49 protein-coding genes and 1 pseudogene (1 of these 50 running past the window's edge) are annotated in these 57,671 nt (G+C 58.5%); 24 read left to right on the top strand and 26 right to left on the bottom strand.

The genetic code is table 11. The features are described 5' to 3' along the window. On the bottom strand, window positions 1-1,157 hold the 5' portion of the coding sequence (locus Q0M74_RS00250; protein WP_293950604.1) for an FAD-binding oxidoreductase. 70 nt of this gene lie to the left of the window's left edge; the window shows 1,157 of its 1,227 coding nt (coding positions 1-1,157); it begins with the start codon at window positions 1,155-1,157; its stop codon lies off the left edge, out of view. 359 nt (window positions 1,158-1,516) lie between these two features. On the opposite strand from Q0M74_RS00250, the gene Q0M74_RS00245 reads away from it, so the two are divergent. After that, window positions 1,517-2,125 (top strand): hypothetical protein, encoded by a 609-nt coding sequence (locus Q0M74_RS00245; protein ID WP_293950602.1) that lies wholly within the window; start codon window positions 1,517-1,519, stop codon window positions 2,123-2,125. Window positions 2,126-2,842: 717 nt separating this feature from the next. On the opposite strand, the gene Q0M74_RS00240 is transcribed toward Q0M74_RS00245, so the two are convergent. Then, window positions 2,843-3,886, bottom strand: coding sequence for an LLM class flavin-dependent oxidoreductase (locus Q0M74_RS00240; RefSeq protein ID WP_293950600.1), 1,044 nt, complete (start codon window positions 3,884-3,886; stop codon window positions 2,843-2,845). An 81-nt stretch (window positions 3,887-3,967) separates the two neighbouring features. Then, complete coding sequence (locus Q0M74_RS00235; RefSeq protein WP_293950598.1) at window positions 3,968-5,122, bottom strand: NAD(P)-binding domain-containing protein; 1,155 nt, start codon at window positions 5,120-5,122, stop codon at window positions 3,968-3,970. Between the two features lie 335 nt (window positions 5,123-5,457). Here Q0M74_RS00235 and clpB point away from each other — a divergent pair, with 335 nt between their 5' ends. The 10 genes from clpB to Q0M74_RS00185 all read left to right on the top strand — a co-directional run bounded on the left by clpB (window position 5,458) and on the right by Q0M74_RS00185 (window position 17,244). Continuing rightward, window positions 5,458-8,013, top strand: coding sequence for an ATP-dependent chaperone ClpB (clpB, locus tag Q0M74_RS00230; protein WP_293950596.1), 2,556 nt, complete (start codon window positions 5,458-5,460; stop codon window positions 8,011-8,013). Between the two features lie 115 nt (window positions 8,014-8,128). Further along, complete coding sequence (locus Q0M74_RS00225) at window positions 8,129-8,416, top strand: Rho termination factor N-terminal domain-containing protein (protein ID WP_293950594.1); 288 nt, start codon at window positions 8,129-8,131, stop codon at window positions 8,414-8,416. Between the two features lie 492 nt (window positions 8,417-8,908). After that, window positions 8,909-9,631 (top strand): helix-turn-helix domain-containing protein, encoded by a 723-nt coding sequence (locus tag Q0M74_RS00220; protein WP_293950592.1) that lies wholly within the window; start codon window positions 8,909-8,911, stop codon window positions 9,629-9,631. 69 nt (window positions 9,632-9,700) lie between these two features. Next, a complete protein-coding gene (locus tag Q0M74_RS00215; protein ID WP_293950590.1) occupies window positions 9,701-10,531 on the top strand; it encodes a sulfurtransferase in 831 nt (276 codons plus the stop codon). 34 nt (window positions 10,532-10,565) lie between these two features. Continuing rightward, window positions 10,566-12,029: a hypothetical protein gene (locus Q0M74_RS00210; protein WP_293950624.1), complete on the top strand. Its 1,464-nt coding sequence runs from the start codon at window positions 10,566-10,568 to the stop codon at window positions 12,027-12,029. A gap of 63 nt (window positions 12,030-12,092) precedes the next feature. After that, window positions 12,093-12,647 (top strand): orotate phosphoribosyltransferase, encoded by a 555-nt coding sequence (gene pyrE / locus Q0M74_RS00205; RefSeq protein ID WP_293950588.1) that lies wholly within the window; start codon window positions 12,093-12,095, stop codon window positions 12,645-12,647. Next, complete coding sequence (locus tag Q0M74_RS00200; protein ID WP_293950586.1) at window positions 12,628-13,329, top strand: TrmH family RNA methyltransferase; 702 nt, start codon at window positions 12,628-12,630, stop codon at window positions 13,327-13,329. Before pyrE ends, Q0M74_RS00200 begins: the two co-directional genes overlap by 20 nt. Window positions 13,330-13,421: 92 nt before the next feature. Continuing rightward, complete coding sequence (locus tag Q0M74_RS00195) at window positions 13,422-14,639, top strand: glycoside hydrolase family 76 protein (RefSeq protein WP_293950584.1); 1,218 nt, start codon at window positions 13,422-13,424, stop codon at window positions 14,637-14,639. Between the two features lie 276 nt (window positions 14,640-14,915). Next, window positions 14,916-15,950 (top strand): class II fructose-bisphosphate aldolase, encoded by a 1,035-nt coding sequence (gene fbaA, locus Q0M74_RS00190; protein WP_293950582.1) that lies wholly within the window; start codon window positions 14,916-14,918, stop codon window positions 15,948-15,950. A gap of 115 nt (window positions 15,951-16,065) precedes the next feature. Then, window positions 16,066-17,244, top strand: a complete 1,179-nt coding sequence (locus Q0M74_RS00185; protein WP_293950580.1) for an aromatic acid exporter family protein — start codon at window positions 16,066-16,068, stop codon at window positions 17,242-17,244. A gap of 54 nt (window positions 17,245-17,298) precedes the next feature. Here Q0M74_RS00185 and Q0M74_RS00180 read toward each other — a convergent pair. Together Q0M74_RS00180 and Q0M74_RS00175 are read right to left on the bottom strand one after the other, a co-directional pair. Next, window positions 17,299-17,715, bottom strand: a pseudogene (locus Q0M74_RS00180) (DUF2254 family protein). A 329-nt stretch (window positions 17,716-18,044) separates the two neighbouring features. Further along, window positions 18,045-18,896, bottom strand: coding sequence for a hypothetical protein (locus Q0M74_RS00175; protein ID WP_293950578.1), 852 nt, complete (start codon window positions 18,894-18,896; stop codon window positions 18,045-18,047). Between the two features lie 133 nt (window positions 18,897-19,029). Here Q0M74_RS00175 and Q0M74_RS00170 point away from each other — a divergent pair, with 133 nt between their 5' ends. Next, window positions 19,030-20,319 (top strand): adenylosuccinate synthase, encoded by a 1,290-nt coding sequence (locus tag Q0M74_RS00170; RefSeq protein ID WP_293950576.1) that lies wholly within the window; start codon window positions 19,030-19,032, stop codon window positions 20,317-20,319. A gap of 176 nt (window positions 20,320-20,495) precedes the next feature. On the opposite strand, the gene Q0M74_RS00165 is transcribed toward Q0M74_RS00170, so the two are convergent. The 3 genes from Q0M74_RS00165 to Q0M74_RS00155 all read right to left on the bottom strand — a co-directional run bounded on the left by Q0M74_RS00165 (window position 20,496) and on the right by Q0M74_RS00155 (window position 22,952). Next, on the bottom strand, window positions 20,496-21,077 hold the full coding sequence (locus Q0M74_RS00165; protein ID WP_293950574.1) for a hypothetical protein: 582 nt from the start codon (window positions 21,075-21,077) through the stop codon (window positions 20,496-20,498). A 150-nt stretch (window positions 21,078-21,227) separates the two neighbouring features. Then, window positions 21,228-21,695 carry a hypothetical protein gene (locus tag Q0M74_RS00160; RefSeq protein WP_293950572.1) on the bottom strand — a complete coding sequence of 156 codons (468 nt, stop codon included), beginning with the start codon at window positions 21,693-21,695 and terminating at the stop codon, window positions 21,228-21,230. Between the two features lie 66 nt (window positions 21,696-21,761). Next, window positions 21,762-22,952, bottom strand: coding sequence for an amidohydrolase (locus Q0M74_RS00155; RefSeq protein WP_293950570.1), 1,191 nt, complete (start codon window positions 22,950-22,952; stop codon window positions 21,762-21,764). A 164-nt stretch (window positions 22,953-23,116) separates the two neighbouring features. Between Q0M74_RS00155 and purT the strand changes: the two genes are divergently transcribed. Continuing rightward, on the top strand, window positions 23,117-24,343 hold the full coding sequence (gene purT, locus Q0M74_RS00150; protein ID WP_293950568.1) for a formate-dependent phosphoribosylglycinamide formyltransferase: 1,227 nt from the start codon (window positions 23,117-23,119) through the stop codon (window positions 24,341-24,343). A gap of 87 nt (window positions 24,344-24,430) precedes the next feature. After that, window positions 24,431-25,534: a hypothetical protein gene (locus Q0M74_RS00145; RefSeq protein ID WP_293950566.1), complete on the top strand. Its 1,104-nt coding sequence runs from the start codon at window positions 24,431-24,433 to the stop codon at window positions 25,532-25,534. Window positions 25,535-25,612: 78 nt separating this feature from the next. Here Q0M74_RS00145 and Q0M74_RS00140 read toward each other — a convergent pair whose 3' ends face one another. Then, window positions 25,613-26,149, bottom strand: coding sequence for a GNAT family N-acetyltransferase (locus Q0M74_RS00140; protein ID WP_293950564.1), 537 nt, complete (start codon window positions 26,147-26,149; stop codon window positions 25,613-25,615). 188 nt (window positions 26,150-26,337) lie between these two features. Then, window positions 26,338-27,705 carry an FAD-dependent oxidoreductase gene (locus tag Q0M74_RS00135; RefSeq protein ID WP_293950562.1) on the bottom strand — a complete coding sequence of 456 codons (1,368 nt, stop codon included), beginning with the start codon at window positions 27,703-27,705 and terminating at the stop codon, window positions 26,338-26,340. Window positions 27,706-28,215: 510 nt separating this feature from the next. On the opposite strand from Q0M74_RS00135, the gene pta reads away from it, so the two are divergent. Next, window positions 28,216-29,598, top strand: coding sequence for a phosphate acetyltransferase (gene pta / locus Q0M74_RS00130; RefSeq protein ID WP_293950560.1), 1,383 nt, complete (start codon window positions 28,216-28,218; stop codon window positions 29,596-29,598). Between the two features lie 2 nt (window positions 29,599-29,600). Continuing rightward, the gene (locus tag Q0M74_RS00125) at window positions 29,601-30,806 is read left to right on the top strand and encodes an acetate kinase (RefSeq protein WP_293950558.1); all 1,206 of its coding nucleotides are present in this window, start codon (window positions 29,601-29,603) and stop codon (window positions 30,804-30,806) included. Window positions 30,807-30,904: 98 nt separating this feature from the next. Here the strand turns inward: Q0M74_RS00125 and Q0M74_RS00120 are convergent, their stop codons facing one another. The 3 genes from Q0M74_RS00120 to Q0M74_RS00110 are packed head-to-tail and all read right to left on the bottom strand — an operon-like array spanning window position 30,905 to window position 36,331. Beyond that, window positions 30,905-33,559 carry a serine/threonine protein kinase gene (locus Q0M74_RS00120; protein WP_293950556.1) on the bottom strand — a complete coding sequence of 885 codons (2,655 nt, stop codon included), beginning with the start codon at window positions 33,557-33,559 and terminating at the stop codon, window positions 30,905-30,907. Beyond that, a complete protein-coding gene (locus Q0M74_RS00115; RefSeq protein WP_293950554.1) occupies window positions 33,543-34,607 on the bottom strand; it encodes a transporter substrate-binding domain-containing protein in 1,065 nt (354 codons plus the stop codon). Before Q0M74_RS00115 ends, Q0M74_RS00120 begins: the two co-directional genes overlap by 17 nt. Next, window positions 34,607-36,331, bottom strand: coding sequence for a hypothetical protein (locus Q0M74_RS00110; protein WP_293950552.1), 1,725 nt, complete (start codon window positions 36,329-36,331; stop codon window positions 34,607-34,609). Before Q0M74_RS00110 ends, Q0M74_RS00115 begins: the two co-directional genes overlap by 1 nt. A 268-nt stretch (window positions 36,332-36,599) precedes the next feature. Here Q0M74_RS00110 and Q0M74_RS00105 point away from each other — a divergent pair, with 268 nt between their 5' ends. Genes Q0M74_RS00105 through Q0M74_RS00095 form a run of 3 tightly spaced genes read left to right on the top strand, consistent with a single transcriptional unit; the run spans window position 36,600 to window position 38,864 of the window. Next, on the top strand, window positions 36,600-37,127 hold the full coding sequence (locus Q0M74_RS00105) for an NUDIX domain-containing protein (protein WP_293950550.1): 528 nt from the start codon (window positions 36,600-36,602) through the stop codon (window positions 37,125-37,127). A 24-nt stretch (window positions 37,128-37,151) separates the two neighbouring features. Further along, window positions 37,152-38,099 carry an ABC transporter ATP-binding protein gene (locus Q0M74_RS00100; RefSeq protein ID WP_293950548.1) on the top strand — a complete coding sequence of 316 codons (948 nt, stop codon included), beginning with the start codon at window positions 37,152-37,154 and terminating at the stop codon, window positions 38,097-38,099. Between the two features lie 3 nt (window positions 38,100-38,102). Next, window positions 38,103-38,864: a multidrug ABC transporter permease gene (locus tag Q0M74_RS00095; RefSeq protein WP_293950546.1), complete on the top strand. Its 762-nt coding sequence runs from the start codon at window positions 38,103-38,105 to the stop codon at window positions 38,862-38,864. A gap of 30 nt (window positions 38,865-38,894) precedes the next feature. Here the strand turns inward: Q0M74_RS00095 and Q0M74_RS00090 are convergent, their stop codons facing one another. Further along, window positions 38,895-40,208 (bottom strand): Na/Pi symporter, encoded by a 1,314-nt coding sequence (locus tag Q0M74_RS00090; protein WP_293950545.1) that lies wholly within the window; start codon window positions 40,206-40,208, stop codon window positions 38,895-38,897. A gap of 285 nt (window positions 40,209-40,493) precedes the next feature. Between Q0M74_RS00090 and Q0M74_RS00085 the strand changes: the two genes are divergently transcribed. Then, on the top strand, window positions 40,494-41,693 hold the full coding sequence (locus Q0M74_RS00085) for a multidrug effflux MFS transporter (protein WP_293950622.1): 1,200 nt from the start codon (window positions 40,494-40,496) through the stop codon (window positions 41,691-41,693). A gap of 31 nt (window positions 41,694-41,724) precedes the next feature. Here the strand turns inward: Q0M74_RS00085 and Q0M74_RS00080 are convergent, their stop codons facing one another. The 4 genes from Q0M74_RS00080 to Q0M74_RS00065 all read right to left on the bottom strand — a co-directional run bounded on the left by Q0M74_RS00080 (window position 41,725) and on the right by Q0M74_RS00065 (window position 45,701). Continuing rightward, window positions 41,725-43,227, bottom strand: a complete 1,503-nt coding sequence (locus Q0M74_RS00080) for a phosphatidylserine/phosphatidylglycerophosphate/cardiolipin synthase family protein (RefSeq protein WP_293950544.1) — start codon at window positions 43,225-43,227, stop codon at window positions 41,725-41,727. A gap of 21 nt (window positions 43,228-43,248) precedes the next feature. Next, entirely contained in the window at window positions 43,249-44,040 is a 792-nt protein-coding gene (locus Q0M74_RS00075; protein ID WP_293950543.1) for an exodeoxyribonuclease III, read from the bottom strand. 73 nt (window positions 44,041-44,113) lie between these two features. Next, on the bottom strand, window positions 44,114-45,130 hold the full coding sequence (locus Q0M74_RS00070) for a GNAT family N-acetyltransferase (protein ID WP_293950542.1): 1,017 nt from the start codon (window positions 45,128-45,130) through the stop codon (window positions 44,114-44,116). Further along, window positions 45,120-45,701 (bottom strand): peptide deformylase, encoded by a 582-nt coding sequence (locus tag Q0M74_RS00065; protein WP_293950541.1) that lies wholly within the window; start codon window positions 45,699-45,701, stop codon window positions 45,120-45,122. Before Q0M74_RS00065 ends, Q0M74_RS00070 begins: the two co-directional genes overlap by 11 nt. A 16-nt stretch (window positions 45,702-45,717) precedes the next feature. Here Q0M74_RS00065 and Q0M74_RS00060 point away from each other — a divergent pair, with 16 nt between their 5' ends. From Q0M74_RS00060 to Q0M74_RS00045, 4 genes are read left to right on the top strand one after another with little or no spacing between them, the layout of a single operon-like run. Beyond that, the gene (locus Q0M74_RS00060; protein WP_293950540.1) at window positions 45,718-45,930 is read left to right on the top strand and encodes a DUF3263 domain-containing protein; all 213 of its coding nucleotides are present in this window, start codon (window positions 45,718-45,720) and stop codon (window positions 45,928-45,930) included. A 5-nt stretch (window positions 45,931-45,935) separates the two neighbouring features. Beyond that, complete coding sequence (locus Q0M74_RS00055; RefSeq protein WP_293950539.1) at window positions 45,936-46,640, top strand: LytR C-terminal domain-containing protein; 705 nt, start codon at window positions 45,936-45,938, stop codon at window positions 46,638-46,640. Between the two features lie 52 nt (window positions 46,641-46,692). Next, window positions 46,693-47,832 carry a glutamate--cysteine ligase gene (locus tag Q0M74_RS00050; protein ID WP_293950538.1) on the top strand — a complete coding sequence of 380 codons (1,140 nt, stop codon included), beginning with the start codon at window positions 46,693-46,695 and terminating at the stop codon, window positions 47,830-47,832. Beyond that, complete coding sequence (locus Q0M74_RS00045) at window positions 47,816-48,427, top strand: alpha/beta fold hydrolase (protein WP_293950537.1); 612 nt, start codon at window positions 47,816-47,818, stop codon at window positions 48,425-48,427. Before Q0M74_RS00050 ends, Q0M74_RS00045 begins: the two co-directional genes overlap by 17 nt. A 149-nt stretch (window positions 48,428-48,576) precedes the next feature. Here the strand turns inward: Q0M74_RS00045 and Q0M74_RS00040 are convergent, their stop codons facing one another. The 8 genes from Q0M74_RS00040 to Q0M74_RS00005 all read right to left on the bottom strand — a co-directional run. Continuing rightward, complete coding sequence (locus tag Q0M74_RS00040; RefSeq protein ID WP_293950536.1) at window positions 48,577-48,954, bottom strand: monovalent cation/H(+) antiporter subunit G; 378 nt, start codon at window positions 48,952-48,954, stop codon at window positions 48,577-48,579. Further along, on the bottom strand, window positions 48,955-49,230 hold the full coding sequence (locus Q0M74_RS00035) for a monovalent cation/H+ antiporter complex subunit F (RefSeq protein ID WP_293950535.1): 276 nt from the start codon (window positions 49,228-49,230) through the stop codon (window positions 48,955-48,957). It lies immediately after the preceding gene. A 6-nt stretch (window positions 49,231-49,236) separates the two neighbouring features. Then, window positions 49,237-49,746, bottom strand: coding sequence for a Na+/H+ antiporter subunit E (locus Q0M74_RS00030; RefSeq protein WP_293950534.1), 510 nt, complete (start codon window positions 49,744-49,746; stop codon window positions 49,237-49,239). Continuing rightward, window positions 49,743-51,521, bottom strand: a complete 1,779-nt coding sequence (locus Q0M74_RS00025; RefSeq protein WP_293950533.1) for a Na+/H+ antiporter subunit D — start codon at window positions 51,519-51,521, stop codon at window positions 49,743-49,745. The genes Q0M74_RS00030 and Q0M74_RS00025 overlap by 4 nt, the downstream gene beginning before the upstream one ends. Continuing rightward, window positions 51,514-52,005, bottom strand: a complete 492-nt coding sequence (locus Q0M74_RS00020; protein ID WP_293950532.1) for a Na(+)/H(+) antiporter subunit C — start codon at window positions 52,003-52,005, stop codon at window positions 51,514-51,516. The genes Q0M74_RS00025 and Q0M74_RS00020 overlap by 8 nt, the downstream gene beginning before the upstream one ends. After that, a complete protein-coding gene (locus Q0M74_RS00015) occupies window positions 52,006-55,062 on the bottom strand; it encodes a Na+/H+ antiporter subunit A (RefSeq protein WP_293950531.1) in 3,057 nt (1,018 codons plus the stop codon). It abuts the gene before it with no gap. 404 nt (window positions 55,063-55,466) lie between these two features. Next, complete coding sequence (locus Q0M74_RS00010) at window positions 55,467-56,021, bottom strand: acetyl-CoA acetyltransferase (protein ID WP_293950530.1); 555 nt, start codon at window positions 56,019-56,021, stop codon at window positions 55,467-55,469. A gap of 324 nt (window positions 56,022-56,345) precedes the next feature. After that, window positions 56,346-57,671: dipeptidase (locus Q0M74_RS00005; RefSeq protein ID WP_293950529.1), on the bottom strand; the 1,326-nt coding region annotated here is incomplete at its 5' end.

Below are 57,671 nucleotides of genomic sequence, written 5' to 3'. Positions count from 1 at the left end.
GCCATCTGCTCCGGTCCGGCGATGAGCACATCACGATCAGCCCACGCCCCCACGCTGGTGACGATCTCCGCCATCATCCCCACCTGAGTCAGATGTAGACCGCGTGGGGGTTTGGAAGCCTCGGTGCCCTGCACCCACCAGGCATCCTCTTCGTTTGTGGTGACGGGGACAACCGAGAGCCACGGGCAGGCCGCTGCGAAATTCCACAGCCCCATCAGTTCATAGAGTTCCCCGGGGTATTCCGCTCCGACGAAGAAATGCAACCGTGGGGGATTGGTCTGGCTCATCAGCTCAAACATCATGGCGCGCAGTGGTGCGAGGCCGGTGCCGTAGGCGATGAATAACAAATCATTCGGCTTCTCGGCTGGAGGGGCGGTGCTGGGGGTGGCGTCGACAAGCTCCGTTGAGGTCGGGCGCCCGAAGAGGCGCTGGCCGAATTCGCCCTGCCCGGTGCCGATCGACCACACATCGCCAGGCCTCGAGTTAGCCAGCAGGCGGAGCGCATTGTCCTCATCATTGACCTGGATGTGGAACTCCACCTGACCCCACTGGTTGGTGGGGATGGAGGGGCAGAGGAAACGCCAGGCATTCTGCAGGTAATCAGTGGTGACCGGCATATACTGGCCGGGGGAATAGGCAAGCTCGGCCTCTGCCTGGAGGCGAACCACAAAAAAGCGCCGGCTGCGTTTTTCCACCTCCACCACCGTGGCGGGGATGGAGGCGGGCTCACCGGTGTCGATGGATTCCTGTGCCGCGCGGGCCATATCCCGGGTCACCGCGGTGACGGCACGTTCCGCGAAGAGTTCAGTTTCGAAGGGGAGATCCTGGCACACCTCGCGGAGTGCCAGGTTGGTGGCCTCCCCGAGGGTGGTGAAAGCAGCAGGGGTGAAACCGAAACGACGATAATCCCGGGCGAGGGTGCGGAAATACTCCAAGGTATCTGCCCCCACCGCGCCCTCAGGGCCCACTCCATCAAGCAACGCTGCCAATGATTCCGCCATGCTGATGTGGGTCTTGTCATCAACATGCGGGATATATGCGGATGCGAGTGGATCAAGACTGAACAACCTGGTTATCAGCGTGCGGAGGAACACGTCCGGGTTGTCCTCAATGAGGGAGGTAACTGGGCGCATGGGTCGGGGTGTCACGTTCTCCATTGTGCACTTTTTTGCTGTTGAGGTGGCGTAAAGGCACGCCTCCGGTAACTACCGGGGTCTGGAAAGATTTTCTATGAGGAGTGCAACATCAGATTGATGCAGAAGATAGGGAAGGAGATCTAGTTTTCTAGCTCGCTTCATCGGAGTCTGATTGGGTCACACCTGAGCTGCACTGAAGTGCTTCTACGAATGTTGATTATAGCAAATTGAATGTAAGAAGCGTCTCCGCAACCAGGAGGACATAACTGCCGGTCAGGTGGCTGAGTGGCGAAGGTTACATAAACTTAGCAAACTTAATATGTTAGAGTTTGCTGTGTTGGCTGGGAATAGTTTGGGAATTTCTTAAAGGGAGTTTGAGTATGAAGGTGCTCAGGAGAGTGCTGTGGAGTGTCTTGGCTGTTTTCTTGGCGGTGCTGATCTCGGCAGGTGCCACGATCTACCTCGCCAAACCGTTCGCTTCACCGGTTGAGATTGAAACAACTTCCAGTGACTCGCGGATCATCACGGCAATCGAGAAGCAGGAACAGATTGTGCTGATGAGTGCCAGCGTCCAGGGGATCAGTACTGAACGGGTCGAGGGCACAATTTGGGAGTGGACAGTTCCAGGCACCTCCCGCACACAGTTTCTGCAGTACAGTTATCGGGCGAAGTTGGGAATCGAAGGCGAAGATGTTTCGGTAGAAGCTGATGGCGCAGATCGGTTTATCATCCATATTCCTGAGTTCATCTTTATCGGCCACTCTGATGAAAAGTTTGAAACTGTCATGGAGAAGAACGGGGCGTTGAGTTTCGCGACCACCGACATTGATCCTGCAAAAACGATTACGAAGATCCTGGATGCGGAAGCTAAAACTGAAGAGATCAACGCTAACCGCGACCTGCTCGAAGAACAAGCGATAGCTTTCTATACCGGGATCATCACCGCTATCGATCCGAATGTGAAACTGGATTTTCAGTTCAGTAACTAAAGCTTTCAGTAACTAAGGCTTTTGGAACTGCGCTCAATGACGAGATGCACCCGATTCGAGTTACCGGCTCGATGGAACCTCAGCCTTGGAGGATCCTAAGGGCTTCGACACGTGAGTGCGGCAACGAGATTGACCACCAATCTCAAAATCCTTAATCAGCAGATGCGGACTAACGAGGGACATTGCTCATGCAATGTCCCTCGTTTTGATCATTGTGGGGATTCGCAGAAAAAAACACGTCCTCTAATGAGCAGCCACCTCTCCGATCATCGGTTGAGTGGCGCTCATTCTAGGCCCACTATGTGGCCATTCCCCTCAATGTGAAAGGACAACTCATGTCTAATCGTTCCTATGGATTCGGCAACTTCCTCGTCGATTTCCTACTGCTGATCCTCACTGGTGGGCTCTGGGTGATTTGGATCTTCATCCGCGAGATGAGACGCCGATAGGCGGGGCGGTGATGGTGGCCCAGTTTCCGCCGCCATCACCTGCCAGCACCACTGATCTCCTGGTCTACGTCTGGCAAATAGAGTTCGAAGCTTAAATCGCGCCCGGCCGGGGTATCCAGTCATCAAAAACAAACCCAGGGGCCGATATGTTCTGCAGGTGACTTCCAGGGTGGGCCTCGCGAGAGTTTTTCGTGGAAGTGCTGAATTTTCCCGTTGGTCTTCCCACGGGGCCCGTGGATCCGGGTGGAGTCTACCGAGGTCCGATTACCTAGAACTCATACCCGGTCACTGGTCCGTTGGTGTTGGGCTCCCATCCCAGTGCCGGTGCGACATGTTCGGCGAAGTTGCGGAGGATGGAGGCGTTGAGCTCCACGCCCATCTGGTTCGGGACGGTGAGCATGAGGGTGTCGGCATCCATGACGGCCTTATCCTGCTTGAGCTGATCGATGAGCTCATCCGGGGATCCGGCATAGGAGCGCCCGAAGGTGGTGCGGGTGTCATCGATGATGCCGATCTGATCCTCGCCCTGGCCCTGGAGGCCGAAGAGCTCGCGGTCGCGGTCGGTGACAATCGGGAAGATCGATCGGGATACCGATACCCGTGGGGTCCAGTCGTGCCCGGCGTCCTTCCAGGCTGCGCGGTAGTTCTGGATCTGGTCAAACTGCAACTCACTCAGTGATTGGCCGGTGGCCTCTGAGACGAGGGTGGAGCTCATCAGGTTCACCCCATCCTTGGCAGCCTGGATGGCGGTGTTGTGGGAACCTGCGCCCCACCAGATTGATTTACGCAGCTCCGTATCGTGTGGGAAGATCGGCAGTGGGGTGCCCGGGCGGTAGAGACGTGGGTACTGATCCTCGGCGGCAACAGCCATGCCATAACCATCCACGGCAGCCATGAAACGCTGGAACTTCTCACGCGCCATGCCTGCGCCCTTGGGGTCTTCCCCGGTCTCATAACCGAAGGACTCCCAACCCTTATCGGCAGGTTCCGGTGATCCACGTGAAACACCGAGTGCGACCCTGCCGTCGGCAAGCAGGTTCAGTGCGGCTGCTTCCTCGGCCAGGTAGAGGGGGTTTTCATAGCGCATGTCAATCACGCCGGTACCCACCTCAATATTTTTGGTGGCACCGATGATCGCGCCGAGCAACGGCATGGGGGACGCACCTTGAGGAGCGAAGTGGTGAACGCGGAAGTAGGCGCCGTTAACACCGAGGGCATCTGCTTCCTTGGCTAATTCGAGGGCCTGCTGGAGCATGCTGCGCTCCTGGCCGATCTGATAATGCCCGAAACTCAAAAATCCGAATGCCTTCATGAGATGTACCTTTCCACTACATGCTTGATGTGTCAACAACTATGTGGGGTGTGCTTGTCCGCGCCGCCTGTGGTGCAGTTTTCAGCGGATGTCCAGCTTCTTCGCGGTGACCCTGCCGGCAATGCGTCCAGCGCGGGTAGCCCCCACCGTGGAGGCGGCGGACCCATAGCCAACCAGGAGGATGCGCTCATCAGCGCTGGGGGAGACCTCATTGTCCATGAGGATCCCGTGGTCGCTACGCAGTTTCATCGGGGCCAAGTGGCGCAGCGCCGGGCGGAAGCCGGTGTTCCAGAAGATGACATCCACACCCAGTTCGGTGCCTGCCGGGTAAGGGTTCCAACTGTTCGGTACGGCCAGACGGTTATTTGCCGATGGTCCAAGACCATGTGCCAGGGAGGTGGTGGGTTCGCTGAAGATGACACCGGTGGGCGTGATCTCATCGAACATGCCCCGGCTGACAATCAGTCCTCGGTCCACGCCATCCATATAGTCCGGCAGTTGTGGGATTCCGGTGGTGCGGACCACGCTGGCAGGTGCCTTTCCTGTGTGGGTGCGTTCCCGCACGGCACGTTCCACGGCGAGGCCCCAGCCATCATCAAATTTCTTCTCGGTGAAGTTCGGGGGTCTGCGGGTGGCCCAGGTCAACTCGGCGATGCCTTCCATCTCCAGGAGGAATTGCACGGCACTTAATCCGCCACCGACAATCAGTACGCGCTGGTCTTTGAAATCTTCAGCCCTGTGGTAGCCGACTGTGTGCAACTGTTTGCCCTGGAATTTGTCGATGCCTGGAATGTAGGGAACGTAGGGGTTGGTCCATGTGCCTGTCGCGTTCAGGACATAACGGGCCTGCCAGCTGCGTCCATCATCGGCGGTGACCACCAGCGGTGAGGCGGGGTCAGGTTCTGATAGTGGGGCAACTGTTTTGACCTTCACCGGGCGGACCACGGCGAAATCAAATTCCTTCTCATATGTGCCGTAATAGTCGGCGACCAGTGTTGAGGCCGGGGTGGTTGGATCAGGGCGTTGCATGGGCAGTCCCGGAAGGTCGGCGATGCCGTGGGCCTTGCCGAGCGTGAGGGAATCCCACCGGTGGCGCCATGCTCCACCCGGGCCGGTGTTTGAATCCAGGACCAGGAAGTTTTCCCCAGGTGACAGGCCGCGCCGTGTCAGTTCATGAGCTGCGGCAAGCCCCGCCTGGCCCGCGCCGATGATGATCGCCTCAAGTCTTGTTGCCATGTCAACAACTTTAGCACCGGTTGATGGTTTCCGCCAGGGCTGTCCAACGCTTCCACGACTCTTCAAGGTTCGGGCATGGGTGATGTCCGCGGGCATTTGGGGGAAGACCCTGATGTCGAAAAGTGTGGAGCGGGCTAAACTTGCTTCAAGCTTGCTCAACTTTGATCGGCATTATTTGTTAAACTTTTCTTAACTTGAGTGGAATATACTCAACTTTGTTGATGTTGACTGAAGTGTAAGCAAGAATAAATGCTCGCTGACCTGTGCAGATGCACGATATTTTGTGGTGTCATTGCGGTGAGGTTGGCGAATATGATGAAAGGATTTTTGCACAAATGAGTTCATTCAATCCCACTACCAAGACCTCTGAGGCCATGCAGGTGGCCCTCCAGCAGGCTTCTGCCAATGGCAACCCGGATATTCGCCCAGCGCACCTCCTGGTGGCCATCCTGGAACAAGCTGATGGTGCTGCCGGTCCCGTGCTGACCGCCGCCGGTGTGGATACCAAAACGGTCATCAAAGAAGCCCAGCAGCTGGTCGACGGCTACCCGAAGGCTTCCGGTTCCAATCTGGCGAACCCCAATTTCAACCGCGAGGCACTCAATGCCCTGACCGCCTCCCAGGAACTCGCTGGTGAACTCGGTGATGAATATGTCTCCACCGAGGTGCTGCTGGCAGGTGTTGCGCGCGGCAAGTCTGATGCTGCTGACCTGCTCAAAGGCAAGGGTGCCACCTATGACACCATCAAAGCTGCCTTCCCTTCCGTACGTGGTAGCCAGAAGGTCACCACCCAGGACCCAGAGGGGCAGTTCCAGGCACTGGAGAAGTACTCCACTGACCTGACCAAGCTTGCCCGTGAAGGCAAGATTGATCCGGTGATCGGCCGTGATCAGGAGATCCGCCGCGTGGTGCAGGTCCTGAGCCGCCGCACCAAGAACAACCCTGTTCTCATCGGTGAACCTGGTGTGGGCAAGACCGCGATCGTGGAGGGCCTGGCTCGCCGCATCGTCGCAGGCGATGTCCCTGAGTCCCTCAAGGGCAAGACCCTGATCAGTCTTGACCTGGGTTCCATGGTTGCCGGTGCTAAGTACCGCGGGGAATTCGAGGAGCGACTGAAGGCTGTCCTTGATGAGATCAAGGGTGCCAATGGTGAGATCGTCACCTTCATTGATGAACTCCACACCATCGTCGGTGCCGGTGCGTCCGGAGAATCCGCCATGGATGCCGGCAACATGATCAAGCCTCTGCTTGCCCGCGGTGAGCTGCGTCTTGTCGGCGCCACCACCTTGAATGAGTACCGCAAGTACATCGAGAAGGATGCAGCGCTGGAGCGTCGTTTCCAGCAGGTCTATGTCGGTGAACCCACCGTTGAGGATGCCGTGGGTATTCTGCGTGGCCTGAAGGAACGCTATGAGGTCCACCATGGTGTCCGCATCCAGGACTCCGCGCTGGTGGCCGCAGCTGAACTGTCCAACCGCTATATCACCAGCCGATTCCTGCCTGATAAGGCCATCGACCTGGTCGATGAGGCAGCATCGCGTCTGCGCATGGAGATTGATTCCTCCCCGCAGGAGATCGATGAGCTGGAACGCATCGTGCGCCGCCTTGAAATTGAAGAAGTCGCCCTGCAGAAGGAGAGCGATGCCGCCTCCATCCAGCGTTTGGAGCGACTGCGCTCCGAACTGGCCGATGAGCGTGAGAAGCTCTCTGAACTCAAGTCCCGTTGGCAGAATGAGAAAACGGCCATCGACAACGTCCGTGAATCCAAGGAGGAACTCGAGGCGCTGCGCTCCGAGTCAGATATCGCTGAGCGTGAAGGTGACTATGGGCGTGTGGCTGAGCTGCGTTATGGCCGCATCCCCGAGTTGGAGAAGCAGATCGAGGAAGCCGAGGGCAAGATCGGTGGCACGGATAATTCCATGCTCACCGAGGAGGTCACCCCGGATGTCATCGCTGAGGTTGTTGCCGCCTGGACCGGTATTCCAGCAGGCAAGATGATGCAGGGTGAAACCGAGAAGCTGCTCAACATGGAAGGTGTGCTGGGTGAGCGCGTCGTCGGCCAGGTCGAGGCGCTGACGGCCGTATCCGATGCGGTGCGTCGTTCCCGTGCGGGTGTGGCAGATCCCAACCGACCCACCGGTTCTTTCCTCTTCCTGGGCCCGACAGGTGTGGGTAAGACGGAACTGGCCAAGGCAGTCTCAGAGTTCCTCTTCGATGATGAACGCGCCATGGTGCGCATCGACATGTCCGAGTACTCGGAGAAGCACTCCGTGGCACGTCTGGTCGGTGCCCCTCCGGGATACGTCGGCTATGACCAGGGTGGTCAGCTCACCGAAGCCGTCCGACGCCGTCCCTACACCGCGGTGCTGTTCGACGAGGTGGAGAAGGCCCACCCGGATGTCTTCGATATCCTCCTCCAGGTTCTCGACGACGGCCGCCTCACCGACGGCCAGGGACGCACCGTGGACTTCCGCAACACCATCCTGATCCTCACCTCCAACCTGGGTGCCGGTGGTACCCGCGAGCAGATGATGGATGCTGTGAAGAAGGCCTTCAAGCCGGAGTTCATCAACCGACTAGATGACATCGTCATCTTCGATCCGCTCTCCCAGGAGCAGCTGACCAGCATCGTTGACATCCAGATCGAGCAGCTGGCCGACCGCCTTGCCGGGCGTCGACTGGCTCTCCGCGTCTCGGATTCCGCCAAGCTCTGGCTGGCGGAACGCGGTTATGATCCGGCCTATGGTGCCCGCCCGCTGCGCAGGCTCATCCAGCAGGCCATCGGTGACACACTCGCCAAGGAACTGCTCGCTGGTGAGATCCGTGACGGTGACAAGGTGCTTGTCGACGTCGCCGACGGCGGCCAGTCCCTGGACATTTCCCGCGACTAAAGGTTAGTGCACATCCCCCGGTGGGGCCCACCCGATGCGTGGGGCCCCACCGGGGTTTGTCGTCGCTAAGCACTATGTGGTGGCAGTCACGGAAAAGGGCTCGTATCGTGGGGTCATGACACAGGATAAGCACCCAGAAAAGACACCCGGTGGGCCATCTGTGAAGGATGGCGAACTCTACGAGGAACTTCGTGAAGACGGTGCCAGTAAGGAAAAGGCGGCACGCATCGCCAATGCCGCTGCCAATTCCTCCCGTGAAGAAGTGGGCAAGAAGGGCGGCGAGGCCGGCAGCTATGAGGACTGGACCGTCGAAGAACTGCGCAAACGTGCCGCCGAGCTGGAGATCGAGGGTCGCTCCACCATGAAGAAGGACGAACTGATCGATTCCCTGCGAAATCACTAGAAACAGTTAATGGACAACCCTTGGCAGGGGATTATCTGCTGAGTTGGCGCTCGAGGGCCTGGATATGAATGCCAACAGCACGATCACCAATATGATCGCGCCGGGAAGTACACACCGCTGGAAGCTGTGTCCATCCATAATTCCCACCCCTCGGTCCACCAGTGCGAAAACGCCAGGGTGATATACAGGTAGCCACCAGCATCACGTATTTTTTCGCTTGTACTCGACGCTGCTGCCGAAGAAGGTGGAACTGACAGCAATGGCCACCCCATGTGAAGGCCACTGAGTACACCGCCCACAGTAACATTCCGGGTTTCCAGGCACACTCAGAACAGCAGTGCATAAGGCAGTAGCCCGGTCACCACTGCGACGATCAGGGTGTTGATCAACACTTGGTGGAAGTGTTTCACAGGGCAATCCTACAGCCGAGAGGTGGTTCCTAGAACTGCCCGGTGGCTGGTGGGAAAAATGTGGGTACTAGCATGTGGATACGTGAAGATCGACGAACTGATTGCGCTCGCGGCGGAGCAACCGACCCGCATTTCCAGGCGTTCCGGGGTGTCCCGCTCCACCTTGAAGCGAGTCAAGGACGGAACCAGCGAGCCAACATTGTCGACTCTCCGCGAGGTTGCCCTCGCACTCGGCCTGGATATCACAGTGCACGCCGGCGCAGCCTCTGATCCCTATGCCGCAGCCGCAGCACGAACGCTCATCGACGACTCCGTCCCAGAAAACCCCCATGACGCTGATGTGGTGGCCTGGCTTGACCGCTTTGAACGCTGGGGCATCAATGATCCCCTGACCCTGGTGGCAGAAGCCGGAATCCTGCAGGGCATTGAACGTCGTCAGGGAGCCCAGTTCGTGGCCATTGAATCTGGCGAACTTGCCGATCTACCTGAACTTTTCGCTCAGCGCGATGCCCAATGGGCATTATCCGGTGCTGCAGCAGCCACCGTGATCAGGGGCCAGGTGATCACCGGACCCACCGTGGTCTGGCATGACGGTGGGGCAGAAGGCCCGCCCCTCAACTTCGGTACCCCTGTTGCCACAGCAGCGGAGGCAGATGTGATCCTGGTACCTGCCGGTGCCACCGAGCTTGCCGGTCATTACGCCCAGGGACCACTATTTTTTGTGGCACCGGTGCAGTTGGTCATTGATCTCAACAGCCTGAAGATGTTCGATCAGGCAGACTATCTTACCAGCGGTTGGCGTTAGTGTCCTTGCTGATCAGGGCTGTGACTTCCTGCCCTGCGCTGAGACTGCCCAACGCCTAGGCTCGGTGGCATGACCGTATCGATCTCCCCGTCCGAACTTGCAGAATCGATCCACACCGGTGAGAAAAACACCGTCCTAGCAGCCTTCTGGGCACCGATTGAAGGCGCCGGGCAGACACTTTTCCGTTCCGAACACATCCCCAACTCCCTGTTCTGTGATCCTGCGATGGAATTGGCAGGGCTGCCCAGCTCCAGTGATGGCCGCAATCCGTTGCCACCTGTCAGACTGCTCACCCAGGCTTTCCGACGCTGGGGACTAAACACCGACCGCAAGGTTGTGGTCTATGACCAGGGACGTGGACTCTACGCTGCACGCGCCTGGTGGATTCTCAAATGGGCGGGCATCCCGGAAGTCCGCATCCTCGACGGAGGTTTCCGCAACTGGGAGGATGGGGACCATGGTCACGCGGGCGGACCGGGTAATTTTCCACACTTTTGCAATGTACGGCCGAACCCCGGGCAGATGCCGGTGGCCACGATGGAGGATGTCAAGAAACATACCGGCATCCTCATCGATGCCCGTGATTCTGCCCGTTTCGCTGGACACCGGGAACTCCTTGATCTGAAGGCGGGACATATTCCGGGAGCCGTCAACGTCCCGGCACGCAACCTGCTTAATGAGGACCACACCTTCAAGGCCCCGGAAGAAATCCGGGAGATCCTCAGCCTGGCGGGGGTGACCAGCGGTGATGATGTGATCGTCTATTCCGGCTCGGGTAACCACTCCGCCCAGGTGCTGGCAGCGATGGAGCAGGCAGGACTCACCGGGGCAGCCCATTATCTGGGTGGCTGGTCTCAGTGGAGCGCCAACGCAACCAACCCTGTGGAGCGCTCAGCTTAAATTATCGCCTTCTGCCAGTAAGGTGTGAGATGTGATGGAAACACTGGTGCTGCTCATCGCCGCTCTTATTCTGGCGGCAGGTATCGCTCTGTGGAGCGCAGATGCACGTGCGAAGAAGGCGTCTTCCCGTGCACGTTCTGGTGATGCACCAGATCTGGTGGAGGCACAGGAAGCCGATGAGGTCCCTGCCCCGGATACTGATGCTGGTTCTGACTACGCTCCAGAAGCTGCTCCGGAACCTTCCCCTGAAGTTGAGCCGACACCGGAACCTGTTGTGGCGAAGGTGCCGGAAAAGGTTGTCGCCCACTATGACGATGAAGTCTCTGACCTTGATGATGAGGTGGAGGCGGGGTTGGCAGCCGTGCCTGAGGTGGCGGAGTCGGAGCTGGAGGTAAAAGACATTGAGCCTGAACCAGAACCTGAGGTGACACCCCGTGCTCACGCTCCTGTTTCCACAACGGTGCGGGAGGAGGAACAAGGCGTCGAAAAGCATTCTTTCCTGCAGTCGCTGCCGGGAAGCCAACGTCGGGAACGTCGACACTGGGCCTCCAAACATGGCTTTGACTTCATCAAAGAAGATGCCTTCCTGACCGATGAATGGTCCCGCGGTGCGGCATCGACGGGAGCTGTGGCCAGGGATGTGGCCAGCGGTATCGCTGAGGGCTATGAGACACACCTGGTGGATCTGGCCGGGGTGCCTGTGATGGCGATGCGCCGAGGTAGGAACTCCGAGGTGGTCATCGATGCCCGCCGTGCGACCCTGACCATCGATCCGGAACGCAATGATTCCGATGACCTGCTGGAAGTGGAGACTGTTTCTGGCTTCACGCTGCTGAGCAACATGGCCGGTGTGGCACAAAGATTTGTGGATGAACGCGTCCAGGTGGCTTTTGAAGCCATGCCGGAGGCAGTGACCGCGGTGTGGTTTGAATCCGACTGGGTGCTTGCTGAAACCACCAAGGGCAGCACTGCGGAGGACTGGGACAATATTCTCCAGCCCCTGGCACTGCTGACCGATGCCTCCTTCACCCTTCCCCCACGTTCCCAGGACAAGAGCGTAAACCTCGCCCTCATTGAACCCACCCGTCCGAAACCAGACACCCCTGATGATCCCCGTGAACCCTCCCCTGAGCAGGAGGTGGATCTCACCCAACCACTGGTGATCCGTCCGGAGGAACCACTGCAGATGCCGGTCCGTGGTGTGCAGGAGAGCAGGGGGGTGGTGGAGCCCCGCGCATTGGGCGCTGATGATGTGGATTCCATCGCTGATGGGCAAACCACCCAGAATTACTCTGATTACAACGGCACCCGTGTGCTACGCAACTTGAGTGGCCGTTCCAGCATCTTTGACGATGTCGATGAAGACACCACCCCACCGGAGCCTGAGTTCCGGGGGCTGCCCACTGATTGGAAACGCAATCTGGATCCCGAGTTGAGCCGTTTCCTCAACAGCGATAAGCGCCGCGATGACAACCGTGATCAGGACCGCGACTCTTAAAGCACACCCCCAGGGTTCTATGCTTGAGGGGAACACTTCACCTTAAGGAAAGGGACTGACGTCATGTCTGCACCTCAAGTCAACGCCGAACTCCGCACGGAGCTGGCAGAACTCATCAAGGAACTGGCTGTAGTCCACGGAGAGGTCACCCTTTCCTCGGGCAAGAAGGCGGACTATTACATCGATGTCCGCCGCGCCACCCTGCATGCGCGTGCCTCCCGCCTCATCGGACAGCTGCTGCGCGAAATCACCACCGACTGGGATTTCGACGCCGTGGGTGGACTCACCCTGGGCGCTGACCCCGTGGCCACCGCCGTCATGCATGCTGAGGGCCGTGACATCCATGCCTTTGTTGTCCGCAAGGAAACCAAAAAGCACGGCATGCAGCGCCGCATCGAGGGGCCAGACATCGTGGGCAAGAAAGTCCTGGTTGTGGAAGACACCACCACCACCGGCAACTCCCCACTCACTGCAGTGGCAGCACTGCGTGAAGCTGGTGCTGAAGTCATTGGTGTTGCCACCGTCGTTGACCGTGCCACCGGTGCCGATGAGGTCATCGCCGCAGAAGGCGTGCCCTACCGCTTCCTCCTGGGACTGGATGATCTTGACCTCGGATAGTCCAAGCACTCCGGAAGCAGGGGAAGCAACACCGGGGCCCACGGAATGGGGCGAATCCCGGGTCGGTAAAGCACCCTGGGAAGAAGAACACCCGGGTACCCCGCGCCCCAGCGATGAGCACTTCGATCCTGAACTGCTCGATAACGGAGACCGCCGCAACGTGGTGGACGCCTACCGCTACTGGACCCGCGAGGCAATCGTCAAAGACATCGATACCCGCAGACACACCGTGCATGTGGCCATCGAGAACTTCGAAAATGATGCCAATATCGGAACCGTCGTCCGCACCGCCAACGCTTTTGCCGTGGACACCGTCCACATCGTGGGCCGTCGACGCTGGAACCGACGCGGAGCCATGGTCACCGACCGCTACCAGCACCTCGAACACCACCCGGATGTCCACTCCGTACTCGAATGGGCACGCCTCCATGACCTGACCGTGGTGGCCATCGACAACACCCCTGGCTCTATTCCCCTGGAAACCGCAGAACTACCCGAAAGGTGCCTGCTGCTCTTCGGCCAGGAAGGCCCCGGAGTCACCGAAGCCGCCCGCGAGGGTGCCCTGATGACCTGCTCGATCGCACAATTCGGCTCAACCCGATCCATCAACGCAGGTGTCGCCGCTGGCATCGCCATGCACACCTGGATTCGCCAACACGCCGACCTCACCAACGCCTGGTAACTTTTTGCTCCCCAGGACCGTTAGTATTTCGTTATACTTCAAGGGATATTCACCCACCCCACGAAACTACTTCCCGGAGCAAGAAACAATAAGTGTTAGATACATGGGTCAATCGCGCTGATCTGGCCGAATCTGCCATCAACGAGCGGCACGCCGCTCGTGTCTGGGGTCTGCCCCGAACCAACCTCGGCTATGTCGCATGGCCGGCAAATGGCAAGGAAAAGCTCTTCTTCCACTGGCACTACTGGTGGCAGGCCCATTATCTGGATTGCCTGGTGGACGCGGCCCGCCGACGCACCACCAAGGCGCGCCGGGATCGCATCCGGTACACCATGCGCGGCATCGCCGTGCGCAACGTGAAGAAGTTGAGCACCAACCGTTATTACGATGACAAGGCCTGGTTGGCACTTGCTATGGGGCGTGCAGGCAAGGTGCGCAAGGTACGTGCGCCGAAAGCCCTGAAGCCACTGGAGAGCAATATCGTGGCTGGGGTGGACTCGCTGACCGGTGTGTTGCCGTGGCGTTCGGGTGAGACCTTCTACAATGTTCCCTCCAATGGTCCAGCGGCCATCATGATGGCGCGCACCGATCGCCTGGCTCAGGCGATCGACATTGTCGAATGGATCTTTGACAATCTGATCGATGTGGATGGCCTGGTCATGGATGGTCTGCGTATGCGCATGCATGGCCCTGAACTGGTGCGCAATATCCACCCCTACTGTCAGGGCGTGGCATTGGGTGCCTGCCTGGAGATCGCCTTGAAGCTGCGTGAACGCCAGGGTGTCTCCTCCACGGATGTGGACAGTTGGCGTGATGCCGACAAGGCGGAGGATTCCCTGCGCTATATCATCCGCATCCGCGAGTTGGTAGATGCCATCTCCCGTCATATGGCCAACCGCCAGGGTGTTATTGATTGGGATACCGGTGATGGTGATGGTGGATTATTCAAGGGAATCCTGGTGCGTTATCTTGCCGATGTGGCTGTCCGCCTTCCCGATGATTCCGTGGCCAACCGGGAAACTAAGCGGAAGGCCACCCGCATGGTGATTGAATCCGCGGAGAGCGTGTGGAATCACCGCCTTGAGGTTGATGGCCTGCCTGTGTTTGCCACGGACTGGACCGCTGATGCGCGTCTGCCACAGAACTTTGGTCTGGGATCGTCCGGATTCAATGAGATCGTGAGTGTGGTTCGTGTGGATGAGCGTGATCTCTCGGTCCAGTTGTCCGGTTGGATGCTGATGGAGGCTGCGGCTCATGTGGCGGAGGCAGTGGTGGATCAGGGAAATGAATTCACCGGAAGAACGAAATGACCCCCCGTTCGCATCGCGGTGAACCACGTTGACCTGCATGTCCGCGTTGTCCTTCGAGAGAGGCATTTATCACAGCGCAAAAATGGCGTGATGCGGGCATAATTGAATCTAGGCAGTCGTCGAGACCACAAGCAGTGCCCGATCAGACTTGTTCGGACATTTGGGCGCTGTGGGGTCGGCGGTGCGCACACCTGTGTCCGGGGAATCCCGGAGTACATATCGGATTCTGCAATGACCATGTCTACAACGACAGTCAGCTTATAGAGGAGACTTTCTATGCCAATCGCAACTCCCGAGGTCTACAACGAGATGCTCGACCGCGCCAAGGAGGGTGGCTTCGCCTTCCCAGCGATCAACTGCACCTCCTCGGAAACCATCAACGCTGCGCTGAAGGGCTTCGCAGACGCGGAGTCTGACGGTATTATCCAGTTCTCCACCGGTGGTGCTGAGTTCGGTTCCGGCCAGTCCGTGAAGAACAAGGTTAAGGGTGCTGTCGCACTGGCTGCCTTCGCACACGAAGCTGCCAAGAGCTACGGCATCAACGTTGCGCTGCACACCGACCACTGCCAGAAGGAGGTTCTGGACGAGTTCGTCCGCCCCCTGCTGGCTATCTCCCAGGAGCGCGTTGACCGCGGAGAGCTCCCACTCTTCCAGTCTCACATGTGGGATGGTTCCGCTGTTCCAATCGATGAGAACCTCGAGATCGCACAGGAACTGCTGGCCAAGTCCCGCGCTGCCAACATCATCCTCGAAGTTGAGATCGGTGTTGTCGGTGGCGAGGAAGACGGCGTTGAGGCCAAGGCCGGCGCCAACCTCTACACCACTCACGAGGACTTTGAGAAGACCATTGACGCCCTCGGCACCGGCGAACACGGCCGTTACCTGCTCGCTGCCACCTTCGGCAACGTCCACGGCGTGTACAAGCCAGGCAATGTGAAGCTGCGGCCGGAGATCCTCCTTGAGGGCCAGCAGGTTGCCCGCAAGAAGCTTGGCCTGGGCGACGACGCCTTGCCATTCGACTTCGTCTTCCACGGTGGCTCCGGCTCCGAGAAGGAAAAGATCGAGGAGTCCCTGCGTTATGGCGTCATCAAGATGAACGTTGACACCGACACCCAGTACGCCTTCACCCGCCCGGTTGTTTCCCACATGTTCGAGAACTACAACGGCGTGCTGAAGATCGACGGCGAGGTCGGAAACAAGAAGGCCTACGACCCACGCTCCTACCTGAAGAAGGCAGAGCTGAGCATGGCTGAGCGCATCGTTGAGTCCTGCCAGGACCTGAAGTCCGTGGGCAAGACCACCGCCAAGTAACACCTGGCTTCAGTGCCTGTTCTCAACAGGTAGCTTTTATCACTAACGCCTGGTTCACCGGAAGTTTCCGGGAACCAGGCGTTGTTGTTTTCTCAATGACACTAATGTTGAAGCCATGGCAAAGAAGAAGCTTGGCACCATCGCCAGACTCAATGAGATAGACACCTCCCTGCGTAACCGATTGCTGCGTGTCCGCACCCGGGTGTTGTTCATCATGCAGTCGGCTATCGGCGCTGGTCTTGCCTACTGGTTCGCAGTGGAAGTCGCCGGTCACTTCCTGCCCTTCTTCGCACCCATGGCGTGCGTGATCATCCTGGGCCTCACTGGTGGTGAGCGGGTGAAAAGGGCGGTGGAACTCACCCTGGGCTGTGCCTTAGGCGTGGGTGTGGGCGATCTGATCATCATGCAGATCGGATCGGGGTATCTGCAGATTTTCGCGGTGGTGTTCTGTGCCCTGACGGTGGCGTCCTTTGTGTCCAAGTCAGGTCTGGTGAGTAACCAGATGGCCATCGGTGGCATCCTCATCTCCACGATCATGCCCCCGGGTGATGGCGGGGGCTTTGACCGCATGCTTGATGCCTTGATCGGTGGTGTGGTGGGCATTCTGGTTATCGCTCTGTTGCCATCATCACCGCTGCGGGCAGGGAGGCAGCAGGTAGCCAATGTCTTAGGTATTGCCTCGAGTGTGCTCGATGATGTGGCAGATGCCCTGAGAGCGAAGGACTCCCGGGCCCTGGATGCTGCACTGACCGCCATCCGTAATTCCCAGACTGATGTGGATAAGCTCAAAACAGCAGCTTCCTCCGGTAAGGAGCAGGCCACCATCTCACCTTTCCAGTGGGGTAACCGCGGACGCATCAGATCCCTGATCAGGATTCTCTCCCCCGTGGATAACACCATCCGCAACAGCCGTGTCCTGGCAAGAAGAGCCTTGATCCTGACTCAGGATGGCGATGAGATCAGTGAGGAACAGATTGAGATCATCGAGGAGATCGCAGCCATCGCACTGAGCCTGTCGGACCTCTATGAACGTCACCGGGAAGTCAGCGAGGCCACCGAGATCCCTGATCTGGTGCGGCGTTTGCGCTACCTCGGCGGACGTGTGGGCATGGACGTGGCTGAAGGCAGGGTGCTGTCCGCCCAGGTGATTCTGGCACAGTCCAGATCCATCATCGTGGACCTGCTGCAGATCTGCGGTATGTCACGGGAATCAGCGGTGGCGGTCCTGGTGCCCACCTCTGAAAGCCCGGCCTACCCACCAGAGGTCTGGGTGGATATGGAAGAGGAACTCTAGGGGAGTCAGTTAAGAACTGAGCAGCTTCCTTCCGTTCCCCACCGCAGGCAGGAATCAGCGGCTACAGTGGCCAGGTTTTCCACCATGTTCCGTATGGCATCGGGGACCAGATCTGACCATGATCATCAGCAATAGAGGGGCTGGGTTTGATGACTGCGCCCGTATGGTGACCAGGTACCGGAGAAGTTTATGGGTCTCCTGAACACTCTGCACAGCCGACACAGGATTATTGATACTGCCCGATAGGGCACGGTCGGCGATACCGGTGAGCTGACGGAATCCGAAGGCCACATCCTGGTGGAGTTCCTGCTCACTGAGCTCACCCTCTCACCAGACCTGCATCAGGGGTTGTCCCGCAACCAGGAAATCACTCACTGAGCGGTCCGCGGTGATCACGGCGTCATTCTCCATGACCCAAGAGACCAGCATGCGGTAGTCAATCCACACCAGGCAGCCAGGGCGGTCTGCCAGGATCTCATCCCAGGGATGATCACCCTGGTCCCTGGTCCCTGTACCTGTACCTGGACTGCGTCTTCGTCGCGGACTGGACAGATACGCTGTGCCAGATCCATGGTTTCCCGACTGGGCTCAGCAATGGCGTTGGAGACCTGGCATTGATGAGGTGATGAGAAGGATGAGAGTTAGCATGACGCAGGTGGCGGGAACAGCGCAGAATGGTTGCCAGATATGGTTCCATCATGTTTCACGGGGAACATCCGGGATGTCTCCCCTGGGGGCCGGAAGATGTCAGCATTATCTTTGGTAGTCACAACTTCTGGGATGACACGCTCAAGGATCTGTCAGGGGCGGACAATCTGCAGGTCACGCAGGTGGCGGTAGAAGGTCACCCGTTCCACGGCGCGCTTGCGTGAAACCCCATCCACGATGATCTTCAGGGAGGGACCACCGGCCTGGAGGGCACGTCCTGTGGACAGTGTGTCAGCATCGACGGTGCCGGCGGGCCTTTTACGCAGACCCTTTTTGATCTCCGTGCCGGGAAGGGGAGTGTCCATGGTGACGGCGACGATACCGGGGGCATCCATCATGGGCACCAGGCGGGCTCCGAAGACACCCCGGCGTGGGGTTTTCTCCCTGGCTTCATGGCGGATGAGTACGCGGTCATCCACGATGATCTCACCGGTGATCTCACCCGGTTCCCACTCGGAGACACTCGCGGAACCAGCGATCGCCACGGCGGTATCGTCACGGATGGTGGGCACAGGTTTGACCACACCAGTCAGAGCCAACGTCAGAGCTTCAGCTGGGTCAGCCGGGATACCCCAGTTCTTTGCCGCGGTGGAGTCACCCACCGGAACATAACCCACCTCAGCCCAGAGGTTATCGCCGCGCATCAGACGTGTGATCACTGCAGACAAGGCTGCATCATCACCGATGACCACCACACGCAGGGGGCGTTCTGGTTGCTGGGGTGCAGGCTTCGGGGTACTGAGGTGTGCCACATCGGGCTGCTGGGCAATTTCATCCAGGGAAGGGGTGGGATCGGTGGGAAGGACGTCGAAGGCTGCGTCGTCAAGCATCCTCAGGTCACGGCGCGTGGGCAGAGCAGGCAGGTCATGGACCTCCGGTACCACGGGAGCTGCAGAAAAATCGGTGACGGAGGGGGTTTCGCAACGCAGGACAAGAAGACGCATACAGATAACCTTAGTAGTCAGACTTGGGATTCCAATGCCGAGATTCGCGACTGTGCCTAGTAGTATGAAATAACGTCTGTGTGCGCACACGCGTGCACGCTCCAACTTCACGGATCGGATGTGACGTAAACCAATGGCTGCAATCGTTATTGTCGGCGCCCAATGGGGCGATGAAGGCAAAGGTAAGGCCACGGATATTCTCGGCGGACTCGTCGACTACGTGGTCAAACCCAATGGTGGCAACAATGCCGGACACACCGTTGTTGTCGGCGGCGAGAAGTATGAGCTCAAGCTCCTTCCCGCCGGAGTTCTTTCCGATACCGCGGTACCCATCCTGGGCAACGGTGTCGTGATCAACCTGGAAGCCCTCTTCGAGGAAATCGACGGCCTGGAAGCACGCGGCGCGGACACGTCCCGCCTGCGCATCTCCGCCAACGCACATCTGGTCGCGCCTTATCACCAGGTCATGGACCGCGTTCAGGAACGTTTCCTGGGTAAGCGCGCCATCGGCACCACCGGCCGCGGCATCGGCCCAACCTACGCGGACAAGGTCTCCCGTGTGGGCATCCGCGTGCAGGACATCTTCGATGAGTCCATCCTGCGCCAGAAGATCGAATCTGCACTTGATGTGAAGAACCAGGTCCTGGTTAAGATGTACAACCGCAAGGCGATTGTCGCTGAGGAAATCGTGCACTACTTCCTCTCTTACGCCGAGCGCCTGCGCCCCATGGTCATCGACGCCACCCTCGTGCTCAACAACGCACTCGATGAAGGCAAGACCGTCCTCATGGAAGGCGGCCAGGCCACCATGCTCGACGTGGACCACGGCACCTACCCCTTCGTCACCTCCTCCAACCCAACCTCAGGCGGCGCCTGCGTGGGTTCCGGTGTCGGACCAACCCGCATCACCACCACCCTGGGCATCATCAAGGCCTACACCACCCGTGTTGGTGCAGGCCCCTTCCCAACCGAGCTTTTCGACGAATGGGGCGAGTACCTCCAGCGTGTCGGCGGCGAAGTCGGCGTGAACACCGGACGTACCCGCCGCTGTGGTTGGTATGACTCCGTGATCGCCCGTTATGCCACCCGCGTCAACGGCTTCACCGATTACTTCCTGACCAAGCTCGACGTGCTCACCGGCATCGGCGAGATCCCGATCTGTGTGGCCTACGACGTTGACGGCGTCCGCCACGACGAGATGCCGATGACCCAGTCCGAGTTCCACCACGCCAAGCCGATCTTCGAAACCATGCCTGCATGGGACGAGGACATCACCGGCTGCCGCACTTTCGAGGACCTCCCACAGAAGGCACAGGACTATGTCCGCCGCCTCGAGGAACTCTCCGGTGCACGCTTCTCCTACATCGGTGTCGGCCCCGGCCGCGACCAGACCATCGTGCTTCACGACGTCCTGGAAGACTAGTTTTTTTACGCTGCTGTAGCTGAAGGCACTGCAGGAACCTTTGTGAAGGGTTTCCTACAGTGCCTTTCTTGTTTTGGGCTCTTGTTTCCCCCTCAGGTCAACGTTTGTTGAGAAAAGGCTGGAAACAGGATTTTTGAAGGTTTTTTCCTGATCTTGACCTGAGGGGAAACTGCTGCCTAATAGGGGCGGTACTCAAAGTGGCTGAGGGTCTCCATGACCTCCTGCGGGCTCAGCCGCGTGTAGAACCTGGCCCGGCTGTCCTCATGAGGAGCGGTACCGAACTTATGGAACACCGCATCAAAAGCCATGGCCGTATCAATGGCCGGTGGGAGATCACCATCATCAAAACGAGCACCGATCAGGGCTGCCGCCGCGGTGGTGAGATGACGGGTGGCAGAGTGATAATCCAGAACCCGGGCATCATTGAGACACTCCAGATGTGGGGCGGCAAGACAGAACTCCTGGATGCCGCACTGCATGTCCTCGCTGATCACGATGGTGCATAACTGTTGTGCCACCGCATCAGGCCCCTCCACCTTTTCCACACGGGGCAGGAGCTTCTCCAGCTGCTGGAGCGTGGGCGTGATGGTGTCCCCATAACTGCGGCCGGCTTTGGTGGCCTCCGCAATCTGAGTGTGGAGGGCCTCCAGGGTCTTATCCCACCGGGGTTCTGCCAGACGCCTGATCCCCGGGATGTTGATCGGCAGGGTGGTGCTGGGAAACTTAGGAGAGGAAATTTTAGGATTCGGGATCTTCATCGTGAACCATCCTGGAAGCGGCGGTGAATAGGGCAGGAGACTGTATGTGCTGAGTGTCATTGTGCCGTTGCTAGGGCAGGGAATGCAATGAACGAACTGACGGGCATGACCTGGCTGCTGGGGATTGTGCGCAAACAGCAACCGGGCTCTCTACCTTGATGAAGCCGGCCGGTTGTCCCATACCCAGCCATCTGCGCCCTCATGAAACTGCATCTGCGGGGAGTTCAGGTGGGTGACCGGATCCGAATTGGACTGACAGAGTGCCACATCTCGGGGACGGAGCTGATCAAAATCAGCATTCTGCTTGTTCCAATACATCAGGGCAGCATCATCAGAACCCCCAAGGTTGGGATAGTAACCACCTGAGGACGGTCTGGCGGTTGAGGGATCCATGGTTTCCAGTGTATCCAGCGTATGCAGCACCTGTGCCACAGGGGTTCGTGGACACACCACCGCAAAGTTGCTCCACTCCTCGCCGTACCCCACAGTCCGGAGATCAATCACGGGACTGGTGGCCTTGGATTCTTCCAGTGCCTCCAGCAGTGCTGATTCGGACTGGGAACAACCGGTAAGCAGCGCGAGGGAGAGGAGAACCAGCAGGCTTCTGGGGAGTCTCATATAAATAGCATGCCAGAGAAAACATCCTGTGAGACTGGTCTGCTCACCGCCGGAGACAATCGGTGATCAGCGTGTTGTAGAAGCAAGCCATGCTGATGCCGCCACCACGAAGGCCTCCAAGCTGCGGTCCAGAGTGGGTTGGATGGCCGGTGCAAAGAATGGCGAGTGGTTGCCCGGTGCGGTATCTGGGTTCTCAAAACCGCCGACAAACCAGAACACATAGGGGACACCGAGGGCATCGGGGATGACTGAGAAGTCCTCGGATGCGGTGGACGGTGGCACCACCTCATACTCATCACCGAAGGATTCGGTGAAGGCAGCAGCCACCACGCCGCGGGCATCAGCATCATTGAAGGTCAGCGGGGCACGGTCGTAGTACTCGAAGGTGGGTTCCTGTGGGGAACCGGCAGCTTCACATTCATGGCGGATGATGCGTTCAATGGCGGTACGGATCTGGAGCTGAGTCTCCACAGACATCGCGCGGGTATTGATGAGCAGCTCAGCAGATTCCGGGATGATATTGGATTTGGTGCCAGCATTGACTGCACCGACGGTCACCACACCGAATTCAAAGGGGGAGATCTCACGGGCCACCACTGTCTGCAGGCGGGTGATGATGTGAGCTGCCAGCACGATGGGATCCACACCAAGGTGAGGCATGGAACCGTGGGAACCTGCACCAAAAACCCGCACGCGGATGGATTCCATGGTGGACATCACGGCGTCCTTAGGCATGGAGATCACACCAGCCTTAGATGCCATCACGTGTTGTCCCAGGTAGACATCAGGTTTGGGTATCACGCTGGCAATATCGGCTTCCACCATGGCACGTGCACCGGAGGCGGTTTCCTCAGCAGGTTGGAATACCGCCACCAGGGTGCCCGACCAGGCATCCCTGTGGGAGGCGAAGGCATCAACGGTGCTGAGCAGGGTGGTGATATGAACATCATGACCACAGGCATGCATGACCCCGTCAATCTCGGAGGCATAATCCAGGCCGGTCTGTTCTGTCACGGGAAGGGCATCGATATCCCCACGCAGGGCCACCACGGGGCCCGGACCGTTTTCGAGGATGGCCACCACACCGGTATCGGTGACATCAGCAAGGGCGTCGATGTCCATGTTTTTCAGCTCTGTACGGATCCGTTCAATGGTGCGGAATTCTGCACTGGACAGCTCCGGATTACGGTGGAAATCCTTGTACCATTCTTCACGTTGAGCACGGGTTTCATTGATATTGTTCAAAATTGAGTTCATGATTCACACCGTACTCGTGCTCGGAGCCGGGAGGTGTCCGATACAGTTATCGGTAGCCATACGGCAAGGCTGATTTCCCCAGGTGGTTGTCGAGCATATGATCTGCTGCCTGAAAGGGAGAAACAGGCTGCCCAATCAGGTGCTCAGACGGAGGAATCCCCCTTATGTATAAGCCAGAGAAAATCGGTACCCCACTGCTTCCCAATGCCACCAAGGTGATGTTGCTCGGTTCAGGTGAGCTGGGCAAGGAGGTTGCCATTGCCTTCCAGCGCCTCGGTGTGGAAGTCCATGCGGTGGATCGCTATGAAAATGCCCCGGCACATCAGGTGGCACACTTCTCCTATGTCATTGACATGACTGATCCGGCAGCTGTCCGTGACACAATCACCACCGTCAAGCCTGATTTTGTCATTCCAGAGATTGAGGCACTCGCCACCGATGAACTGGTGAAGATCGAGGAGGAAGGCCTGGCCACCGTCGTGCCCACCGCGCGGGCAGCAAAGCTGACCATGAACCGCGAGGGGATTCGTCGTCTCGCAGCAGAGGAACTGGGGCTGCCTACCTCCGGCTATGAGTTCTGCTCATCCTTTGAAGAGTTCCAGGCTGCAGCAGATCGCCTGGGCTACCCGAATGTGGTCAAGCCGGTCATGAGCTCCTCAGGCAAGGGCCAGTCTGTGGTCAAGTCCCAAGAGGACCTTGAAGCGGCATGGGAGTACGCCATGAGTGGTGCACGTGTAGCTAACCAGCGGGTCATTGTGGAACAGTTCGTAGAATTCGATTATGAGATCACCCTCCTGACTGTCCGCGGCATTGATCCAGCCACCGGCAAGGTCGCCACCTGGTTCTGCGAACCCATCGGGCACCGTCAGGAAGACGGCGACTATGTGGAATCCTGGCAGCCGATGGTGATGAACGAGCGCGCCCTGGACAACTCCCGTTCCGTTGCCGCCCGCATCACCAATGCGCTGGGTGGCCGTGGCGTATTCGGAGTGGAATTATTTGTCTCCGGGGATGATGTTTATTTCTCCGAGGTCTCCCCACGCCCACATGACACCGGCCTGGTCACCCTTGGTACCCAGCGTTTCTCCGAGTTCGAACTCCACGCCAAAGCCATCCTCGGCCTCCCGGTTGATGTCACCCTGGTATCCCCAGGTGCCTCCGCGGTGGTCTATGGCGGTATGGATTCCATGGGGGTGTCCTACTCCGGTCTGGCAGAGGCACTTGCCGTGGAGGAAACTGATCTGAGGCTCTTCGGTAAACCGGAGGCTTTCCCCACACGCCGCATGGGTGTTGTCATCTCCACGGCAGAAAACACAGACACCGCCCGTGAACGTGCTGCGCAGGCAGCTTCCGCAATCACCGTTCACACCGGCGAGGACATCTTCAAGTAGTTTGCCTTTAATCCCCACCCCTATCATTTGCATAACATTTGCCACTCGCTATTTTTTGCTATGGCAAGTGGGTTTAGGGTGGGGAACATGGAAACCGGAAGAAGCACCGCAAGGATTTTCACTGGGATCTTTTCACTCAGCTGCCTGGTGGCAGCATCAGCCTGTGCCACCAGCACCAACACAGATGCCCAGGCAGACAGTCCCACCACGGTCACCACCACCGCAACAGCGGAGGATACAGATGGTGCAGGCCAGAACCCAGCTGAACCCAATGACCAGGAATCATCTGTTGATACTCCGCCACCTGCGGGCAGCAGCGCGCCGGGAGATGCCGGGAAATCAGGAACATCTGAGTTCATCCGCATTGACCAGGCCACCTACGATACCGGCCTGAGCGAAACAGAAAGTGCTGTTTTCACCTCCGGGGATGGTTCCATCCACTGTTCTTTCACTGCCGAGCATGGCCAGTACAACTTCCCACAGCGGATGTTCGCCATTGATGAAACCGCAGGTAATTGCCTCCACGGAATCGACAAGGGAACCGGTGCGGCGGACAACGTCACGATCTCCACGGATGCTGAGGCCCAGGACAGCCTTGCTAAGCCTCAATCCGGAGTCATCCCGACCATGCCGGAAGCCCCAGCCACCCTGGATACCGGTGAGTTTGTGCACCTGGGCAAGATGGGTTGTTTTGCGCCAGATCCATCAGAGATCACCTGTACCAAGTTCTCCTCCGGTGATGCCTTCACCATTGATGATGAGGGATTTCGGCAGGTCAGTACTGAAGATATACAGCAGCAACTGACAGATGATGCGGGATACACTCAGGTGTTGTCCCGGGTGATTGATATTCCACTCAATGGAACCGATGGGGTCAGGTGCTTTTATGACAGCACTGATGAAACCAGGTATTCCTGCATGTCGTTGAGCCCCTCCAACTGGGAGGCCACTGAAGGATCCGGGCCAGCCAACCTCCTGACCTGGAATGTCGCGGATGGTGCTGCGGAGTTTGAACGTGCTTTCGGGGCCAACCCGGGCTTTGACATCTATGAGTCCAGGCAGCCCCTGGAACCAGGGAAGTATCATCTCGACGGCGGAATGGTTGCCGAATATGACGGAAACCAAATCACCTTCACCACTTCAAACGGTGATTCCTTCTGGACCACTGGTCTGGACTATGGAACAGGGTAGGGGACACAGGATCTGAATAGATCAGACCCCAGCAGGTTTCAGTAGGCGCCTCCGTGCCTACCGTCCTGCGGGAGAAAACTAGCTTCCGTATTGGGCCAGGTCAGCAGCTTTGAGCACCATTGGCAGGTGCGGGACGCCGGTGTCTTCATACTCGGATCCGCAGACGGTGAAACCGAAGCCTGCGTAGAAATCCTTCAAGGGACTCTGGGCGGTGAGAACAACATCGCGGTCCGGGTACTGCTCGAAAGCCAGGCGGAGAGCGTTCTTCATCAGCTCATCAGACAGACCGGTTCCACGTGAAACCTTGGATACGGTGACGCGGCCGAGCTGGGAGAGTGGGGCTTCGTCGAGCTCGAAGGCGGCGCCGGTGGCAGCGGTGATCTCGGAGGTGGTGGTGGGGGCCAGACGGGCGCAACCGTCGAGAAGCGTCGGGCTGCCTTCACAACGCTGCCAGGCGAGGATGTGCCGGGTGGTGGTGGCCGCATCGGTGTCATCGATTTCGGCGTAGGGGGTTTTCTGCTCGTGGACGAAAACGTCGACACGAAGCTTGTACAACTTATGTACCTCGAGTGAGCTGAGCTCCTGGAGGTTGGAAACGGCAAAGTATCGGGTCATGGCCAAATCCTAACGCTTCCTGGCAGAAAGGGAGACCTGGACAGGAAAGTTTTCTGATACAAACCTAAAATTTACTGCATGTGGTGTGTGGCCGAAGTGATGTGAAGTGAGAAAAACCGTGAGCCGGAAAGAAGCAATGCCGGGTGAGAGATCTTCCTCTCTCACCCGGCATTGTTGCACATCAGAACTTAGATTTCATACTCTGGGCGGGCGAAACGAACCATGTCATTCCACTCGACAACTTTCTTGCGCTCACGGCCTTCCAGCTCACCGGCTTCGCGTTCAGCGGCATCCAGCAGGTGCCAGCCTTCCCAGGTGGTGAAAGGAACCTTGCGCTCATCCAGGAAGCTGATGATCGCATCAAGGTCTGGCTGCTCGGCAGCTGGCAGGGAACCTGCTGCGTGGTCAGCCAGGAGCATCTCGGTGGTCTCCTTGGCATCGGACTTGGTGTTACCGATCAGGCCGATTGGTCCACGCTTGATCCAGCCGGTGGCGTAGAGGCCGGTCACAGGGGCACCGGTGGATGGATCGATGACGTGGCCGCCGTCGTTCGGGATGACAGCGCGCTCAGCATCGAAAGGAACGTCCTTGACGGCGTCGGAGCGGTAGCCCACGGCGCGGTACACGGACTGGACATCCCAGGTGGTGAACTTCCCGGTGCCGGTCACGCCACCGTTGCCATCAAGCTGGGTGCGTTCGGTCTTGAGGCCGACAACCCTGCCGTCCGCGCCGAGGATCTCCACAGGAGACTCGAAGAAGTGGATGAACAGCTTGTGCGGTGCGCCCTTGGGATCGCGGATCGCGTACTGCTCGAGGGTCTGGCACACCAGGTCCTGGGACTTGGACTCGCGGCGGGCGGTCTCGGAGGCGGCGTCATAATCGATGTCTTCAGGGTTGACCACAACCTCAATGGTGGGGGAGTGGTCCAGTTCCTTCAGTTCCATCGGGGTGAACTTGGCCTGTGCAGGCCCACGGCGTCCGAAGACATGGATCTCCTTGGCCTGGTTCTTGGCCAGGGATTCATAGACGTTGTCTGGAATCTCGGTGACCTTGAGCTCATCGCCAGTCTTGGCCAGGATACGGGCGACATCCAGTGCCACGTTGCCCACGCCGATCACGGCGACCTTCTCAGCAGACAGGTCCCAGGAGCGTGAGAAGTTGGGGTTGCCGTCATAGAAGCCGACGAATTCTGCAGCACCCCAGGAGCCATCCAGGTCAGCGCCCTTGACGCGCAGTTCCTGGTCGCTGGTGGCGCCGGTGGAGAAAATCACTGCGTCATAGAAGGTGCGCAGCTCTTCAACGGTGATGTCCTTGCCGATTTCAATGTTGCCCAGCAGGCGTAGCTCTTCCTTGTCCAACACCTTGTGGAGGGACTTCACAATGCCCTTGATGCGTGGGTGGTCAGGTGCTACACCATAACGGATCAGGCCGAATGGGGCGGGCATGCGCTCAAACAGGTCGATCCGGACATCCTGTTCAGACTTCATCAGCAGGTCAGAAGCATAGATTCCAGCTGGGCCAGCGCCAACGACGGCGACGCGCAAAGGGCGAGACATAGACAGTTCTATTCCTTATAAATTGTCGACAATCCATGCTGGTGGGCATGGTTAACCGCCCCTATGGGGCGACGAAGAGACTTTGAGTAGCTATCAACCCTTCATGATACGTGCTTTTTCCGCCTTAAGAAAGGGGTGCCTTGGTTGGGTGGTGGTCCGCGGCAGGGTGGTGGGTCCGTGGCACGCCTCCGAATCGGTTCGCTTAGCGTACACTTGAAGAGCTTTTCGACGCTGAAATTTCCCCCGAAAACTTCGCAACACCTACTTTGCAACCTGTAACACGGAAATTTTGTTTTTGTGAAGATCGAGGGTTTGTGCAGCTCATGCAGCCTGTGCAAAGTGGCTGGTAGGTGATATGAAAGAAATTTTTTCAATCATTGATGTGGCGAGATGGAAACGGGGCTAAACTATGCGAAGAATCACAACACTTGCCCTGTAGTGCCAGATGGCACAGACCTGGAAATGTCACTTAATAGTTGGCTTTTCAGCTTGCTAGAAGAAAGGCGATGCATGTCTGACACCCCAACCTCAGCCCTGATCACCACGGTCAACCGAAGTTTCGACGGTTTTGATCTGAAAGCTCTTGCCAAGGACCTCGACGTCAAGCTCGTACCGATTCATGATGAGGAGCTTGATATTTCCAAGGTCCTGGCGGCAGAGCTCCTTGCTGACGGCCCAGCCCTCATCGTCGGTGCAGGCAATGCACACTTTGATGCCCAGGTGGCAGCTGCACTCGGCATTCCGATGCTGCTGCTCGTGGACAAGCGTGGTGCCCATGTCTCCCTGGCCCGCACCCAGGCCAAGAATGTCGGCGGCGTAGTCGTGGCAGCCTTCACCGCTGAGGAGGACGCCAAGCCGGACAAGTTGAAGAAGGCCGTTCGTAACAGTGGTGCCCTCGAGCCGGTCATGAGTGCTGCACTCTTTGAAAACTGGCTGCTCAAGCGTGCCCGTCAAGAACAGTCCCACATTGTTTTGCCTGAGGGGGAAGACGACCGCATCCTCATGGCTGCCAGCCAGCTGCTGGAGAGAGACATCTGCGAGATCACCATCCTGGGTGACCCTGAGCAGATTCAGGAACGCGCCACCGAACTCGGCCTGAACCTCAACAAAGCCTATGTGATCGACCCGCTGAATGATCCCAAGGGTGAGGAGTTAGCGCAGCAGTTCGCAGAGATGCGCAAGGACAAGGGCATCACCATTGAGCAGGCTCGTGAAACAATGAAGGACATCTCCTACTTCGGCACCATGATGGTGCACAACGGCGATGCCGATGGCATGGTCTCCGGTGCAGCCAACACCACCGCCCACACCATCAAGCCGAGTTTCCAGATCATCAAGACTATTCCGGAAGCATCTGTAGTCTCCTCCATCTTCCTCATGGTTCTGCGTGGCCGACTCTGGGCCTTCGGAGACTGTGCTGTGAACCCGAACCCCACCGCGGAACAGCTCGGTGAGATCGCTGTGGTCTCCGCGACCACCGCGGCACAGTTCGGTATTGATCCACGCGTGGCCATCCTGTCCTACTCCACTGGTAACTCCGGTACCGGACCTGATGTGGAACGCGCTATCGATGCACTTGCCGAGGCGCGCCGACTCAACCCAGAGCTCAAGGTTGACGGCCCACTCCAATTCGACGCCGCCGTTGATCCCGGTGTGGCCAAGAAGAAGATGCCGGATTCCGAGGTTGCTGGACACGCCAATGTCTTCATCTTCCCTGACCTGGAAGCAGGAAACATCGGCTACAAGACAGCACAGCGCACCGGGCATGCACTGGCTGTCGGCCCGATCCTGCAGGGCTTGAACAAGCCCGTCAATGACCTCTCCCGTGGAGCCACCGTTCCAGACATCGTGAACACCGTGGCCATCACCGCTATTCAAGCCGGAGGAAAGTAATCATGGCATTAGCACTTGTTTTGAACTCAGGTTCCTCATCTATCAAGTTCCAGTTGGTGGACCCTGCCAACAGCGCCACCGATGAGCCATATGTCTCTGGCCTGGTGGAGCAGATCGGTGAGCCGATGGGAAGAATCATCCTCAAGATCGAGGGTGAGAAGATAATCAAGGAAGCTCCGATCGCAAATCACTCCGACGGACTCAACCTGTCTTTTGACCTCATGACCGAACACGGTTGTGGCCCCTCCCAGGTGGATATCATCGCCGTCGGCCACCGCGTGGTCCATGGTGGCATCCTGTTTTCCGCACCGGAGCTTATTACCGATGAGATCGTGGAGATGATCAAGGATCTGATCCCACTGGCACCGCTGCACAACCCGGCGAATATCGACGGCATCGAGGTAGCCCGCAAGATCCTGCCGGACGTTCCCCACGTGGCGGTCTTTGACACCGGTTTCTTTCACTCACTTCCCCCTGCTGCCGCGCTCTATGCCATCAACAAAGATGTTGCCGCGGAGTACGGTGTACGCCGTTATGGCTTCCACGGAACTTCCCATGAGTATGTCTCCAACCGTGCAGTGGAACTGATGGAAAAGCCTGCCCATGAGGTCAACACCATCACCTTCCACCTCGGCAATGGTGCCTCCATGTCTGCGGTGCAGGGTGGCGTGGCCATTGACACCTCCATGGGCATGACCCCGCTGGCCGGTCTGGTCATGGGTACCCGTACCGGTGACATTGATCCCGGTGTTGTCTTCCACCTGGCACGCAATGCCAACATGAGCATCGATGAGATCGATAACCTCATGAACAAGAAGTCCGGCGTCAAGGGCCTGTCCGGTGTCAATGACTTCCGTGAACTGCACCAGATGATTGAAGATGGCGATCAGGACGCCTGGTCCGCCTACAATATCTACATCCACCAGCTGCGCCGCTACCTCGGCTCCTACCTGGTCGCCCTGGGCCGGGTGGACTGCATCGTCTTCACCGCAGGTGTCGGCGAGAACGCTGACTTTGTCCGCGAGGATGCCCTGGCACACCTGGAGATGTACGGCATCAAGCTGGATCCGGAGCGTAACAAGCTCCCCAACGACGGCCCCCGTCTGATCTCAGCGGATGATTCCAGCATCAAGGTCTTTGTCATTCCCACCAACGAGGAACTGGCCATTGCCCGTTACTCGGTGAAGTTCGCAGAGGCCAAGGCCTAGAGGCTTCGTACAGCCTGTGCGAAGAAGAACTCTGCCCGCCACATATCCCGAAGGACACCGTGGCGGGCAGAGGTTTTTCTGAAGCAGAACTGTTTTTCTCAGAACCAGGTGAAGGGTCTCACCGCATTGGCCATATCCACCAGGGCATAACGGTGACGAGCAAAGGGAGCAGAACGGGCCTGGACACGAAGCGCTTCGGAAATACCTTCCCTCAAACCCCGCTGGGAAAAGGGATATTCAAACAGGGGATTCGCTGAGGCGGAAGCCCTGAGGTTACTGTCGCGGAGCCAAGATAAACCGGCGGACATCACGGCGATCTTGATCTGGTTGAAACGTGGCTCATTGGTCGGAATCTCCGAAAGGCGTCGTGCAGCACGGCGAATACGTGATTCACTCAGGTTGGAACTGACCAGGAGCAGAATCGTGGTCAGCGTGGACATCCGGTGATGGCGGGATGCCTGGGACAGTTTGTCCAGGGACTGCACGGCGATCTCAATCTGGTTTTCCGCCATCAACTGGCGTGCCAGACCGAAGGCGGAGGACACCGTGGTGGGGTTGGTTGCCCACACCAGCGCATACAGCCTCAAGGACTGGAAGCGTAGGACTGCCGGATCATCCACAATGTGGGACCAGGTATCGCCGAGTCCCTCAAAGGCGGAGGTTTCCAACTTCTCAAAATCATCGCCCAGTGTTGCAGTGGCACTGGTGATCGTCGGGGTCAGCAGCGTGGTGTTGTCGTATCCGTGTTGCTGGAGGAGGAGTTCATCAACGGCTGCCAGGGCCAGTTTCGGTGCGGCTTCGCCCGGTAAAATGGTGAGCACGGTGTAGAAGAATCGCTGGGCGGCAACATAATCATCCAGTAGAAGGTGGGTGATGCCGGAGAACCACTGGTGTCTCCAGTCCCGTCCCATGCGTTCCTTGAGAGTTTCCAACCAGGCGCGGGCTTCAGTGGTGAAACCCAGGTCCAGCAGTGCACGCACCACACCGAGGGGAATTTCAATGGAGTGACGGTACTGCTCATCCTCCATGGCGGTGCGGAGATTCTCCAGGGTCTCTGAGGCCTCGGCATAGGAAGAACCGGACAGCATGCGGGCACCGGGGTCGGTGCGGTCGATCAGTGGGACTGGGAGTGCGGAGACCACCTCTGGGGAAGTGATGCGGACCTGGCGGTCGATGCCGTCGATAAGCTTGTCGGTGCGAAACACCATGTGCTTGGTGCCGAAGGTGCTTCGCTGCGGGGAGAACAATGAGTGTTGGGCTGGGAACTGTCGACCATCGCGGATAGCCAGGACTTCACGCAGCACACCGAAGAGCTGGGTGCGCAGTTCCGCAGCGGAGCTGAAGCGGTCCTCGGGGTTTTTTGCGGTGGCACGCAAGAGCAGACGATAGAAGGAGAGGTGGCGACGCAGCAGGGGTTCATCATTGGGGGAGGGGATACCCGGTTTGAGTACTCCGTCCTCCACTGGCATTTTCAACGTCAGGGCCGCCAGGGTGCGCCCGATGGTGTAGATATCGGAGGCCACCGACGGGCCATGGGTGGACACCTCTGGTGCCTGGTAACCCTTGGTGCCATAGATATAGCCATAGGCACCGATGCCAGATACCGCACCAAGGTCAATCAACTTGATCTGATCCTCAGTGGCGATGATGTTATCCGGCTTGAGGTCGTTGTACACCACACCGCGGGAATGCAGATAGTCCATCGCGGGAAGCACCTCGAGGACATAACCGATGGCAAGGTCGAAGCTCAAGACCCCGCCGTCCTGCTGTTTGCGGCGGTCATTGAGGGAGGGGCCATTGACGTATTCCATAACGATGAACCCGCCGGGCACCCGGGGATCATCGATGAAGTTATAGGCCTTCACGATGCCCGGGTGAGTGATATCTGCCAGGAAGGCACGTTCGGCTTCTGCTGTGCCCTGGTCCTGGAGGCTGGCCTGGGCCATCATTCCCTTGAGTACCACGATGCGGTTGGCCACATTGTTGTCATTGGCCAGGTAGATCCAACCCATGCCACCATGGGCGATGACACCCAGGACCTCATATTGCTCGGCGACGATATCACCAGCCTTCAACTGCGGTGGTTTGATGCCGGGTTTGAGTTTGGCTCCCGGATCGATGAGCAGCTCACTCTCCGGTTTTGGGGTGATGAAGGGAAGTTCCACCATGCCATCTGCGATGACACGCGATTGTCGGCGTATGCCACGGCGTTCAAGGAAGGTGGAGATCGCCTGCCTGCGGCTGCGTTCACTGGGATCGGTGCTCGGGGTGGCGGCGGCTGAGCCGACGGTGGTGGCCGCTGTCGCCGCATCCGTCACCGCATCCTCAACCTGAGGGTCCTGGGTGCCTACGAACTGGCCCTGGGTGGCACGGATCTGATCGAGATCGCGGAGGAGATAGTCAAGGCCATCCGGACCGAAGGCATCGTCTTCGTCATCATCGTCGGCGAAGGGATCAAATTTCACGGCCTGGGTACCGGGTGCGCTATCAGCGCCCACGGCAAAACCACCGGTGCTGGCGTCCTCCTCCTCATCATCATGAGCGAAGGGGTCGTATTTCACTGATTCCGTGGGTGGGGCCAGAGCGCGTTCCAATTCATCCAGATCAATCTCGTCCAGATCATCCTCCTCATCATCGGCGAAGGGATCATATTTCACAGCCTCGGTGGGAGGAGAAACAGGAGGTGCAACAGGTGTGGCGTCAGTGGCGCTGCCACCGGAGTCCTGTTGTTCAGGATCATTGTTCTCCGTCATCTGTTTCTCCTTCCTCATCATCCGTGTCTGGTTCATCCCGGTACTGCAGCGGTGGCGGCCCGTAGGTGTAGAGATAGGGGCCGAACCAGTCATTGAACATGGACCACCAGGTGGTGTCTTCGCGGATGCGTTCCATGGTGGAATTCACCTGGCGCACCAGACCACTGGTGTCCTTGTTGGTCCTGGAGGGGGCGATGGCAACCGCGTAGGACTCCCAGGACAGAATCGAGGGCAGAATCCGGGTATAGGGATCTTGGGAAGCAATACCGGACAGGATGGCATCATCACCCAGAATTGCCTGCGCTTGTTGTTGCTGCAGTGACATCAAGCAATCCGACCAGTTGCGGGTACGCAGAATCGGGGACTCCGGTGCCATCAACCGGGCCTTATGGAGGGCCGTGGAACCATCAGCAACACAGATGGTGTGCCCACTGAGATCATCGACGCCTTCAATGCCGGAGTTATCCATCACCAGCAGACGAGTCTGGGAGTGGAAATAGGGTGTGGAGAATTCCAACCTCTTGGCACGTTCCTCCGTGACCGACAGGGAACGGATGACAATATCCAGATCACCCTGGGACAGGGGCCGGAGACGATCACCGGCATCAACAAAACGGAAATCAACAGCCTCTGGATTGCCGAAGATATCGCGGGCGATCTCCTTGGCCAACTGCACCTCAAAGCCACGAAGCTGACCACTCACAGGATCACGGAAACTCAGAAGGTTCTGGGACTGATCCACACCCACGATGAGTCGACCACGTTTGAAGATCTCCGGAACCCGTTCCTTCGGTTCACGGTCATCAGGACTCAGCGAGCCCTCCCAACTATCAGTGATGACAGGTTTGGCCGCCACCTCACCCACTCCCTCCACCAGGGAGCCCGGGGGCAGGGGAGGGCCGGCATCAGGATTGATCTGCGAATAAACTTCGGGCTCCTTGATCTCCTGCTGAATGCAGGAGGTCAACAGGGATGCGGAGAGAAGCACGGACAACACGACGGTGAGACGAGGGTTAACACGCTGGAGGAGGCGTCGACAAGCTCTCATCACAGGTACTCCTGCAATCTCGGACGAATACCGATCCACAGGGAGACCACGGAGGCCACAGAGAGGATCAGCACGGAGATCGCCACCAGTGAGGTCGCGACAAGACCACTTTCAATATAGGAACGCATGGAGATGCGGGAATCCGTAATCAGTTCAGCCAGGGCCAGATCCAGTGTTTCAAAGCTGGTCAGGCCGTCATCATCTGTGCTCAGCGCGGTGGCTACCGCAGCGGAATAGTCACCATTGCGGAGAAACACAGTGAACTGGTCATGCTCATGGGACCAGGTAGCCATGGAGTTACGCACCTGCCGGATCAACTCACGGTGCTCCGGAGTGTCCGCATGGGAACTCTTTTCATATTCATTGATGGACCGCTTCAACTGGCTGATGGTGGCATTGAAGCCGGTGGTACTGCCCTGAACAGACTGTCGACGAACCAGAGACAGGGTCTCAGTGGTGCGTGTCTGCTGCGCGTAGATGCGCGCGGTGGTCATGGATTTCAGTGGATCTGAGGCTTCTTCAAAGCCTTTCATTCCCGCCTGCCAGGTGGTCCAGTCCGCTGCCGCAACCCAGATCGTGGCCACCAGCATCATGGTGGTGGCCAGGGCGAAGCCCTTATTCACACGGCGACGGGTGATGCGCATCAACCACCATTGGGCAATCAGCAGCATGCCCAGTGCAGCAAGCAGGCCGGACAGTGGAATCCACTGCGGACGCATCATGTTGGTCTGTTGATCAGCCACCGCACGGCTGGTCATGTTGTACAGCTCCGCAGCCATCGGCAGGATCTCATTGCGCATCATGGCGCTGGCCTCAGCCATATAAGCCACGCTCACCGGATTACCCGCACGGTTATTGGTGCGGGCGGTTTCCACCAGGCCGGTGTAAATCGGCAGATACCGCTGGATCTCCGTGACCAACTCCATCAACCGGTCATTGGTGGTATCCGCCGAGGCCGCCGTATCCGTGGCAGCTACCGACGCCCGGTCAATGGCGGTGTTATACCGCACCCTGTTGATGGGGTCTTCGATGCCGGCCTGCACAAACCCCGTGGTGGCGGTGGTATCCGCAATCGACAGGGAGGTGTAGAGAACATGCGCGTTGTAGGACACCGGTTCCGTATTGGTGATCAGCTCATCCAGATGCGCCTGGCGGGTGTCAGAGGATGCCGACATGGCATAACCTGCGGCGAAGATCGCCACGGAGATGATCACCGTCATCACCGTGATCTTGCCAGGAGAGGTGCTGATGAAGCTCCAGAGTCGACGCATCACAAAAAATGGTTGCCCGAAGGTCTCCTGGATGATCGAGTTGATCACACCACGAGGGGATTGATTCTCCGTGGTGATCGGATCCAACCAGTGATCTGGCTCTTCCGCATGATCATGAGGCTTGGACTGGTTCTTGGAACCAGCGTGTGAGGCCTTGGACTCGGCAGCGACAGTCGTGACATCCTGCGGCTCCGCCTCATCACCGGTGTCTCCGTCTTTATCAGGGACACCAGGATTACCTGTGAGGGATGCCTGGTCGACGGAGTCAGTGGTCTGATCCAGGTTTCCTGTCTGTCCGAGGTCCCCTGATTGTTCTGGTTCCTCCACCTGGCTGTTGTCCTGGGGGCTATCGCCGTCTGCGGGATGTTTTGTGACAGGACTATCAGGGGCGGTGAGGGATTTTTCCGTCTCACCTGCAACTGTGGATTGCTCCCCAATTCCATCCCGGGTCATTGTTTCAGGATAGCGCGGTTGAGGCCTGTGAGAAAGTAGACCCCTGTCTGGTCTTTGTGACCATGCTCCAATTAACTTCTCCCAGCTACATCCGTCATCAGCCGCACCGAACTCTGTAGAGCCCTGCTGAGTCCCACTGACACCCGCAGAGCCCTGCTTTCTGCCCTACCTGCATACCCCTTCTGTGGATTGCAGCTGGATGAACACGGACTATGTCTCCACCCACTTCCACCCCACAGGATCGGGCGACTGACCTAATGTAGACAGCATGAAAGGTGATGGTGACGGATGGGCAGCAGGACCTGCAGGAGCTTCCGTGTGGGGCCGAAACGGAGCGGCAGGATTACTTCTGCTTGCAGGCAGCGATGATGAAGAGGTCTCGCAGTGGCAGGTGCTGACGCAGCACCGTGCCCACTGGACCAATAACGGCGGAACCTGGGCACTTCCCGGCGGCGCCCGGGACTCCCATGAATCAGAAGCTGAGGCTGCCCTGCGTGAGGCCTCGGAGGAAACCGGGATTGATGCAGGACATGTCACCATCCTCCACTCCGTGGTCACCGCCGGACCTTTTGCTGCTGATCCAGATCGCCCGGAGCTGGCAGGCGGATGGACTTACACCACGGTGATCGCCCGGACAGACAACGGACATCCCCTGAAGACCGTGGCCAATGAGGAATCTCTGGAATTACGATGGGTACGGGTGGTTGAGGTGGAGGATCTGCCTTTGATGGCAGCATTCCAGATGGCCTGGCCCGGCCTGAAGCAGCTTATCGGCGAGGTAACTGCAACCGACTGAGCAATTAGTGACAAACTGGTCTGCATGATTGAAGTCGTAGGCCTGAATAAACACTATGGGCAGGTCCGTGCAGTCGAGGATCTGAGTTTCACCGTCAAACCTGGGATTGTCACCGGTTTCCTCGGGCCCAACGGGGCCGGGAAGTCCACGACCATGCGGTGCATCGTTGGACTGGATAATCCCAGCAGCGGTCACACCACCATCGGGGGGCAGCCTTATCGGGCCCTGAAAAAGCCTCTGACCCGGGTGGGGACTCTACTGGATGCCAAGGCCACCCACCCCAACCGCACCGCGGGCAACCACCTGAAGTGGATCGCACAGGCCAATGGGCTTCCTACCAAGCGGGTGGATGAAGTGTTGGCGCTTGTCGGCCTCACTGATGTCGCCGGCAAGAAGACTGGTGGATTCTCCCTGGGCATGGGACAGCGACTCGGTCTTGCCGCAGCCCTGCTCGGTGATCCGGAGTATCTGATCCTGGATGAGCCTGTCAACGGCCTGGACCCTGAGGGCATCCACTGGGTACGCACCCTGCTGAAGAACCTGGCTGATGAGGGCCGCACCGTCCTGATCAGTTCCCACCTCCTGTCAGAGATGGCGCTTACTGCTGATCATCTGGTGGTCATCGGCCGCGGAAAGCTGGTGGCGGACACCCCGATCCAGGACTTCATCCGTGAGCACTCCGCCACCACCGTGATGGTGCGCACCGCCCACCCGGAAGCATTCCAGTCGGCGCTGCGGGAGCAGGGGATCAGCTTTGACACAAAGCTTATCGACACCGACCCCTCACCGACCTTCATCATCACCAACCACACCACCGATGAGATCGGAACCCTGGCTTTCAGCCGCGGAATCGGTCTGCTGGAACTGTCTGAGCACCGGGCATCGCTTGAGCAAGCCTTCCTACAGACCACGGGAGATACCGTCCAGTACCAAGCCTCCACCCCGGAGCAGTCCGCACAGGAGGAGAAATAACCCATGTTTTTCAATGTTCTGAGGTCCGAGTGGACCAAACTCCGCACCACTAAATCCTTCTGGTGGACCACCGCCCTGATCATTGTGCTCAGCGTGGCCTTTGCCGCATTCATCGGTAGTTTCGCCACCGGTGAGGACCTGAGCACCACACTGCTTCTGGCAGGAAACACCGTGGCCGTTATCTACGTGGTGGGCTTCCTGGTTCTGATCGTGCAGGCCGTCATGATGTTCACCACGGAGTTCCGTTATGGATATCAGCAGCAGTCCTTCCTGGCCACACCTAAGCGCTGGGTGGTGGCGGTGGCCAAGTGGCTGCTGTATGCGGTCATCGCGATGATCATCACGTTCACCACCGTGTTGTTGTGTTTCTATGTGGCCAAAGCACTCGCCTCGGATATCGCCAGCAGCACCCTGGATGTGTGGAATGACCAGGAAGCACGTCGGATTCTGTGGCAGTACCCCGTGGGAGCGGCATTATTGGTGACGTTCGCCTCCGGTATCGCCCTGTTGCTCCGTCAGTCTGCCGGTGCGATCGCCTTGATTCTCATGTGGCACCTGGCCCTGGAGGATCTGGCTGGCCTGCTGCCCCGGGTAGGCGAGACCATTGGTAAATATGGTCCCTTCACCAACCTGCGATCCTTCATCACTAACTTCCAGACCACTGACCCCGGCTGGAGCATCGAGTTCGGCGCCGTCTACTTCGGTATCTGGGCGGTTGTGTTGTTCGCAGCAGGACTGGTTGTCCTGGAAAAGCGGGATGCCTGACACCTGAGATATCCCGGGGGCGGGGGTCTGCTAGTTCATCAGTGCGTAGATGACGAGGATGATGATGGGGAACACCATGAACATGCCGAAGATCGTGACGATGGTCCTGGTGTAGCTGCGGGCGGCAAGGCGTGCTGAACCAGCTGCGAGGTTGGTGATGGCACGGCCAAGTGAGGGCACACACAACACCACGAGGGCACCGACCAGGTTCAGGGTCAGGTGCACCAGGGCTGCCTGCAGTGCGAAGGCGCCGTGCACACCCACGATGGCGAAGGTGGCGATCATGGCGGTCAGCGTGGTGCCCACATTGGCACCCAGGATGACGGCCAGCATGGCGCGCCGGGGCAGACTCTTGGTCACAGCAAAGGGTTGCATGGAGGACACGGTGACAGATGAGGCAGTCACCATGATGGTGAACAGCAGGCCCACACCGACCCCAAGGGTGTTGGCCTTCAGCGTCAGGCGTGTGTTCTCCTCAGGGCTGGAGAACATATCCAGCAGGGAGTGCGTGGTGGCAGCCGTGATCATGCGCAGTTGATAACTCATCACCTTGATGGCCACCAGGATGAACAGGGTGCCGGTGATCAGGGACAAAGCAGTGGCCACGCCACCATTACCCACCATGCCGAACAGTCCATGGGTGCCGATCGTGTCAACGATCGGGGTCGTGATATCTTCCACGATATGGGTGGTGGGCACTGTGGTCTCACTGGAACCCAGAACCTTGTCAGCCAGATCCCCACTGATTGTCTGCAGAGGGTGGAAGAGCATTTCGATGGTGAGAGCGACCAGGACAACCAGGACGTTGAACCACAGGTGCATCGCCGCCGTGGTGAAAGCCTTCTTGAATTCCCGGCGTTCCCCCATATAGGAAAATGACACCAACAGGGCTGTGATGGTGGTGCCGATGTTGGCACCCATGATGATGGGGATGGCCACGGGGACGGTGACGATACCTGTGCCCACAGCTGCCACAGTCAGTGTTGTCGTGGTGGTGGAGGATTGCACCAGGGCGGTGGTCAAAATGCCGATGAGCAGACCGATGAACGGGTCACGTGCCAGATCATACAGGCGGTTGGTGCTGGTGGTTCCGACATTATATACGCCGTCGAGGATCAGGTTGATACCCACGATGATGGCGAAGATGGAGGCCAACACCAGCAGCCAGCGCAGGAATTTTCCCCATCCTGACAAGAGGACCTGATCGCTGCCTGGGGCAATCTGCTTCGGGTTGATCGGATGGAAGGTACCGGGCAGGAAAGCTGCGGCCGGTCCGCGTCCGGTGGGAATCGGTGGAGGGAGAGCCCGTCGTGGGTGCTGCACGTATTCAAAGCTGTTTGTCACGCGCACCCCCTCTTCTTTCCTTTATTCAGTTTGGATGAATAAAACCATATGAGAGCCTTCCCGTGGGGCTCATCATGCATCTACTTGAATCGTACATGGATGGTGGGTGAACAAACCAAAAACCAGAGGCCAACTCCGCCTATTTTCCTAGCACACCGGCGAAACCCGGGGTGGGGTGTTCGGTGAACTCATGGTTTATTGTTATATCCCTGGTGGTGTGGGATAACCAGTGGGCTACACGCTGACGGTGGCGTCAACAATTCTAGAAATGGTGGGATATGCATGATGGCACAGGATAAACAACGGATTTCGACGCCTTTGTTGATGGGCCTGGCGTTGCTGACCGCCACACCAGCATTGTCCACGGACATGTATCTCCCGGCACTGCCGGCGATTGCGAACGAATTAGACACAACCACACCGATGGTGCAGCTGACCCTGTCAGCATTCATGATCGGCATGGCGATCGGTCAGCTCATCATCGGACCGATCTCAGACTCCATGGGTAGGAAGAATCTTCTGCTCGCCGGCACCCTGGCCTCCCTGCTGGCCAGCATCGCCTGCGCGATGGCACCAGGCATAGGTGTGCTCATCGCCATGAGACTGGTCCAAGGACTGGGTGGTGGTGCCTGCGTGGTGATCGCCCGAGCCATTGTTCCGGACCTGGCCAAGGGGAAGGAAGCAGCACAGGCCTTTGCCTTGTTGATGATCATTCAGGGTGCTGCACCCATCCTGGCCCCGGTGATCGGTGGCGTCATCGCAACACCCTTTGGTTGGCGTGCGGTGTTCTGGGCCCTGGCCCTGATCAATATCGCGCAGGTGCTCGTGGTCATCTTCGGCATCCGGGAGTCCCGCCCACCTGTGGAACGGACCGGTTCCGGACTGCGGGGAATGGGGCAGAACTACCTGTTCGTGTTGAAGAACCCACAGTTCCTCGCCTATGCCCTGATCCTGGCCTTCACCTTCGGTGCCATGTTCTCCTATATCTCCGCCTCCCCGTTTGTGCTGCAGAATCAGCTGGGGTTGAGCCCGGTGATGTATTCCGTGGTCTTCGCCGTCAACGCACTGGGCATGATGCTGTGCGGCATGGTGAACCGCAGGCTCCTCAACCGTTTTGATCCACACCGCATCATGAGCACCGCCCTGGTCAGTTTCACGGTGTTGGCTCTGGTGTTGCTGCTGGAGGTGGCCTTCATCGGCTCACCTGTGCTGCTCTTGGTGTTGCTCTTCATGATGATCGCCCATGTTCCGATGATCATGGCCAATTCGGTTGCTCTGGGGACGTCGGTGGTGCGCAGCCGTGCGGGTTCCGGTTCTGCGGTCATGGGGTTCACCCAGTTCGCCATGGGTGGTCTGGTCAGTCCACTGGTGGGGCTGGGTTCTGACCGTGCGCTGACGATGTCGGTGGCCATGGTGACCTGTGCTGTCATCGCCTGTGCAGCTGCCTGGTTCGCTGGCCGCGTGGGCCAGTCGGAGATGCGCTGAGCCCTGCCCACCCCTGCAGGAGCGCAGTTACTTATTGCAGGGCAGAGGTCAGACGCATGACATTGTCCAGGTAACGCCTGGCCCAGCTGCGTTCATTCCATTTGTCCAGGGTGAGTTTGATGCAGCTGTCCTTGTAGCCGGCGGTGATGTCATTGAGCTCTCGGATCAGGTTGCCCTTGATGATCATCATGGAGATCTCATAGTTGAGGCCGAAACTGCGCATATCCAGATTGGAGGAGCCCACCACACCCATCGGCACACCGTGTTCCTCACTATCTGGATCCGCAATCATGTACTTGGTGTGCAATACGGCGGGTTTGGGTAGCATGTAGATCTTCACACCGGCTTCCAATAGCACCTGATAATAGGATGACTGGGCATGGTTGACCATGAACTGGTCAGCCTGCTCGGACACATACAGTTCCACCTGAACCCCGCGGTAGCAGGCGGAGGTGACCGCCTCCAGGAGGGATTCATCGGGGATGAAGTAGGGGCTGCACAACACCAGGCGTTCCTTGGCGTGGTGCACGATGGAGTTGAACATCCGCAGGTTGGGCTCGGTGGTGTAACCAGGACCGGAGGGCAGCAGCTGCACCAGATTCTTCTGGGAATGCTGTGTGGTATCCGGGATGATTTCATGGGCTTCGGCGTGATCACGGATGTCCAGGGCCTCATTGGACTCCAGATACCAGTCACCGGCGAACACCATCTCCATGGAGGAAACAATCGGCCCGGACATCTCCACCATGAGATCCTGCCAGGTGCGCCCCACCCGGATGTTTCTGCGTTGTAGGTAGCTGGAGTCAATCATGTTGAGGGATCCGATGAAGCCGCGCTGACCGTCGACGATGAGCATCTTGCGGTGATTGCGCAGGTCGGGGCGTCGGAAGCGCAGCTTCCAGGGCTGCAGCGGCAGCATGAGGTACCAGTCGATACCCATGCGGGTGAGGTTCTTGCGAAGTGCACGGTAACCGGGGTATTTCCAGCTGCCCACATGGTCAAAGAGCAGACGTACCTTCACACCACGTTGAACTGCTCGTTCCAGTGATTCAAAGAAGGGCCGGGTGGTGTTGTCCCAGGCCATGATGTAGATCTCCACGTGAACGTAACGTTCTGCCTCATCCACGGCATCTGTCATGCGTTGGATGGTGGATGCATAATCGTTGTAGACACCGTGGTTGACACCGGTGACAGCAGGCATCCTGGTAAGTTTCCTGTTCATCCGGATGACGGATTTGATCTCCGGATGCACAGTGATGCCCCCGGGGGAGTCGGTGACATCATCGTGGACGTTGTCAATGAGGTCATTGACCTCCTGCTGGATGCGGTGGCGTCGCTTGTTGATATACGGCGACCCCATCAGCAGGAACAAGGGCAGACCGAGGAAGGGGATCAGCAAAATAGCCAGCAGCCACGCTGTGGAGGTACTCGGGCGACGGCCTTCCGGCACATAACCAATCGCGATGACCTTGATCGTGTAATCCACGATCAAGCCGATGGTCTGCCAGAGCTCCAGATCGATGGATATACTCATGAGCCTGCGTTAACGCTTCTGCTATACCGCGTAGTCGACGATCACAGGAGCGTGATCTGATGCGCCCTTCCCGCTACGTTCCTCCACATCAACAAAGGTATCGCCAGCCAGTACGGCCAGCGACGGGGTGGCCAGCTGGAAATCAATACGCATGCCCTCACCCTTGAGGAAGCGTGCACCCTTGTAATCCCAGTAGGTGAAGATTCCGGGGCCGGGGTTGGTTTCCTTCAGGCCTGACTCCAGGAGCTGTTCATAAACAGCACGTTCCGGTTCGGTGACATGAGTGCTGCCCTCGAAAGCGGAGATATCCCAGACATCCTGATCGGTGGGGGCGATGTTGTAATCACCCAGCAGAACCATCTTCTCATCAGGTTTCTCAGCCAGGGTGTCGGCGACATAATTACGCAGGGCAAACAGCCAGCGCAGCTTGTAGTCATAGTGAGGATCAGCGATCTCACGGCCGTTGGGCACGTACAGGCTCCACACGCGCACCCCACCACAGATCGCTCCGATGGCGCGGGCTTCGGTGGCCTGCTCGAGTTCTGGATCCTTGTGGAATCCCGGTTGGCCGGGGAAGGCAGTCTGGACGTCCTCGATGCCCACGCGGGAAATGATCGCGACACCATTCCACTGGTTCAGCCCGAAGTGTGCGACCTCATAACCGATCTCGGTGAAACGGTCATAAGGAAACTGTTCGTCTTTACATTTGGTTTCCTGCACCGCCAGAACATCCACGTCATGACGTGAGAGAAATTCCACCATCCGGTCCACGCGGGTGCGTGCCGAGTTGACGTTCCAGTTGACGATGCGCATGACCTATACCCTAGCGTTTTCAAGAAGCGAGCTCATCGACGGCCCCCTCCGGCCCCCACCTGCCGCACGCAGTCTAACAAGTGCGTTCGGCGTAGCGGTGGCGGTGGTGTTCAGTGAATCCGAGTTTGGTGTACAACCCGATTCCGGCCTCATTGGCTGAGATTACCTGCAGATAGGCTTCCTCCGCACCCATATCGGCACCCCATTGCTGGATCCGAGCGCCGAGCGCGGTACCCAGGCCCCGGCGTCGATAAGCAGGCGCGACCTCCACGGCTGAGTACCCGAGGAAGGTGCGCGACTCTGCAGAGGTGATGGTGGCACGCGTGATGGCGACGGTCTGCCCCTCGGCGGTGATCAGGCGGGCAAAACCCATGACCCCATCAATCTTGGTGCGCAGCAGCTCCAGGGCCTGCGGCGGAAGTGCCTGCCCACGGAAGTGGTACATGTTCAACCACTCATCATCAGGCTGCTCATCTACCCGGAAGGACAGCCCCTCCGGCAGAGCAACGGAATCAATGGTGGACAGGGGCTTGGACATCACCAGAATCTCCGGCCCCATGGTCCAAGCATCCGGATCAGCGGAAATGACCTTCTGGGCAGGCTTACCGATCCGCTCCGGGATGTGCAGGCGCACCGGCAGATCATGCCTGGCGTAGAACTCCTCAACCGCCTCCATGGGTACCGGATCAAAACCGGTGGTCGGCCCCAATGGGGAGGCGGAGTTGGAACGCTCGGTGATGCCATCACCGGCACGCAGCAGCCAACCCCCGGACCACTCATTGATCAACCCGGGGAAAGCCTTAGCCGTGGCGACCTCCACCGCACGGATATCAGAGTTCCGAATGGTACGGGGCGAGAGAATCTTCACCACCTCAAGCTGCTGCTCAGGGATCTCGATGCCCTCAGCCTCAGAAGGCATGCCACCGATGGACTGCGGGCGCACCACCAACGGATCAAGACCCATGACATGGCCGATGACATCGGTCCAATGCACATCGGCACCCTCTGCACCTTCGATGCGACGTCGCACCACAACGCGATCACCGATCTTCGGGTTGTGACTGCGGAATTGCGGCAGCCTAGGAGTCATGTCCGAAAGGATCCTCATCCACGCCGGGCATCCAGGTCAGACCAGGTTCGGTCCAACCATTGGCCTTAATGGTCTTCTTGGCCATGCGCTTCCACCGGCCGATCAGAACATCTGTGTAGAGAAAACCATCCAGGTGGCCCACCTCATGCTGGAAACAACGGGCCAGGAAACCGGTGCCCTCCATGGACCATTCCTCACCCTCCTCATTGAGGCCGGTGACCTTCGCCCAGTCAGCGCGACCAGTGGGGAAGCCCTCACCGGGAACAGAGAGGCACCCCTCCTCATCTTCACCATCATCAGCGGGCATGGTCTCCGGGATCTCAGAGGTCTCCAGCACCGGGTTGATGAAGCAACCGCGGTGCAGCACACCCTCATCATCAGGACAGTTGAAAACGAAGAGACGCTTGTTCACACCGATCTGGTTGGCGGCCAGGCCGACACCATGGGCGACCTCCATGGTCTCGTACATATCTGCAATGAGTTCCTGGAGCTCGGAGACGGGTTCAGTCACCTCCTGGGTGGGGTTGTGAAGGACGGGATCACCGTGGATAACAATTGGACGGACAGTCATGTTCTACAGTTTAGGCATGCTTAGCTCCGATGATTTAAAGCTCCTCGACTTTGAAGCGTCCGCACCGCGTGCACAGGGCGCCAAGGAGGAAGCCATCCGCGCCGCCTTCGATATCTCACCTGTGCGCTACTACCAGCGGTTGAACCTGATCATCGATACCCCCGAAGCTATGAAAATCCACCCAACACTGGTGTCCAGGTTACGGCGTCGGGCTGGGAAGATAGACTAATCGCCATGACTTCGGACATGCAGAATCCCTCCCCGTCCCAGACGCCAGGAAACGCTGGCGATCCCGTGAAGAAAGCCCAGGCTTCCGGCCTACCTGTACGCGGACTCGCCATGATCCTCATCGCCGTGGCCGTTCTCCTGGCAGCATGGGCGCTGTGGTCCCTCAGTACTGATAATGATGCTGATTCCGCAGCCACCGGTACCACCCAGTCCCAAGATGAAGGTGCGCAGAGTGATGGCGAGGCTTCCGGCGGTTTTGATTTCGATGATGCGTCAGGTGAAGGTGTTTCCGCGGAGAACACTGAAGCCGAGACACCACGTGAGGAAGACGGTGCACGGGATGCTGAGGCTGAGACTGCAGAGAATGAGGAAGCACCAGCCGCGGAGCGTCCTGCCCGTCCTGCTGCAGAGGGCACCCCGGTGACCACCCTGCATGTTCTCAACAACTCCACCGTCACCCAGCTGGCCGCACGCGTGGCAGACAGCCTGGACGGCGATTATGACAAGGTCGAATCCGGTAACCTCGCCGATATAGCCATTCCACAGAACACCGTCTACTTCACCAAGGGCAACCCTGATGCAGAGAAGGAAGCCCGCAAGCTGGCAGACCGTGTTGGTGGCATCGCCATGGAACGCAGCGATGTCCTCCCGAAGGAAACCGATGGCGATGATGCCATCGTGCTGGTCCTGACTGAAGACGTCGCCCTCTAAAAGTTTCCCCCTCGGACAAACCCCCTAATCCTTAAAGGAGGCCCCACACGCCATGGCCATTGAATTCAAGCGTTCGCCCAGGCCGACCCTCGGCGTGGAGTGGGAAGTGGCACTGGTTGATCCGGTCAGCCGCGACCTGGCACCACGTGCCTCAGAGATCCTGGAGATCGTGGCCAAGAACCACCCCGAGGTGCGCTTGGAGCGAGAATTCCTCCAGAACACCGTGGAATTGGTCACCGGCATCTGCGATACCGTGCCCCAGGCCATGGATGAGCTCTCCCATGATCTGGCCGCGGTGAAGGAAGCCGCCGATGAACTGGGCTTACGTCTCTGGTCGTCTGGGTCCCACCCTTTTTCTGACTTCCGTGAGAACCCGGTGTCAGAGAAGGGTGCCTATGACGAGATCATCGCGCGCACCCAGTACTGGGGAAACCAGATGCTCATCTGGGGTATCCATGTGCATGTGGGAATCAGTCATGAGGATCGCGTGTGGCCGATCATCAACGCTTTGCTGACCAACTATCCTCACCTGCTGGCCATGTCTGCCAGCTCCCCGGCCTGGGATGGTCTGGACACCGGTTATGCCTCCAACCGCACCATGCTCTACCAGCAGCTTCCCACCGCAGGACTGCCGTACCAGTTCCAGAACTGGGATGAGTGGGTGTCTTATATGGAAGACCAGGACAAGTCCGGCGTGATCAACCACACCGGTTCCATGCACTTTGATATCCGCCCGGCCTCCAAGTGGGGAACCATTGAGGTCCGCGTGGCCGATTCCACCTCCAACCTGCGGGAGCTCTCCGCCATCGTGGCGTTCACCCACTGCCTGGTGGTGCACTATGACCGTATGATTGATCGTGGTGAGGAATTACCCACCCTGCAGCAGTGGCATGTGGCGGAAAACAAGTGGCGTGCCGCCCGTTATGGCCTGGATGCGGAGATCATCATCTCCCGCGATACCGATGAATCGATGGTTCAGGACGAGATCCGTCGCCTGGTGGCTCGACTCATGCCCCTGGCCGCCGAGCTGGGATGTGAACGAGAACTTGATCTGGTGCTGGAGATCCTCGAGCGCGGTGGCGGCTATGAACGCCAGCGCCGGGCCTTCAAGCGCACCGGTACCTGGACCACCGCTGTGGACTTGGCCTGCGATGAATTGGAGGAGTTAACACCCCTTGGATCAGACGACTAAAACCATCATCTTCATCCCCGACGCCGGGGAGATGCCGGATGCCTTCACCGAAGTGGTGAACTCTCTACCTGTAGGGAGGGGGTTGAAGCCCCGGATCGCCCCGTGGTCTGGTGGGGAGGAAGAAGGCCAGGGGAATGTGGAAGCACTCCTGGATAAACACGAGCTCCGCCGCGTCATCCTGGTCGGTTCAGGACGCGGTGCGGCAGTAGCCTTGCGTGTCGCGCAGCAACAACCACAGCGCATCACCCACCTGGTCTTAGACACTCCGGCGATCTCCCTGGATGAGCGGGGGCAGAAGGTCGGCCGTGTGCTGAAGAAGATTCCGGGTTTCCTCTTCCGTGACCGCAACAAGAAGGAGCTGCTCACCCATGTTGCTGAGCTGAGTAGTTCCACCGCCGCAGATTTTGCTGATGTCGCCACACCCACTCTGGTTCTGCGTGGGTCTCAGTATCCAGTGCCAGATGCCGCAAGTCTTGTGGATACCTTGCCCAACGTGGTCGGTGTCACCGTGGAGGGTGCAGGTCTACGCACCTACCGCACCCACCCTGCTGAGTTCGGTACCCGGCTGGGGCAGTTCCTGGAGAACCATTCCTGATGTGGTGAGCCACTGAGGAATAAGATTGCCCAGGTTAGTGACCTGGCGGGCAAGTATAAGCCAGTTGAACTGGTGATCTGAAAAGAAAACCCAGGATGTGCGTCCCTGTGAAAAAGGGGACAGCACTCTTGGGTTTTATTTTTCCAGAGCTACTTCTTGATGCCACGTTCTGCCGGGGCATCATTACGGGAGAGCTTTTGCTTTTCTCCATAAAGGCCTTCACGGCGCGATACTCGGCCCACTCGCTGTGCGGTGACGGGGCTGGTGATCAGGGCGAAGAAGATCAGCAGGACAAGGATGCCCATGTCTCCACGCATGGAGACATCGAAGTCCTCATGTCCCAGCATGCGGATCAGCGCACCCACCACGGTGAGAATCAGACCGGTGGTCTGTGGTTTGGTGATGGCGTGGACACGGGACATGGAGTCCTTGAAGCGCACCAGGCCTACCGCGGCGGAGAAGGACAGAATCGCACCAGAGAGAATCAACACCAGTGAGATGATGTCGGTGATCAGATGAATGGTCATTTAGGCACCGTCCCTCTTTCTGAAACGTGCCACGGCAACGGAACCCATGAATCCCATCATGGCCACCACCATCATGGCGTTACTGACGGTGGTGTCCAGAGTCCAGCAGATATAGGTGGCCAGGGCACACTGGATCATGGAGACCGTGCCATCCATGCCCAGCAGTCTGTCAATGGAGTTCGGGCCCACCATGATCTGATAGGTGGTCAGGATGAAGGACACACAGAATAAGAAGGCGGCGACGGTGAGAATCGCTGTGTAGAGTTCGGGATTCATATCGGCCTAGCCCCTTTCAAAGACGTGGATCAGGTTGCGCTCAAGGTCGGCAACGTTTTGAATTTCATTCTCGATGGCATCTGGGGAATCGGCATCAAGAATGTGGACTGTCCACATGCGGTTGGCAATATCAATATCAGTTACTGAACCACCCGGCTGCAGGTTGTACAGCACTGTGGCAAAGGACAGCACCAGGTCATTTTGCACACGCATCGGAACGTTGAGGATCGCGGTCTTGGGTGGGTCCTGTGGGCGCAGGGCTAGCCAGGCCACCTTCACGGATGCCTTCGCCAGGTCCCAGAACCACTTGAGGATCAGCAGGGCAAAAGCACCCCAGCGAACCTTGATGTTGGCAATGGGCATCGCAGGCAGCGGCAGCAGGAGCACGATGGCGGTACCCACCAGGAAACCTGCGATGATATTAGCCCAGGAGATCTCGCCCATGAGCATGATCCACATGATGGTCAGCCACAGGGTGAACAGGGGCCGGAAACGACGCTTCAAGCCTGCAATCATGGGGTGGCCTCCTTTGTCACCGAGTTGGGTGCTGAGTTGGTGAGGATCTCGCCGCTGACCACACGTGCGTCATCAGCGGTGCCGCCGCTGAGTTCACTGTCTGTGCGGTGGTCCAGGTTGTCGCGGTCGGCGTCATAACGCTCCATCTCCAGGGTGCGGTGTGGATCCAGGTAGTTCGGTCCCAGTACGGCACTGCGGTAGATGTTGACATCCTGGGCGGATTCCGCGGCACGCCCGGTGACTGCGGACAGTGGGCCTGCCAGGACAGACACCATGAGGGAGGCGACCACCAGGATGGAGGTGGAAGCGACCATGCCCAAAGGCATGCGTCCGACGTCGCTACGCTCTTTGACGGAAACTTCGTCTTGAACATCCACCAGGGGAGCGGGGCGCGCAATGGCGGTGGCACCGTCGGGTGCGTCCTTGCGGTCACGCCAGAAGGCCTTGGACCAGACCAGGACCATGGTGTACAGGGTGAGTAGGGAGGTGACAACAGCACCGGCGATGAGCACCCAGGCCATCCAGCCACCCACCTGTGCACCGGCCTCGAGCAGGATGATTTTGCCCAGGAATCCGGAGAACGGTGGGATACCACCCAGGTTGATCGCCGGGATGAAGTACAAGATCGCCAGCAGTGGGGAGAGGTAGGCCAGTGACCCCAGACGGCGCAGGGAGGAAGAACCTGCCTGGCGTTCCACCAGACCCACCACCAGGAAGAGCGTGGTCTGAACCAGAATGTGGTGGATGGCGTAGAAGATCGCACCGGACAGGCCGGCTGCGGAACCAAGTGCCACACCGAAGATCATATAACCGATGTGACTGACCAGGGTGAAGGACAATAATCGTTTGATGTCATTCTGTGCCATCGCACCCATGATGCCCACGAGCATGGTGGCCAGGGCCACCCACATCAACAGGGTATCTAGGGAGCCGTCGATGAAGATGACGGATCGGGCACGGATGATGGCGTAGACACCGACCTTGGTCAGCAGGCCGGCGAAGACCGCGGTGACCAGGGATGGAGCGGTGGGATAGGAGTCCGGCAACCAGGAATCCAGCGGGAAGATCGCCGCCTTGATGCCGAAGGCCACCAGGAGCACCGCGAAGATCGCGGAGCGGGTGCCATCGGGGATGTCTTCCATCCGCAGGCCGATCTGGGCCATGTTGAGGGTACCCACCGAAGCGTAGACCATGGCCAGACCGAAGAGGAAGACCATGGATGAGGCCATGGAGACCATCACATAACCCACACCTGAGCGCACACGTGCGGGGGAGGCGCCAAGGGTGAGCAGCACATAGGAGGCAACCAGCAGGACCTCGAAGCCGACGTACAGGTTGAAGAGGTCACCGGAGAGGAATGCCAGGTTCACACCCATGGACAGCAGCAGATAGGAGGGCATGAACACTGCCACCGGCTCATCCTTGCCGCCATCGCGGATACCCTGGCTGATCGCATAACCCATCACGGCAAACAGCACGATAGAAGATACCGACAGCATGGAGACTGACAGCCGGTCCGCCACTAAGGTGATGCCGACTGGTGCGTCCCAACCACCGATCTGCAGGGTCTGGATGCCTTCGCTGTCCACCAGGTACAACATGGTGGCATTGAGCGCGATGAGGAAGGCCAGAACCGTCAGGGTGACGGCGCGCTGGGCCTGCACATACTTGGACAGGATCAGGGTCAGTGCTGCGGCGACCGCCGGCAGGATGACCGGCATCGGCACCATGTAGGGCAGCAGGGAGACCAGGAGGTCATAGAGTTCACTACTCATCCTTTTCTCCCTTCAGTGGCAGCTCGAAGGATTCTGGGCCGAACTCGTCACCTTCGGAGGTCATGCGTCCTGTCTCTGGGTCATCGGAGGCGTCATGGTCTGGGGCAGCCGAGGCGATATTCGGGCGCACTGAAATTGCGACGTCCTCGGTGTCATCCTGAATGAAGTCCTCGGTGCGGTAGCGGTACTGGCGGTAGGCCAGTGACAGCATGAAGGCGGTCATCGCCATGGAGATCACGATGGCGGTGAGGATCATGGCCTGGGTGAGTGGATCTGCGATCTGATCCGGGTACAGGGTGCTCTCGCGGCCCTTGATCGGGGGAGCACCAGCCGGTCCGCCGGCAACCAGGATCAGCAGGTTGGCACCGTTGCCGATCAGCATCAGACCCATGATCATCTTGGTCATGGCGCGGTCCAGCAGCAGGTACACACCTGCGGCCACCAGCGTACCCGCGGCCAGGAGCAGGAAGAGATTGGCTACCATCTACTGCTCCTTTCCGGTGTTGTTATTGCTTTGCGACGTTCCACTATCAGCACTGCCTGTTGGTTCGGGCCCTGTGTCAGTGCCACGAGGCTGAATCGAGGGCAGTGGTCGGGGTTTATCTGCGGTGCTGCGCACCGCAGAAGTCGATGAGGCCAGGGCGGCTTCCCTCCGTGTGCTGCGTGCCAGGCGGCGTGCACGGTCACGGGCACGCTGCTTACGCATATCCTCATCACGGTCCAACTGGCCACCGAGACTGTGCATGACATGCATGATCAGTCCGATGACGATGAGGTAGACACCAAGATCGAAGAGCAGTGCGGAGGCGATGTGGATATCGCCGATCAGCGGCAGCGTGACATCCCAGATATGGGAGGTCAGTGGTGGTTCACCCAGGGCCATCGGCCAGAGTAGCGCTGCTGCGGAGGCGATCAGACCCGTACCGAGGATACGTCCGGCATCCACTGGTAATGCCTCTTCCAGCTCATCACGGCCACCGGCCAGATAGCGCAGGGCAAAGGCCAGGGCTGCGACCAGCCCCCCGGCGAAACCTCCGCCCGGGGCGTTGTGGCCCACGAAGAAGAAGTAGACCGACAGCATGATCATGGATGGGAACAGGATGCGGGTGGCCACATCCACCATGAGGGAACGGTTTTGTGCCTTTTCTGTGTCCACGGGTGCCGCCAACCAACGACGGCCGGTGGTGGCCAGGGTGGGGCGCCTGGAATCGCGTCGGAAGCTGCGGTTGCGGTAGACCAGGGAGGCGATACCGGTGGCCGCAACCACCAGGACGGAGATCTCACCGAAGGTATCGAAACCACGGATATCCACCAGCAGCACGTTGACCGTGTTGGCGCCGTGTCCAACCTCATAGGCCAGATCCTGCATGTACATGGAGATCGGCTGTTCGGTGCGGGCATTCATGGCGAAGATGGTGAGCACCACGACCGCGATACCTGCTGAGGCTGCCAGCCAGGCACGCATGCGGGCATTCTTGGGATCTGGCTTCCAGGTGACCTCCGTGGGCATCTTGCGCAGCACCAGCATGAAGACCACCATGAGGATGGTTTCCACCAGAGTCTGGGTCAGAGCCAGATCGGGGGCACCGTGAAGTGCGAAGATCACGGCGATGCCATAACCGGTCATGCCGATGAGGATCAGTGCTGATAGACGGTTCTGCATTTGGGTGGACACGATTGCCACCAGGATGATGATGACTGCCACGACACCCTGGAAGGGGCTGTCCCACAGTTCCATGCGCACATCACTGCGTTCACCGGTGATCAGTGCAACCATCGGAACGACGGTGAGCACCAGGAAGATGATGCCGATGTTCAGGGTGAGGGAACCACGCTGGGTGGAGGCGGTCAGGCGCAGGGAGACCACACGCAGGAAGTCCAGGATGGCGTCATAGGCGGTGTCAGCATCACCGAAGGTAGAGGTCTTCGGCTGGAAGCGGTGGACCACGGGCAGGTTCCAGTAGAGCAGGAAACCAACGGCGATGATGATCGCAGACAGCAGCAGTGGGAGGTTGAACCCGTGCCACAGGGACAGGTAGGCATCCTCACCTGGTGCCACATTGTCCACATGCATACCGATGATGTTGGACATCGGTGCGGGGAAGACACCGAAAATGACGGTCAGTGCGGTCAGCACCAGGGGTGCGATCCACAGATCGAAGGTGATCGGGTGGGAATCCCTCACCGCAGGGGAGGTGCCATGGCCCTCTGGGAAGAGCTTGCGCTTGGTGGCGAATGCCCCGTAGAGGAAATAGCAGGAATAGGCCATGGTGAAGATGGAACCCAGGATGATGCCGGTGAGCATGAGGTTGCCCGGCATGCCCTGGAGCATCTGCTCATTGAGAATGGAATCAATGGCGGTTTCCTTGGCGATGAAACCAAACAGTGGTGGAATGCCAGCCATGGAGGCAGCTGAGATGGCTGCCAGTGCGAAGACAAAGGGACGCTTCCTGCCGAGCCCGGACAGCTCATTGATGTCACGGGTACCGGTGGTGTGGTCAATGGCACCGACGGTCATAAACAGTGTGGCCTTGAACAGTGAGTGTCCGAAGGTCAGTGCCAGACCTGCAAGCAGTGCCTCCCGGGTACCCACACCAACCACGGAGATGATGAAGCCCAGCTGGGAAACGGTGCCATAGGCCAGGATCAGCTTGAGGTCCTTCTGGCGCAGGGCCATCCAGCCGCCCATGATCATGGTGAAAATTCCCAGGGGAATGATCACCAGGTACCAGGAGGAGACAACGTTGAAATCAGGGGCCAGGCGGGCGACCAGGTAGATGCCGGCCTTCACCATCGCTGCTGAGTGCAGGTAGGCGGAGACAGGTGTGGGGGCAGCCATGGCACCTGGCAACCAGAAGTGGGTGGGGGCGATGGCGGACTTGGACAGTGCACCAGCCAGGATGAGGATCGCACCAATGGAGACATAGGGAACATCAGACCAGTTGCCCTCAAATACCGGAATGTCGGAGAAATACCAGACGCCGGTCTGGGCACCGATGAGGATGATGCCCACCAGCATGGCCAAACCACCCAGGGTGGTGACCATGAGTGCCTGTCCAGCAGAACGCCTGGAGGAGGCACGTTCGCCGTAATAGCCGACCAGCAGGAATGACAGGACAGAGGTGATCTCCCAGAACACGTACATCAGGAGGATGTTGTCGGAGATGACCAGGCCATACATGGCCATGGCAAAACCAACCAGCTGGCCACCAAAGGCGCTCAGACGGCCGGGGTTGGAATCAAAATAACCCCAGCAGTAAAGCAGTACCAAGGCGCCGACACCGAGGATGATCAGCGAGAATAATGCGGCCAGGGAATCCAGGCGCATTGTGATATTGAGATGGGCTGAGGGCATCCACTCGTAGTGGAGGGAGAGTTCACCTCCATTTCTGAAGGTTCCGTTGATGAACTCTGTTACCACCCAGATGAAACCCGCAGCAGGTACAAGTGCCAGAACACCGAAAGCAGGTCGCCCTATGGTTCGAATCAGAGCTGGGGCCAGCACTGCAGCGGCAGTGAGTGCGAGAAAAAGTATCAGCACGCTATCTCAGTTCCCCTTTGCACATTGTGGGCTTTCTCAAGCCACACCAAAATTCACGACGCCCGCCTGCGCGCTGCCCCCAGCCAGCAACAGGCGTCGGAGTGATTTACGAAGCCAGAAACTGAGAAACACCCAAGTCCTAGGCGGCGCCGCGAAGGGCGTGGCAATACACGTGCAGTCTACCTGCGCCTGTGTGACGTTCCCAATGGAAATTCAGTTTTCTCTGTATATATAGGGGGCTGTTTCGCACCATTGTTCAGGATTTGTCCAGCTCACGGGGCGATGGCATTAAAATGAAAAACTTTCTCAAAATGAAAAAATCTCGGGGGTACATGTGTACACCCGAGAAGTTCTCAGTGGGAATCAAAGTGCGCAGATGAGATGCGCTGCCCTGGGTGGCTGGATCAGCCGTAGATCAGGTGGGCAGCGGAGCTCAGAGCGGAAGCAGCGGACTGCTCAGCGGTGCCACCAAAGCCCATGGCCCAGGTGCGGCGGTTGTTGTTGGAAGCGTAGATGAAGGTGACGCTTGCCTCGAAGATATCGAACTGGTGGAATTCCAGGATCTCGACACGACGCCCGGCATCAGCCAGCAGGTTGGTGCAAGCGGAGATCGGGCCGGTGGCCATGATCTCAGCCTCAGTGGAGTCACGGGCTGCGCCGGAGTTCTCGATCAGGGTGGCGGTGTAGTGGTACAGGCCTCCGCGACGGGAGTCAGATGCCAGGTTGTTGATGCGCAGGCTGGCGGTCGGTGCGTAGGTGCTGGTGAAGGTGCGCCATTCCATGCCGCGGGCTTCTTCGCGGAGACCGCGGGGCAGCTGGAAACCAAAACGTGCGCGGAAAGGATCATCGGCGTAGATGCGTGGCTCGGTCTGGATCGGATTGACGCTGACTGGGCGAGGGGTCTCGCGGCGGAATTCGATGATGGTGGAGCGACGGTTGGTTTTGGTGGAGATAGACATGACACGGTCCTTTGCGTCTATAAGGAGGGAGTGGATCTGTCTCTTCTTTGGTGAGGAAAAGATATAAAAAAGATCCTGTTAGGTGAAGGACCGACTCTCAAACTGTCTGGGGCTTTAACGACTACTTCCCTGATGCGGGGAGTCAGTCCTTATCCCGCAGCAGGGTACGTAGCCTTGGCTACTCGCTTGAGGTCAATGATTTTTGTCATGGTCGATATAGTAATCAGGCTCACATGGGGCAAGCAAGAGCGCTTTCCGCTACAAGGAAACCCCCACCCCCTCGCGGGGGTGGGGGTTGGTGGTACTAAATGGGCTGCTCAGGACCTATTTATTGAGGCTGAGCAGGAACAACGCCTCTGCTGTGGCGATGTCCCTAATCTCATCGGGATCCACGGACTCATCCGCAGAGTGGATTACGGACAGTGGTTCCTCCACGCCATAAAGGGCTAATTCCGCCTGTGGGTTGACCTCCATGAGCTCGGTGCACAGCGGAATGGAACCACCTGATCCGACAGTCACGGTGTCTTTGTTTTCATAGGCCGCGGAAAGACACTCGGCCAGGGTGGAGATGGCCGGACCTGAGATGTCTGTGGAAAAGGGCTGATTGATGTCGTCGATAAGCACCTCAACCTTGGCGCCCCAGGGCGCATGATTGATCAGGTGATCCCGGAGTTTCTCAGCAACCTCAACCGCATCCTGCCCGGCTGGTACACGCAGGTTCAGCTTGGCTGAAGCAGTTGCAGGAACCGCATTGACAGCTTCTGCCACCGGGGTGGAGGTCAGTCCGGTGATGGTGATCGCAGGACGGGCCCAGACCAGGGATGCCGGGTTGTCCTCAGCGCCCATGGTGTCCACACCCGCAAGAATGCCCGCATCGGAACGGAACTCTTCCGGATCATAGGGCAGACCTTCCCAGGTGGCGGTGGTGTCCACGCCGTCGATCACGGTACGTCCCTGCTCATCGCGGATCGAATCCAGGATGCGCACCAGTGCTGATACCGCATCAGGTGCAGCACCACCGTACTGGCCTGAATGGACCGCCTGCTTGAGGGTGTCCACCGTGACGGTCAGCTGTCCGCCACCGCGCAGGGAGGTGGTCAGCGTGGGAATGCCCACTGCTGCATTACCACTGTCAGCGATGAGGATGACATCGGCTTTGAACAACTCCGGCTTTTCCTTGATGAGGTCGGATAGTGCACCGCCACCCATCTCCTCGGAACCTTCAACCACGAAGGTCAGGTTCAGATCGGTGCCACCGAGGGCGGCAACGGTACGCAGGGCGGCCAGGTGCATGACCAGGTTGCCCTTGCAGTCTGCCGCGCCACGCCCGTACCAGCGCACGCCATGCTCCCCTTCCCGTTCCGTGAGGGTGAATGGTGCGGAGGACCAGAGATCCAGTGGTCCCGCAGGCACGACATCGAAGTGGCTGTAGAGCAACACGGTGGGTGCATCCTCGGCACCCTTGCGGGTACCGAGGAAGTTGGTGGTGCCATCTGCTGCCAGATGTTCACTGACCTCGAACCCGGCATTCCTGATGGCGTCACGGGTCCAGTTGGTAGCGCCCTGGTAGTCCTCCACCAGTGTTGGTTCACTGTGGACGGAGTTAAAGGAGACGATTTCCTTGAGCTGCGTGAAGATCTGTTCACGCTG

The sequence above is a fragment of the uncultured Corynebacterium sp. genome, assembly GCF_945649885.1.
Classification (GTDB): domain Bacteria; phylum Actinomycetota; class Actinomycetes; order Mycobacteriales; family Mycobacteriaceae; genus Corynebacterium.
This window is presented reverse-complemented; position numbering and strand designations above follow the sequence as displayed.

Coding starts and splice junctions, on each gene's coding strand:
- Q0M74_RS00245 (WP_293950602.1), top strand. CDS start 1,517: ATGAAGGTGCTCAGGAGAGTGCTGTGGAGTGTCTTGGCTGTTTTCTTG.
- Q0M74_RS00240 (WP_293950600.1), bottom strand. CDS start 3,886: ATGAAGGCATTCGGATTTTTGAGTTTCGGGCATTATCAGATCGGCCAG.
- Q0M74_RS00235 (WP_293950598.1), bottom strand. CDS start 5,122: ATGGCAACAAGACTTGAGGCGATCATCATCGGCGCGGGCCAGGCGGGG.
- clpB (WP_293950596.1), top strand. CDS start 5,458: ATGAGTTCATTCAATCCCACTACCAAGACCTCTGAGGCCATGCAGGTG.
- Q0M74_RS00225 (WP_293950594.1), top strand. CDS start 8,129: ATGACACAGGATAAGCACCCAGAAAAGACACCCGGTGGGCCATCTGTG.
- Q0M74_RS00215 (WP_293950590.1), top strand. CDS start 9,701: ATGACCGTATCGATCTCCCCGTCCGAACTTGCAGAATCGATCCACACC.
- Q0M74_RS00210 (WP_293950624.1), top strand. CDS start 10,566: ATGGAAACACTGGTGCTGCTCATCGCCGCTCTTATTCTGGCGGCAGGT.
- pyrE (WP_293950588.1), top strand. CDS start 12,093: ATGTCTGCACCTCAAGTCAACGCCGAACTCCGCACGGAGCTGGCAGAA.
- Q0M74_RS00200 (WP_293950586.1), top strand. CDS start 12,628: ATGATCTTGACCTCGGATAGTCCAAGCACTCCGGAAGCAGGGGAAGCA.
- fbaA (WP_293950582.1), top strand. CDS start 14,916: ATGCCAATCGCAACTCCCGAGGTCTACAACGAGATGCTCGACCGCGCC.
- Q0M74_RS00185 (WP_293950580.1), top strand. CDS start 16,066: ATGGCAAAGAAGAAGCTTGGCACCATCGCCAGACTCAATGAGATAGAC.
- Q0M74_RS00175 (WP_293950578.1), bottom strand. CDS start 18,896: ATGCGTCTTCTTGTCCTGCGTTGCGAAACCCCCTCCGTCACCGATTTT.
- Q0M74_RS00170 (WP_293950576.1), top strand. CDS start 19,030: ATGGCTGCAATCGTTATTGTCGGCGCCCAATGGGGCGATGAAGGCAAA.
- Q0M74_RS00165 (WP_293950574.1), bottom strand. CDS start 21,077: ATGAAGATCCCGAATCCTAAAATTTCCTCTCCTAAGTTTCCCAGCACC.
- Q0M74_RS00160 (WP_293950572.1), bottom strand. CDS start 21,695: ATGAGACTCCCCAGAAGCCTGCTGGTTCTCCTCTCCCTCGCGCTGCTT.
- Q0M74_RS00155 (WP_293950570.1), bottom strand. CDS start 22,952: ATGAACTCAATTTTGAACAATATCAATGAAACCCGTGCTCAACGTGAA.
- purT (WP_293950568.1), top strand. CDS start 23,117: ATGTATAAGCCAGAGAAAATCGGTACCCCACTGCTTCCCAATGCCACC.
- Q0M74_RS00145 (WP_293950566.1), top strand. CDS start 24,431: ATGGAAACCGGAAGAAGCACCGCAAGGATTTTCACTGGGATCTTTTCA.
- Q0M74_RS00140 (WP_293950564.1), bottom strand. CDS start 26,149: ATGACCCGATACTTTGCCGTTTCCAACCTCCAGGAGCTCAGCTCACTC.
- Q0M74_RS00135 (WP_293950562.1), bottom strand. CDS start 27,705: ATGTCTCGCCCTTTGCGCGTCGCCGTCGTTGGCGCTGGCCCAGCTGGA.
- pta (WP_293950560.1), top strand. CDS start 28,216: ATGTCTGACACCCCAACCTCAGCCCTGATCACCACGGTCAACCGAAGT.
- Q0M74_RS00125 (WP_293950558.1), top strand. CDS start 29,601: ATGGCATTAGCACTTGTTTTGAACTCAGGTTCCTCATCTATCAAGTTC.
- Q0M74_RS00120 (WP_293950556.1), bottom strand. CDS start 33,559: ATGACGGAGAACAATGATCCTGAACAACAGGACTCCGGTGGCAGCGCC.
- Q0M74_RS00115 (WP_293950554.1), bottom strand. CDS start 34,607: ATGAGAGCTTGTCGACGCCTCCTCCAGCGTGTTAACCCTCGTCTCACC.
- Q0M74_RS00110 (WP_293950552.1), bottom strand. CDS start 36,331: ATGACCCGGGATGGAATTGGGGAGCAATCCACAGTTGCAGGTGAGACG.
- Q0M74_RS00105 (WP_293950550.1), top strand. CDS start 36,600: ATGAAAGGTGATGGTGACGGATGGGCAGCAGGACCTGCAGGAGCTTCC.
- Q0M74_RS00100 (WP_293950548.1), top strand. CDS start 37,152: ATGATTGAAGTCGTAGGCCTGAATAAACACTATGGGCAGGTCCGTGCA.
- Q0M74_RS00095 (WP_293950546.1), top strand. CDS start 38,103: ATGTTTTTCAATGTTCTGAGGTCCGAGTGGACCAAACTCCGCACCACT.
- Q0M74_RS00085 (WP_293950622.1), top strand. CDS start 40,494: ATGGCACAGGATAAACAACGGATTTCGACGCCTTTGTTGATGGGCCTG.
- Q0M74_RS00080 (WP_293950544.1), bottom strand. CDS start 43,227: ATGAGTATATCCATCGATCTGGAGCTCTGGCAGACCATCGGCTTGATC.
- Q0M74_RS00075 (WP_293950543.1), bottom strand. CDS start 44,040: ATGCGCATCGTCAACTGGAACGTCAACTCGGCACGCACCCGCGTGGAC.
- Q0M74_RS00070 (WP_293950542.1), bottom strand. CDS start 45,130: ATGACTCCTAGGCTGCCGCAATTCCGCAGTCACAACCCGAAGATCGGT.
- Q0M74_RS00065 (WP_293950541.1), bottom strand. CDS start 45,701: ATGACTGTCCGTCCAATTGTTATCCACGGTGATCCCGTCCTTCACAAC.
- Q0M74_RS00060 (WP_293950540.1), top strand. CDS start 45,718: ATGCTTAGCTCCGATGATTTAAAGCTCCTCGACTTTGAAGCGTCCGCA.
- Q0M74_RS00055 (WP_293950539.1), top strand. CDS start 45,936: ATGACTTCGGACATGCAGAATCCCTCCCCGTCCCAGACGCCAGGAAAC.
- Q0M74_RS00050 (WP_293950538.1), top strand. CDS start 46,693: ATGGCCATTGAATTCAAGCGTTCGCCCAGGCCGACCCTCGGCGTGGAG.
- Q0M74_RS00040 (WP_293950536.1), bottom strand. CDS start 48,954: ATGACCATTCATCTGATCACCGACATCATCTCACTGGTGTTGATTCTC.
- Q0M74_RS00035 (WP_293950535.1), bottom strand. CDS start 49,230: ATGAATCCCGAACTCTACACAGCGATTCTCACCGTCGCCGCCTTCTTA.
- Q0M74_RS00030 (WP_293950534.1), bottom strand. CDS start 49,746: ATGATTGCAGGCTTGAAGCGTCGTTTCCGGCCCCTGTTCACCCTGTGG.
- Q0M74_RS00025 (WP_293950533.1), bottom strand. CDS start 51,521: ATGAGTAGTGAACTCTATGACCTCCTGGTCTCCCTGCTGCCCTACATG.
- Q0M74_RS00020 (WP_293950532.1), bottom strand. CDS start 52,005: ATGGTAGCCAATCTCTTCCTGCTCCTGGCCGCGGGTACGCTGGTGGCC.
- Q0M74_RS00010 (WP_293950530.1), bottom strand. CDS start 56,021: ATGTCTATCTCCACCAAAACCAACCGTCGCTCCACCATCATCGAATTC.